This window comes from Modicisalibacter radicis, from assembly GCF_900961225.1.
Lineage (GTDB): Bacteria > Pseudomonadota > Gammaproteobacteria > Pseudomonadales > Halomonadaceae > Modicisalibacter.
Genome location: NZ_CAAHFN010000063.1, coordinates 1 through 46546, shown reverse-complemented (window position 1 = coordinate 46546; position 46546 = coordinate 1). Strand labels below are relative to the sequence as shown.

General features: G+C 59.1%; 41 protein-coding genes. 26 read left to right on the top strand and 15 right to left on the bottom strand.

Features of this window, described 5'->3' with window-relative positions:
* The first annotated feature begins 279 nt into the window (after positions 1-279).
* The 6 genes from HR9077_RS10395 to HR9077_RS10370 all read left to right on the top strand — a co-directional run bounded on the left by HR9077_RS10395 (position 280) and on the right by HR9077_RS10370 (position 7026).
* Positions 280-1170: a substrate-binding domain-containing protein gene (locus HR9077_RS10395; protein ID WP_136066931.1), complete on the top strand. Its 891-nt coding sequence runs from the start codon at positions 280-282 to the stop codon at positions 1168-1170.
* Positions 1171-1238: 68 nt separating this feature from the next.
* Positions 1239-2750, top strand: a complete 1512-nt coding sequence (locus HR9077_RS10390) for a sugar ABC transporter ATP-binding protein (RefSeq protein ID WP_136066930.1) — start codon at positions 1239-1241, stop codon at positions 2748-2750.
* Positions 2747-3718, top strand: coding sequence for an ABC transporter permease (locus HR9077_RS10385; RefSeq protein WP_168380928.1), 972 nt, complete (start codon positions 2747-2749; stop codon positions 3716-3718). The genes HR9077_RS10390 and HR9077_RS10385 overlap by 4 nt, the downstream gene beginning before the upstream one ends.
* Before the next feature lie 3 nt (positions 3719-3721).
* On the top strand, positions 3722-4672 hold the full coding sequence (locus tag HR9077_RS10380) for a tagatose kinase (protein ID WP_136066929.1): 951 nt from the start codon (positions 3722-3724) through the stop codon (positions 4670-4672).
* Positions 4669-5946, top strand: a complete 1278-nt coding sequence (locus HR9077_RS10375) for a D-tagatose-bisphosphate aldolase, class II, non-catalytic subunit (protein ID WP_136066928.1) — start codon at positions 4669-4671, stop codon at positions 5944-5946. The genes HR9077_RS10380 and HR9077_RS10375 overlap by 4 nt, the downstream gene beginning before the upstream one ends.
* 6 nt (positions 5947-5952) lie before the next feature.
* Entirely contained in the window at positions 5953-7026 is a 1074-nt protein-coding gene (locus tag HR9077_RS10370; protein WP_210725909.1) for a LacI family DNA-binding transcriptional regulator, read from the top strand.
* Positions 7027-7359: 333 nt separating this feature from the next.
* On the opposite strand, the gene HR9077_RS10365 is transcribed toward HR9077_RS10370, so the two are convergent.
* The 5 genes from HR9077_RS10365 to HR9077_RS10345 form a co-directional block, all read right to left on the bottom strand.
* Positions 7360-8136, bottom strand: coding sequence for a hypothetical protein (locus tag HR9077_RS10365; RefSeq protein ID WP_136066927.1), 777 nt, complete (start codon positions 8134-8136; stop codon positions 7360-7362).
* Positions 8137-8360: 224 nt separating this feature from the next.
* Positions 8361-9062 carry a DUF4145 domain-containing protein gene (locus tag HR9077_RS10360; protein ID WP_136066926.1) on the bottom strand — a complete coding sequence of 234 codons (702 nt, stop codon included), beginning with the start codon at positions 9060-9062 and terminating at the stop codon, positions 8361-8363.
* A 98-nt stretch (positions 9063-9160) separates the two neighbouring features.
* The gene (locus tag HR9077_RS10355; RefSeq protein WP_136066925.1) at positions 9161-9949 is read right to left on the bottom strand and encodes a hypothetical protein; all 789 of its coding nucleotides are present in this window, start codon (positions 9947-9949) and stop codon (positions 9161-9163) included.
* A 91-nt stretch (positions 9950-10040) separates the two neighbouring features.
* Positions 10041-10595 carry a hypothetical protein gene (locus HR9077_RS10350; RefSeq protein WP_136066924.1) on the bottom strand — a complete coding sequence of 185 codons (555 nt, stop codon included), beginning with the start codon at positions 10593-10595 and terminating at the stop codon, positions 10041-10043.
* 676 nt (positions 10596-11271) lie between these two features.
* The gene (locus HR9077_RS10345) at positions 11272-12186 is read right to left on the bottom strand and encodes a helix-turn-helix transcriptional regulator (protein WP_348532928.1); all 915 of its coding nucleotides are present in this window, start codon (positions 12184-12186) and stop codon (positions 11272-11274) included.
* 17 nt (positions 12187-12203) lie between these two features.
* On the opposite strand from HR9077_RS10345, the gene HR9077_RS10340 reads away from it, so the two are divergent.
* Entirely contained in the window at positions 12204-12662 is a 459-nt protein-coding gene (locus tag HR9077_RS10340; RefSeq protein WP_136066922.1) for a carboxymuconolactone decarboxylase family protein, read from the top strand.
* Positions 12663-12885: 223 nt separating this feature from the next.
* On the opposite strand, the gene HR9077_RS10330 is transcribed toward HR9077_RS10340, so the two are convergent.
* On the bottom strand, positions 12886-13374 hold the full coding sequence (locus HR9077_RS10330; RefSeq protein WP_136066920.1) for a MarR family winged helix-turn-helix transcriptional regulator: 489 nt from the start codon (positions 13372-13374) through the stop codon (positions 12886-12888).
* An 84-nt stretch (positions 13375-13458) separates the two neighbouring features.
* Between HR9077_RS10330 and HR9077_RS10325 the strand changes: the two genes are divergently transcribed.
* Positions 13459-14433, top strand: a complete 975-nt coding sequence (locus tag HR9077_RS10325) for a DMT family transporter (RefSeq protein ID WP_136066919.1) — start codon at positions 13459-13461, stop codon at positions 14431-14433.
* Positions 14430-15071, top strand: coding sequence for a nitroreductase family protein (locus tag HR9077_RS10320; protein WP_136066918.1), 642 nt, complete (start codon positions 14430-14432; stop codon positions 15069-15071). Before HR9077_RS10325 ends, HR9077_RS10320 begins: the two co-directional genes overlap by 4 nt.
* Positions 15072-15094: 23 nt before the next feature.
* On the opposite strand, the gene HR9077_RS10315 is transcribed toward HR9077_RS10320, so the two are convergent.
* On the bottom strand, positions 15095-15949 hold the full coding sequence (locus tag HR9077_RS10315; RefSeq protein WP_136066917.1) for a helix-turn-helix transcriptional regulator: 855 nt from the start codon (positions 15947-15949) through the stop codon (positions 15095-15097).
* A 110-nt stretch (positions 15950-16059) separates the two neighbouring features.
* Between HR9077_RS10315 and HR9077_RS10310 the strand changes: the two genes are divergently transcribed.
* The 5 genes from HR9077_RS10310 (at position 16060) to HR9077_RS10290 (ending at position 24624) form a co-directional block, all read left to right on the top strand.
* The gene (locus HR9077_RS10310; RefSeq protein WP_136066916.1) at positions 16060-17244 is read left to right on the top strand and encodes an MFS transporter; all 1185 of its coding nucleotides are present in this window, start codon (positions 16060-16062) and stop codon (positions 17242-17244) included.
* Positions 17245-17502: 258 nt separating this feature from the next.
* Positions 17503-18672 (top strand): MFS transporter, encoded by a 1170-nt coding sequence (locus HR9077_RS10305; RefSeq protein WP_210725908.1) that lies wholly within the window; start codon positions 17503-17505, stop codon positions 18670-18672.
* A 322-nt stretch (positions 18673-18994) separates the two neighbouring features.
* Complete coding sequence (locus HR9077_RS10300; RefSeq protein WP_136066915.1) at positions 18995-22594, top strand: ACP S-malonyltransferase; 3600 nt, start codon at positions 18995-18997, stop codon at positions 22592-22594.
* A 42-nt stretch (positions 22595-22636) separates the two neighbouring features.
* On the top strand, positions 22637-24115 hold the full coding sequence (locus HR9077_RS10295; protein ID WP_210725907.1) for a hypothetical protein: 1479 nt from the start codon (positions 22637-22639) through the stop codon (positions 24113-24115).
* Between the two features lie 155 nt (positions 24116-24270).
* Positions 24271-24624 (top strand): ArsR/SmtB family transcription factor, encoded by a 354-nt coding sequence (locus tag HR9077_RS10290; RefSeq protein WP_136066914.1) that lies wholly within the window; start codon positions 24271-24273, stop codon positions 24622-24624.
* 58 nt (positions 24625-24682) lie between these two features.
* Here the strand turns inward: HR9077_RS10290 and HR9077_RS10285 are convergent, their stop codons facing one another.
* Positions 24683-25648, bottom strand: coding sequence for an AraC family transcriptional regulator (locus HR9077_RS10285; RefSeq protein ID WP_136066913.1), 966 nt, complete (start codon positions 25646-25648; stop codon positions 24683-24685).
* A 168-nt stretch (positions 25649-25816) separates the two neighbouring features.
* Here HR9077_RS10285 and HR9077_RS10280 point away from each other — a divergent pair, with 168 nt between their 5' ends.
* Together HR9077_RS10280 and HR9077_RS10275 are read left to right on the top strand one after the other, a co-directional pair.
* Positions 25817-27232: a tetratricopeptide repeat protein gene (locus HR9077_RS10280; RefSeq protein ID WP_244613149.1), complete on the top strand. Its 1416-nt coding sequence runs from the start codon at positions 25817-25819 to the stop codon at positions 27230-27232.
* 293 nt (positions 27233-27525) lie between these two features.
* On the top strand, positions 27526-28626 hold the full coding sequence (locus HR9077_RS10275; protein WP_136066912.1) for a type I restriction endonuclease: 1101 nt from the start codon (positions 27526-27528) through the stop codon (positions 28624-28626).
* Between the two features lie 194 nt (positions 28627-28820).
* On the opposite strand, the gene rhuM is transcribed toward HR9077_RS10275, so the two are convergent.
* The 3 genes from rhuM to HR9077_RS10260 all read right to left on the bottom strand — a co-directional run bounded on the left by rhuM (position 28821) and on the right by HR9077_RS10260 (position 32269).
* Positions 28821-29825, bottom strand: coding sequence for a virulence protein RhuM/Fic/DOC family protein (gene rhuM, locus HR9077_RS10270; protein WP_136066911.1), 1005 nt, complete (start codon positions 29823-29825; stop codon positions 28821-28823).
* 112 nt (positions 29826-29937) lie between these two features.
* The gene (locus HR9077_RS10265; RefSeq protein ID WP_136066910.1) at positions 29938-31137 is read right to left on the bottom strand and encodes a Bcr/CflA family efflux MFS transporter; all 1200 of its coding nucleotides are present in this window, start codon (positions 31135-31137) and stop codon (positions 29938-29940) included.
* 322 nt (positions 31138-31459) lie between these two features.
* Positions 31460-32269 (bottom strand): sulfite exporter TauE/SafE family protein, encoded by an 810-nt coding sequence (locus tag HR9077_RS10260; RefSeq protein WP_136066932.1) that lies wholly within the window; start codon positions 32267-32269, stop codon positions 31460-31462.
* 155 nt (positions 32270-32424) lie between these two features.
* On the opposite strand from HR9077_RS10260, the gene HR9077_RS10255 reads away from it, so the two are divergent.
* Together HR9077_RS10255 and HR9077_RS10250 are read left to right on the top strand one after the other, a co-directional pair.
* Complete coding sequence (locus HR9077_RS10255; protein WP_244613147.1) at positions 32425-33198, top strand: AraC family transcriptional regulator; 774 nt, start codon at positions 32425-32427, stop codon at positions 33196-33198.
* 217 nt (positions 33199-33415) lie between these two features.
* Positions 33416-33952 carry a hypothetical protein gene (locus HR9077_RS10250; RefSeq protein ID WP_136066908.1) on the top strand — a complete coding sequence of 179 codons (537 nt, stop codon included), beginning with the start codon at positions 33416-33418 and terminating at the stop codon, positions 33950-33952.
* 134 nt (positions 33953-34086) lie between these two features.
* Here the strand turns inward: HR9077_RS10250 and HR9077_RS10245 are convergent, their stop codons facing one another.
* Positions 34087-35085 (bottom strand): LacI family DNA-binding transcriptional regulator, encoded by a 999-nt coding sequence (locus HR9077_RS10245; RefSeq protein ID WP_136066907.1) that lies wholly within the window; start codon positions 35083-35085, stop codon positions 34087-34089.
* 476 nt (positions 35086-35561) lie between these two features.
* Here HR9077_RS10245 and HR9077_RS10235 point away from each other — a divergent pair, with 476 nt between their 5' ends.
* A complete protein-coding gene (locus tag HR9077_RS10235; protein WP_136066906.1) occupies positions 35562-36641 on the top strand; it encodes a sugar phosphate isomerase/epimerase family protein in 1080 nt (359 codons plus the stop codon).
* Between the two features lie 29 nt (positions 36642-36670).
* Entirely contained in the window at positions 36671-37903 is a 1233-nt protein-coding gene (locus HR9077_RS10230; protein ID WP_136066905.1) for a nucleoside permease, read from the top strand.
* Positions 37904-38028: 125 nt separating this feature from the next.
* On the opposite strand, the gene HR9077_RS10225 is transcribed toward HR9077_RS10230, so the two are convergent.
* Together HR9077_RS10225 and HR9077_RS10220 are read right to left on the bottom strand one after the other, a co-directional pair.
* On the bottom strand, positions 38029-38721 hold the full coding sequence (locus tag HR9077_RS10225) for an NYN domain-containing protein (RefSeq protein ID WP_136066904.1): 693 nt from the start codon (positions 38719-38721) through the stop codon (positions 38029-38031).
* A 330-nt stretch (positions 38722-39051) separates the two neighbouring features.
* Positions 39052-39972 carry a LysR family transcriptional regulator gene (locus HR9077_RS10220; RefSeq protein WP_136066903.1) on the bottom strand — a complete coding sequence of 307 codons (921 nt, stop codon included), beginning with the start codon at positions 39970-39972 and terminating at the stop codon, positions 39052-39054.
* Between the two features lie 154 nt (positions 39973-40126).
* Here HR9077_RS10220 and HR9077_RS10215 point away from each other — a divergent pair, with 154 nt between their 5' ends.
* Entirely contained in the window at positions 40127-40531 is a 405-nt protein-coding gene (locus HR9077_RS10215) for a RidA family protein (protein WP_136066902.1), read from the top strand.
* Positions 40532-41051: 520 nt separating this feature from the next.
* Here the strand turns inward: HR9077_RS10215 and HR9077_RS10210 are convergent.
* A complete protein-coding gene (locus HR9077_RS10210) occupies positions 41052-41957 on the bottom strand; it encodes a LysR family transcriptional regulator (RefSeq protein WP_136066901.1) in 906 nt (301 codons plus the stop codon).
* A 118-nt stretch (positions 41958-42075) separates the two neighbouring features.
* On the opposite strand from HR9077_RS10210, the gene HR9077_RS10205 reads away from it, so the two are divergent.
* The 5 genes from HR9077_RS10205 (at position 42076) to HR9077_RS10185 (ending at position 46324) form a co-directional block, all read left to right on the top strand.
* Positions 42076-42666, top strand: a complete 591-nt coding sequence (locus tag HR9077_RS10205; RefSeq protein ID WP_136066900.1) for a flavodoxin family protein — start codon at positions 42076-42078, stop codon at positions 42664-42666.
* A gap of 72 nt (positions 42667-42738) precedes the next feature.
* Positions 42739-43794: an aldo/keto reductase gene (locus HR9077_RS10200; RefSeq protein ID WP_136066899.1), complete on the top strand. Its 1056-nt coding sequence runs from the start codon at positions 42739-42741 to the stop codon at positions 43792-43794.
* 95 nt (positions 43795-43889) lie between these two features.
* Complete coding sequence (locus tag HR9077_RS10195) at positions 43890-44180, top strand: DUF1330 domain-containing protein (protein WP_136066898.1); 291 nt, start codon at positions 43890-43892, stop codon at positions 44178-44180.
* Positions 44181-44482: 302 nt separating this feature from the next.
* Positions 44483-44887, top strand: coding sequence for a RidA family protein (locus tag HR9077_RS10190; protein WP_136066897.1), 405 nt, complete (start codon positions 44483-44485; stop codon positions 44885-44887).
* 303 nt (positions 44888-45190) lie between these two features.
* Positions 45191-46324, top strand: coding sequence for a lactonase family protein (locus HR9077_RS10185; RefSeq protein ID WP_136066896.1), 1134 nt, complete (start codon positions 45191-45193; stop codon positions 46322-46324).
* Positions 46325-46546: the final 222 nt, after the last annotated feature.

Sequence of the window (46546 nt, the reverse complement as noted above, 5' to 3'; positions counted from 1 at the left end):
GCCCTGCTCCCACCCACAAGAATCCTCAGCCTCCTGCTCCAATGGGCATCCAGGCCGGTTTTAGTGAGAGCGAATTATTCGCGATGGCGGTAGGCAGCGTTTCTTGCCGGAACCGGGCGCCTGGCGGCGCCACTCGGGAACAAGCTCCCTCCCACGCGACCAAAGTCGTGTAGCTAAACTTTACACGTGTATATAAATTTCTTTTCACGAGAGCATTCATGCCAACCCCGTTACACCCGGCCCCTGTCCGCATCGGCCAAGCTTCACAGGAGCAACTCCATGAGCATTCTTCGCAAAGCGATCTCTACCCTTGGTGCCGCCGCGCTGGCGCTGAGCGCCTCGACCAGCTGGGCTGAGGGCATCGGCGCCTCGTTGCTGACCCAGCAACATCCGTTCTATATCCAGCTTGCAGAAGCCATGCAGCAAGAAGCTGCCTCCAGTGACGTGTCCCTCGATGTTTCGGTCGCCAACCAGGATCTGAGCAAGCAGCTTGCCGACGTCGAAGACTTCATCGTCAGGGGCATCGATGTGCTGATCATTTCACCGGTGGACAGCCAAGGCGTGCTACCGGCGATCATGAAGGCCCAACAGGCGGGCATTAAGGTCATTACGGTGGACGTTCCTGCCAAGGGCGTGGAAGTCACATCCCATATCGGCACCGACAACTTCACCGGGGGGCAGCGAGCCGCCGAATTGATGGGTGAAGAGCTTGGCGGGAAAGGTCAGGTGGCGATCATTGACTACCCCACGGTGCAATCCGTCGTGTCTCGCATCGAGGGCTTCAAGGACGGCCTCGAGGCTTACCCCGACATCGAGATCGTTGCCCAGCAGACCGGCATTACCCGCGCGGAGGCCCTCGCCGTCTCCCAGAACATGCTCCAGGCCAACCCCGACATCGATGGCATCTTCGGCTTTGGTGACGATGCCGCGCTCGCGGCCAGCGTCGCCGTGCAGGCAGCCAACCTGCAGGACCAGGTCAAGGTGATCGGCTTCGATGGCATGCAGGAAGCGCGTGAAGCGGTGGACAGCAATCCGGTGATGGTCGGCGTGATCCAGCAGTATCCGGATGAGATCGGCCGCCTGGCGGTACAGACCGCCACCCAGATCATGAAAGGCGAGGCGGTGCCGGCTGAGCAGCCCATCGTGCCCGGCGTCTACACCGCCAAGTAATGTAGCTCCCGCATAGCGGTGGCTGTCTCGATGGCCACCGCTCGCCTCATTGATTGCAAGGGTGTGTCATGTCCAGTACCCAGCAACCCCCGGTCCTTTGTCTTCGCCAGGTCGCCAAGCACTTCGGCCCTGTGACCGCCCTGAAAAGCGTGGATTTGCAGGTCGAGCGCGGGCGGGTACATACGCTACTTGGAGAGAACGGGGCAGGAAAATCGACCCTGATGAAGATCCTCGCTGGCGTTCATTCGTCGAGCGCAGGCGAGATGTGGCTAAGGGGCGAACCCTATGCCCCCGCCACGCCACAGGAAGCCGCACGCAGCGGGCTGGCCATCGTCTTTCAGGAACTGAGCCTGTGCAACAACCTGAGCGTGGCCGAAAACATCCTGGCGACTCGGGAACCCTCGCGACTGGGCTGGATTTCCGATGCCAAGCTGGTTGCCACGGCCAAGGCCCTGGTGGATGACCTCGGCCTGCCCATTAACGTGCACGCAAAGGTCGGCGACCTGTCCATGGCCCAGCGCCAGCTGGTCGAGATCGCCAAGGGGCTGAGTCACGACGCGGATGTGGTGATCCTTGACGAGCCCACCTCATCGCTGAGCGACTCCGAGGCGGAGATTCTGTTTCGCATCATTGGCCGGCTTACCGAGCGCGGCAAGGCGGTGATCTATATCTCCCATCGCATGGAAGAAATCATGCGACTCTCCGACGACATCACCGTCGTCCGTGACGGCGAATACATCACAACGCTGAAGAAGGACGAGACCACGACCTCGGAACTGATCTCCTTGATGGTCGGCCGTCCCATGGAAAACATGTTTCCGCCCCGCCTGGCTGAGCCGGCAGAAAGCTCCGCGACGCCCTTGTTCTCGGTACAGGGGCTCACACGCCCCAGCGAGTTCAGCGATATCTCGTTCGACGTCGGTGCCGGCGAGATTCTCGGCTTTTTCGGACTGATCGGCTCCGGCCGCTCGGAAGTCATGAATGCGCTATTCGGCATGTGTCACGCGGAGGGGAAGATCCGCCTGGACGGCGAGACAGTGCAACTGGCCGATGCGTCCGACGCGATTAAAAAGGGCCTTGGTTTCGTCACCGAGAATCGCAAGGAGCAGGGGCTGGTGCTGAACCAGACCGTACGCGCCAACATCACCATGGCCTCGCTATCGCAGATATCCGCCGGTGGCATCCTGCAGAATGCCAGGGAGCGACGCCAGGCCAGCGAGGAAGTCAGTCGCCTGGGTGTGCGCACCCACTCCATCGAGACGGTGGTCGGCACGCTTTCCGGGGGCAACCAGCAGAAGGTGGTCCTGGCCAAATGGCTGGCCACCCGTCCGCGGGTCCTGATCCTCGACGAGCCGACCCGCGGCGTCGACGTCGGGGCCAAGTTCGAGATCTATCGGCTTATCCGCCAGCTCGCTGCCGAAGGCACGGCCATCATCATGGTGTCCTCGGAACTTCCCGAGATACTCGGCATGGCCGATCGCGTGGCGGTCATGGCCGAGGGCCGACTCGCCGCCATCCTGCCCGTTGCCGAATCCACCCCTGAACGAGTCATGGCCCACGCCACAGGACAGCACGCATGAATATGACCACGTTTTCCCCCGCCAATCACGAACGCCTGAAGTCAACGCTGCGACAGTACGGCGGCATCTTCCTGTCGCTGATCGCGCTGTGCGTCTTCTTCTCGCTGACCAATGAGCGTTTCTTGTCGCTCGCCAACTTCATGAACATCCTGCAGCAGGTCGCCGTCATCGCCGTGCTGGCCTTCGGCATGACCTGGGTGATCCTGCTGGGCGATATCGATCTGTCGGTCGGTTCCATGCTGGCGGTCGCCGGCATGGTCGGTGCCCAGATCATCGGGCTCGGCTGGGGGTTCGTTCCGGCAGTGGTCATCACCCTGCTCGCCGGCGCCTTGATGGGGCTGGTCAATGGTGTGCTGACCGCCAAGCTGATGCTGCCTGCCTTTATCGTGACGGTCGCCACCATGAGCATCTACCGCGGCATGGTCAGTCTCCCGACCAACGGCGCCCCGGCGATGTTGACCGACCCCACCTGGACAGCCATCGGCACCGGCAGCGTGGTAGGCGTGCCGATCATCATCTGGATCGTGGTGGGGTTGTTCGTTCTCAATCACCTGCTGCTGGCGCACACCACCTTCGGCCGGCGTACCTACCTCACCGGCGGCAACCGTGAAGCGGCCATCTATTCGGGCATCAAGGTCGACCGTCTGAAGATATCGATCTTCATGATCTCCGGCCTGATGGCGGCGGTGGCCGGCATCATGATGTCGTCGCGGCTGTATTCCGCGCAGACCAACGCGGGCATCAGCTATGAGCTGGATGCCATCGCCGCGGCCGTGCTGGGTGGCACCAGTCTCGCGGGCGGGGTCGGGACCATGGTCGGCACCCTGATCGGGGCCCTGATCATCGGCGCACTCAACAACGGCATGAACATGCTCTCGGTGCCCTATTTCTATCAGCTCATCGTCAAGGGGCTGGTGATTCTGGTGGCCGTATGGCTCGACGTCCGCGCCAAGCGTCAGAAGGGATAATCCATGACTAGGAAGATACTGACTATCGGCGAGATTCTGGTGGAGTTCGTGGCGACGACCCAGGGCGATGGATTTGGCGAGGCGCAGCCTCTGACGGGGCCCTACCCGTCTGGAGCGCCGGCCATCTTCATCGACCAGGTGGGCCGCATGGGCCAGGCCTGCGCCATTCTCGGTCGCGTCGGTGACGATGACTTCGGCCACCTGAATATTGACCGGCTACGCGATGACGGCGTCGACGTCAACGGCATCGAGATCGCGCCCGGCGAAGTCACCGGCTGCGCCTTCGTGCGCTACCGTCCCGATGGCAGCAGGCGCTTCGTCTTCACCCTGCCGCAAAGTGCAGCCGCCCGACTCCCCGCCACCACGGCCAGCGAAGCCCTGATCGAAAGCTGCGATCACCTGCATATCATGGGTACCGCCCTCACCATCCCCGACATGGCGGCGCTGGCCCGGTCGGCGGTGCAGCGCATCAAGGCGCGAGGGGGCAGCCTGAGCTTCGATCCCAACCTGAGGGCCGAGATGCTCGACACCCCCGGACTGCGGGAGGAGCTCTCCCACATGCTGACCCAGACCGATCTGTTTCTACCTTCCGGCGACGAAATCTTCCTGTTCTCCGAGGCCACAACGGAACAGGACGCCGTCGACGATCTGCTGGGCCGCGGCATCAGTGACATCGTCGTCAAGCGAGGCAACCAGGGCGCCAGCCACTACTGCCGCAAGGGGCGCACGGATGTGGCGCCGCTATCGGTGGAAGAACTCGATCCGACCGGCGCCGGCGACTGTTTCGGCGGGGCCTTCGTTGCCCTTTGGCTGGAGGGTGCCGCACCGGACATCGCCCTGCGCTACGCCAATGCCGCCGGGGCCCACTCGGTCACTCGCCTTGGCCCAATGGAAGGCGCTGCCACCCGACATCAGCTCGACAGATTACTCGCCTCACAGGAGACCCGCTCATGACCGCCCCTTCGATTCGAGACCTTGCCGCCTGGCGCAAGCAGGCGGGCCCCTCCGGCATTCCTTCCGTGTGTTCAGCCCACCCGCTGGTGCTTGAAGCGGCGATGCAGGCCACACTGCCGACAAGCCTGCCGCTGCTGATCGAGGCCACCTGCAACCAGGTGAACCAGGACGGGGGTTACACCGGCATGACGCCCAACGATTTTCGCGCCATGGTGGAAAGCATCGCCGAGCGGGCGAGCTTCCCCCGCGAACGAATCATTCTCGGCGGCGACCATCTCGGACCCAACCCCTGGAAGGCGCTCGATGCCGAGGCCGCCATGGACAAGGCCGAGACGATGATTCGCGCCTACGCCGCCGCGGGTTTCACCAAGCTGCACCTCGACTGCTCGATGGGCTGCGCCGGCGAGCCGATTGCCCTGGACGATGCCGACACCGCCGCACGCGCAGCGCGTCTGGCCAAGGCCGCCGAAGAGGCCAGCACCAGCCCCGGCCAGCCACCGGTCTATATCATCGGCACCGAGGTGCCCGTCCCGGGTGGCGCCCTGGAGGCCATCGAGGGTCTCGAGGTCACTAGCCCCGCCGCCGTACGTGAAACCGTCGACGTGCATCGCCGCGCTTTCCTCGAGACCGGCCTGGAAAACGCCTTCGAGCGTGTCATCGCTGCCGTGGTTCAGCCCGGCGTCGAATTCGGCAACCACAATGTGGTTGTCTACGATTCCAGCGAGGCCAGAGCACTGAGTCAGACCCTCGACGACCTTCCCGGGCTGGTCTTCGAAGCCCATTCCACCGACTACCAGCCGCCCTCGGCGCTCGGCGCGCTGGTCGAGGACGGCTTCGCCATCCTGAAGGTCGGGCCCGGGCTGACCTTTGCCCTGCGCGAGGCGCTGTACGGTCTCGACATGATCGCTACCGAACTCTATCCCGGTTCATCGCGTCAGAGCCTGCGTGACACCATGGAAGCGGTGATGCTGGCCTCGCCGGACAACTGGCAGAAGTACTATGAAGGCTCCGAGCACGAACAGGCGATATTGCGCCACTTTTCCTACAGCGACCGTATCCGCTACTACTGGCCGGCAGCGGATGCCAAGGCCGCCGTGGATGCCCTGTTACAGCAACTCGACGGCGTCGAGATCCCCGAGCCACTGATCGCCCAGTATCTCGGCGGGCTGCTCAAGCCAGTTCGCAACAAGACCGTGGCGCCTCGCGCCCGGGACTTGCTGTTTGCGGCCATCGGAGACGTCATGAAAGACTATATCGACGCCTGCAAGGGATGATGCAACTTGGATGACACGCAACAGGACAGTCAGGCAGAGATGAGCAACGGTGGCACGGGTGACATTCGTACCATGGAGGAGTTTTCGGCCTTCGTCGGGCTGTCACGCCCCACCGTTTCGAAATACTTCAATGCCCCGGAGAGTGTCCGTCCTTCCACGCGGCAACGGATAGAGACGGCGATCGAGGCGTCCGGCTTCACGCCGAACCTGTTCGCTACCAACCTCAAGCGTACTCGCACCCGGGTGCTGGGCATCATCGTGCCTACCGCCACCGACCCCTTCTACATGGAACTGGTACGCCAGGTGGAAGAGCTCGCCTCCCGCGCTGGGTACGTGTTGTTCATGCTCTCCTCGAACGGTCGAGCAGACCGCGAGGTCGACGCCATCGCGCGCCTGGAGTCGATGAATATCGCCGGGGCCATCGTCGTGCCCCTGGGCACCCAGGGCCCCAGTGCCAGGCTGGCCAGCCTGGAGCGCCGCAGCTCCATCGTTTATGTCGACAGCGCCCCCGATGCCAGTACTCCCTTTGTCGGCACCGACAATGCCCAAAGCATCGGCCTGATGGTCGAGTATTTATGTCGCTCGGGAGAGCCGCCTGGCTTTCTTCCGATGCCGCCCATCAATCGCAACGCCGAGGCTCGCCTCGCGGCCTATGAGGAGGCGATGGCGCAAGCCCACGAAAGCCCGCGAGTGCTCGCGGTACCCAAACGCCTTGACTGGGACTTTGAGCGCTACGGTCATGAACAGACACGCCATGCCCTGGAGGCCGGCCTACCCACGCGCACCATTCTATGTGCCAATGACCGGATCGCCCTCGGTGCACTGCTTGCAGCCTGGCAGGCAAACCTGCACGTCGGCCGCACAGCGCACTCCCAACTGCGAATCGCCGGTCACGACGATCACCCCTTCGCCCGCTACTCTGGCCCGCCCTTGACCACAGTGTCACAGGATATCCAGGGCATCGCGCAACGGACCATGGCCACGCTACTGGCTCGCATCGGCGAGACTGAGACCGATGGCGGATCCATGCATGAAACAGCCCTGTTTGCCGGCCAACTCGTCCTGCGCGACTCCGCCTGAGTTTCGAACTCCGCCCAATACGCTTCAAGCGTAACTCGCAATTAAAGTGTGTTGCGTGAGAGCCACTCCCTTATAGCTCATCAACGTCGACGGCTGGGGTACTCCACTTGCGGGGTGGGCTAAAGCCTCCTATCGGACAGGAGCGGACGTCCAGCCAGAGAGTAGATATAACGACTAGCATAACCCGCGCGCCTAAGGCGCGTCGGGTTCATGTACTTGTTGGACGGCAACCTTACAATGCCGAGCTCAAGCCACAATGAGCATCTTTAATTGACGAACTGAGCTCTGCGAGGCGTATGTCAACTGATTGATCGACACTGGCAGTAGAGAGCTTTAGAAGGCAATGCTCCACTGACCATCCCTGTCCTTCAAGATCTCTCTAGATTGAAGTGCTCGCAGAACGGGCTCCACATCGAGCGAACGAACGGTAGCATTCCGGCCTCCCCAAGGAGGATATATCTCTCTAACCTTCCGATACCTTGGTATAAACGAAACGATTTCGTCCACATCAACCGCATAGAGACCGCGAAGATCGTCAAAGTCCAGCATAGATTCGATGGGCAAATTATCTCGGGTCAATAGGGCTTGAAGTGCTGCAACAACCTCAAAAACTACGAGTTCTTTAGGGTCTTCAATTTTCTCGACAGCTTGATAGAGACTTAACACGACCTCGTACATAGGCTTTAACACCAAAGCGCCAGTACCAATCATCGCAAGTTTGTCTTCTTGACTCACCGTGAGTATCGCGCCAATCGTTGCTAAAACGTTCCACTTTATGTTCTTGAACGTTGGCCCAAGCTTGATGACTGTTCCGAAGCCAACCTTTAGTTCCAGTTGAGGATCTGGAAGGCCTACTTCTCCCAATTTGGGTTGCGGACTACCTTGAATATGATGGTGGAGTTTCTGCGTCGATTCATCCTTGACGGCATCACTGATTGCATTTGCGATCCTGCCGTGATGGTCGAAAGGAAGATCTTCACCAAACATTCTCGCGATCTCTTCTCGGATTGCTTTGTCCATGCGATAACGAGCTTCACTCTCTCGGACCCACTCGCCCGATTGCAGAAGCTTATCTGCTTCAAGCTCAGAATGAATTTCAATATCCGTCATTGTTTTTTTCGCTTTGTTCGCCAGTATTTGCAGCTGCCTCGGGGAGTATGGTGGCAGACCGAGGCTGAGTCATTAAACGACCGCCGCTCAGAACACGAAAAGCCAACCGTGACCTCACCGTTATTATAAGTCGAATCACGAGTGTAGTTTGCGGTGCCGCCCAACGCCCAAGCTGTGCGGCGCAAACGAAGCGCAGCGTAGTTTGCGTCCGAACGAGCGCATTGTTATGCATTTTCATCTCGCCTTTGCTTTCTACGCTCTGCTGCAAGCCGGATTCTCTCAGGCTCTGTATAGATTCGTTCCAGCAAGATACGTGTGAAATCTAATAAATCCTCTGCATCTGCTTTACGAAGAGTTCCAGCATGCGCGCCATCGTTACCATCCTCTCGGACGCATGTCGAAAGTTCCCTCAGACTTTCTGGTAATAACTGATTATCGAAAAGCCATGGTAACCGGAGACCGAGGTTTCTACGTGTTCGCTGATTTAGCCCCTCTACATCCTGCTCCGGCAATAATCCCTTCGTTACAAGATCAATACATAAACGGAACATGGTTCCAGCAGCGTTCCAACAATCAACCTTCAAGCATGTTGTGCCTTCCATGAACACATTGTTAATGGCATCTGGAACATACTCAGGCGCTTCCACTTCCGCTCGATCCTTTAACGTTATGATTCCTTCGATCTGCACGTATCGATTGACTGCATGATCAATGTTTATAAGCCCAGTTTTATGGACTGCTTGATAATCTGCATTAACGTCATCAGCAAGAACAAAGACCGTTGAACGATGACACTGACGGCAAATAGCAAAAGTCTCATACCAATACTGCCAACTATACTCGGTTCTCGTATGAATGGCGCTCAATAGATCGAATGAAATACGACTTGATCCGCAACGCGGACAATCTGCAACTAGTTCAGCCATGACTCGCCTCGCATCTCTTTTAATGCATAACGCCAGCGTAACGGGCCGGTTTGGAGCTCCAGCGGAAAACCGGTCCCGTTGACGCACTCGTTATACCTCTACTTTGCACCCTCACCCGAAAACCAAGCAGATAAACGCCTGAACTCTCTATGTTTTATGTAATGGCTCAGGTCGCGAATCTCTTCATCAAGCTCGTTGGTCAAAGCTCTTTTTTCTTCTTCATTGAGGGCCTGTGAGCTGGAAATAGCTTCGGTTATTTGCTCAGCAAGATAATCTTGGTTTGTGATCTGCTGCAAATCGCGAAGATCGCTAATTTCCCTGGCAACTTCATCACGAAGTGCAATTAGCCTGTTATATTCGTCAACTCTTTCTGGAGCTATCGGCTTATTAAATTCGCCAAGTTCTTTTTCTCGCTCTTTCTTTACCTCACTCAGCTTATCTACGAGTTTTTGAAAGATTGGAGAAGCTAAATCGAAAACATTGTAGTAGTGCCAATCTTTTTTTGCTTGCTCTACCTGAGAGTCATCCAAGCCGCAATTTTTAAGCTCACGTTCAATCTTCTGCATAAGCTCATATTTTTGGCTTCTGGGAATACCAGAACCCCAGCGCCCCGCTCTTGCGGTCGAAGCAATCAACAATTCTGCCATTGGAGCGGTTATATCTCTAAGTTTCTTCAGCAGTTTGTCAGTCTCTTCAATCTTTTTATCAAGTAGCTCGGCTTCAATACCTAATCCCTTAAATTTTTTAAACTCAGGGAGAAAGGCGAAAATCAAACTCAAAACGGCAGCAGTGTATGTTGCTGTGGCCGCGCCGACCTTATCCAAAAAGCCAAGCGCCACGCCCGATGAAAAAAGAAGAATTGCCACAATAAAAATAGCGACTTGCAAATCTCACTCTCCTGTACGGGTATAACGCAAAGCGCAACGGCGCGAGCTTGCGAGCGTCCGGCACACGAAGTGTGCGAATTGGCGCGTATTGTTATGCATATACAATACTCTCTAAAGGCCGCTTGAATTCAGGGAAGCAGTTCATAATGAATTCCTCGAGCGAGACAGCCGTGTAAATTATATAGTCAGCAATGTCTAAGACTTGCCCAGGAGTAAGAGGCTCCTCGTCGTGCCTAAACCCCTTGCTTAGTTTGGCGCTGAGCTTTCTTCTGCGAATTTCTTTCTTGGCGTGGTCATGTACCCATGCAGAGTGAAGTAGGCGATTTCTAAATCCTTCCGACTTTGCGCACATGGCTAATAAATCTCGGAAATCAGACGGGCTATAAGCATAGCCACCAAACTCTAACTTCTTTTTCATTAGCGAAGAAAAGACGTTGAGCTTTGATTTGAATGACATCTCACTTGTAACCGCCAAACCCTCCTCGATCTCAGTTCCAAGCAAGCAGATAACTGCCGAGGAAAGCTCATCTTCTAAAACGGAGAAGTTTATGGCGAGACTTCCAATCGCGGAGTTCAATTCTGACGGTTCCGTAGCCTCACTGAAAGAAAAGCCAGAGTACCTAAATTCTTTGATGAAGTGATTCATAACTAAACCTTACGCATAACAGGTATTAGACAGCGCGCTCGTTTATTGACTTGAACGCGCACGCGCGTTCAATAATGTTATTATGTCATGGTGACAGGCCATTAACCTATTGAAATTGCTAGCTATTAAGTATACCTCGGCAACATAACACCAATAACCGTGCCTGCTGCATAACACCCTTGAAAGCGCATGCGACCTTCCTCGGACCATCCGCTCTGGGTCGAAAGCGGGCTTTCACCTTACCCACCCAGCTTCAAATACCATTGATTACTAATCACCTGGCATGCACGCAGGCCTCATGGTCACCCAACGCCACAGCTCCCGGGGCACCTGCTGCTATTACACGCCCAAACACACTACCGTCCGGGGATGACATCCTTTCCCTGCGACTCGCTACGCGTTGTTCTCTTTGTACTTCCTATCGGCCGCTAGCCCAGAGGCTTAACCCTACTTAGCCTCGCTCGGTAACGTTTTGCAATGAGACTTACCGGCAAGTTTGGGGAAGCCGGCAACTCTGGGCGACGCTCATCAGTCCGCTCGGTCGCTCATCCCCAGCCGCACTTCAACGCAAAGCGCTGGTTCCGTGATCAGCGCAAGGCACACGATGCCCAACCGCACCTCGCCTGCCCCAGCCCGGCGATAGCCGATGGCCGAAACGACGGCTGTAATGCCCGGCCTACGGCTGCACTCCATGACCGTACCGCCGTTGCACGTGCTCCCGGTATCCCCCCGGCGTCATACCGGTCACCGCCTTGAAGTCGTGAATGAAGTGGGCCTGGTCGTAGTAGCCGGCAGCATGGGCAGTGTCGGTCAAGGCGACGCCCCTCCCGCCCTGCTTGATCAACTCGCGGCTGCGAGCGATGCGCAGCAGCCGCGCGTAGCGTTTGGGTGTGAGCCCCACGTGGCGCTGGAACAGTCGCTCCAACCGGCGCTGGCCAACCGGTAGCTCGTCGACCAATGTCGCGATGCTGGCCGCACCCTCGCCCTGGCGGGCGCGTTGACGAAGCCACGCCAGCGAGGCCGGCACTACCGCGGGCATCGCCTCGGCATGACGCAACCGTTCCAGAAGGAAACTCTCCAGCATCGCAATGCGGCTGGTCAGGTCGGGTGTTTGCCACAGCCTTTCGTGCAACGCCTCGAGCGTCAGGTGACGCAGGTCATCGCTCGGTATCGGCGTGGCTCCGGCCAGCTCGTTCAGCGGCTTCCCGACGATCAGCGCTCCGCTTCCCGGCCTGAAGCGCACGCCGAGCAGGTCGAGATCCCGGCCCACCCGTAACCGAACCGAACGTAGCTTGGGGCCATCGACCCAGGCGGCCCTCGCCGCGACGCCATCGTCACGACTCACGGGGCCGCCGAAGTTGAACAGCAGCCCCATGCCGCCATCGGGGTGCAGCAGCTCAGACACATTCGCTCCCGATGCATCCGCATCGATTCTGCGGGCATACCAGAAGCACTGCACATGGGCGCGCAGCGCCGGGCTCGGGGCGAACTGCAACAGCCGCAGACCGGTGGGCAGCGCGGTCAGGGATGCCGGTCGAAAATCTACAATGCCGCGCCTCGCGCCCGGGCTAGGTTGGGGTTCGTCATTCACCGTCAGGAGATCCTCCCATGCGCATGAACTACTACTCCGCCAGTCCTGCCGGGCTCGAGGCCGTGCTCAAACTCCAGCGCCACGTCTCGCGCACCGGGGAAGAAGGCGAACTGGGCGAAGGCCTGCTGGCGCTGGTGTATACCCGCGTCTCGCAGATCAACGGCTGTGCCTACTGCATCGACATGCATACCAAGGAGGCGCGCAAGGCCGGCGAAACCGAACAGCGACTGTACGCCCTGAACGCCTGGCGAGAAACGCCATTCTATACCCCCCGTGAGCGTGCCGCCCTGGCCTGGGCCGAGGCCACCACCCTGATTTCCGGAAACGGCATCGACGATGCCCTGTACGAAGCGACCCGCGAGCACTTCTCCGAGCGGGGGCTTGCCGACCTGACCCTGGCGGTCTGCACCATCAACGTCTGGAACCGCCTGTCGATCGGTTTCGCCGCCGATGCCGGGAGCTATCGGCCCGAATGATTCGGGTCCAGGGGACACCGCCTGGCCAGGCGCCTTTCGTTCGATGAGGGCTTGCAGCAGCAGGCCCTCATCGCTCGGCGTCTCGCGTGGGGTCAACTGCGGCTCCCGGGTATCCAGCAGAGCCAGGGGCACCGCCACCGAAGCCGACATCGACGAGCCAAGGGCGACCCTCGACCACGACCCGCAGCGCCATGTACACGCGCGAGCCTGCGCCGTGGTCGAGCTAGGTTCCTTCCAGCCCATCCAGCAGTTTGCCGAGCAGTTGGTTCAGTGTCTCCTGCTCCTTGCGGGTCAGTGGCTCGAGCAGGCGCGCTTCGTTCTCCACATGCAGGGGAATCAACCGGTCGATCAGCTCGCGCCCCAGTTCGGTGAGCGATACCAGCGTGCCGCGGCGGTCATCGGGATTGGGGGAGCGCCGAATCAGCTCGGCCCGTTCCAGGCGATCCAGCCGATTGGTCATTCCCCCCGAGGAGAGCATCAGCGCCTCGAACAGTTGGGTCGGCGTCAACGCGCAGGGCGCGCCGGCACGGCGCAGCGTGGCCAGCACGTCGAACTCCCCAGCCTGCAAACCATGCTGCTTGAAGAAGGCATCCAGCCGACTCTTGGTGACCAGTTGACTCGTCTTCAGATACCCGACCACTTCCATGGGCAGCAGGTCGAGGTCGGGCAACTCGCGCCGCCATTGGCCAACCGCCAGCTTCACTCGGTTCATTGCCATCTTTCCTTGCCAGGTTTTTATCTTGACACTAAGATACTCGACACATTGATACTTCCCATCGAGTTACGAGGCTGAATGATGTCTAACGCCACACAGACGCGCAAGCGGCCGGAACGAGCCGGACTCCATGCCCTGGGATGCCTGCTGCTGGTCGGCACCTTCCTGGCGCTGTCACTGGTAGTGGCCAAACTGGCCGATGGCGTAGGGGCACCGCGGCTGACCTTTCTGACGACGGCCATGGCCGGTGCCGGCCTCGTGCTACTGGGCATCGCCGTGGCCCGTCATCGACCGCTGACATTCGATCGCCGCACGCTGAAATACGCCATCGTGGCCGGAGCCCTGTTCGCCCTGCCCAATGCCATGGCCTTCCTCGCGGTACGCCATGTCGGGGCGGGATTCATCTCGCTGAGCTTCGCGTTTCCGGTCCTGCTCACCTGGGCGCTGGCCGTCCTGCTGGGACTGGAACGCCTGAGGCCATCGCGCCTGCTCGGCGTGCTGCTGGGGCTCTCTGGAGGCTTGGTGCTAGCCACCGCCAAGGCCGGCGGCATCGACGGTTCGCCAGGCTGGGCCATCCTGGTGCTGGCCATGCCGCTGGTGCTCGCGTTCGGCAACATCTACCGCACGCTGCGCTGGCCCGAGGGCAGCTCGCCGGTCTTCCTGGCAGCCCTGATGATGTTCGGCGGCTCCGTGACGCTGCTGCCCTTCGCGCTGTCGCTCGAACCCGGCCAGTTCCCGGCACTGCTCACCACCGGTGCCGTCGTGCGGCTGCTGCTGGTGGAAGTCGCCGTGTTCGCAGTGCTCTACCTCTTCTTCTTCGTGCTGCAGCGACTCGCCGGTCCCGTTTACCTGAGTCAGATCGGTTCGGTGGCCGCCGTGGTCGGCACCCTGATCGCGGTCTTCGCCCTCGGCGAGGCGCCGCCGCCCAACCTGGGCCCGGCCGCACTGCTGGTAGCCGGCGGCACGCTGCTGTTCCAACGCGGCACCCGCGCAGCATCCCCGGCGAGCGGTACCAAGACCGCCACACTGCCCCCTTCCCCCAAGGAGTCGTCATGACACTCATCGAAGCTCTCAACTGGCGCTATGCCACCAAACGCATGACCGGAGACAAGGTTCCCCCGGTTCAGGTAGAACGGATCCTGGAGGCAATCCGCCTGGCACCCTCCTCCTACGGTCTTCAACCCTATTCCGTGCTGGTGATCGAGGATGCGGCACTGCGCGAACGTATCGGCCCGGTTGCCTTCGGCCAGCCGCAGATCGTCCAGTCGTCGCACCTGCTGGTCTTCGCCGCCTGGAATCCCGTCGAGGCTCGTCACGTCGACGAGCTGACCCGATTGATGGCCGAAACGCGAGGGCTCGAGCCGTCGGAACTGGACGCCTACGGCGACACCATCAAGGGCACTCTCGATGGTTTCGCCACGCCCCATGAACGCTTCCAGTGGGCGGCCCGGCAGGCCTATCTGGCGCTGGGCACGGCACTGGCCGCGGCGGCCATGGAACGCGTGGATGCTTCGCCGATGGAGGGCTTCGACCCGGCGGAGCTTGATCGCCTGCTCGACCTCCAGTCGCAGGGCCTGCGCAGCGTCGCACTTCTCGCCCTGGGCTACCGCGACACTGGGGCCGACCGGCATGCGGGACTCGCCAAGATTCGCTGGCCCTGGGAGCGGCTGTTCATCCCGTTGCCCGAAGCCTGAGCGCCTGCCGAAGCGTCCCAGCTTCAGGAGCCGCCTGCGATTGATCTCATCCAGCGGGCGAAGGCGTCGGCCTGGGGGTCCGTCTCCTGCACGGCGTAGACCACCAGGCACAGATGCCGGCCTTCGTCGACGATCAGGCTGGTGTGCTCGAAGCCGACCTCGCCCAGCCCATCGAGATCGAGCGCGCGCACGCCATGGCAGGGGGCATCCACCTCGTGGCGACGCCACCACTGGCAAAATTCGGGGGAGTGAGCTGAAAGCTCCTTCACCAGGTTGCCGATGGCGGGGTCGTCGTCCGCCCGCGCGTAATCGCGCCGAAAGCTGGAGAGAATGCGTGGCGCCTGGGTCGGCCAGTCGGCGATCACCCGACGCAGCTCGGGGTCGGTGAACAGCATCCACAGCAGATTGCGATACTCGGCCGGCTGCCGGTCGAAGCCGAACACCCGCGCCGCCGCGTCGTTCCACGCCAGCACGTCCCAGCGCAGGTTCAGCACATAGCTGGGGCGTGTCGTCAGGTCGTCCATCAGGCGCTTCACCAGAGGCGGCACCTGGCACCAGGTCTTGCCCGGCTCGACCGGCGGGCGCTGGTGAGTCAGCAGGAACAGATGGCGCCGTTCCGCCGCGTCCAGTTGCAGCGCCCGCGCCAGGTTGTCGAGAAAGGCCGACGAGACGCCGATCTCGCGCCCCTGCTCCAGCCAGGTGTACCAGGTCACCCCCACACCCGCGAGGGTCGCGACTTCCTCGCGCCGCAGCCCCGGCGTGCGCCGCCGCGTGCCCGCCGGCAGCCCCACCGACTCGGGCGAGATCCGCTCGCGGCGAGTACGTAGAAATTCGGCGAGTTCATACCGTGTGCGTACAAGCGTGCGTTCCGGAGCCATGCTGTTGCCTCGAGTAATAGCATAAACGCTTAAATTGTAACCCTCTAAATCCCGCCACACACTCCGCGTGCTTCCCCACAACGCCATTCGATGCATCGAGGAGAGTACAGATGGCACGCGGCTCACAGAGCACGACCTACCTGGTGGCCATCGGCGCCTTCGCGCTGGGCATGGCCTCTTACGTTACCGCCGGGCTGATCCCGCTGATCCAGGCCGAATTCGCGGTCTCCATTTCCGTGGCGGCCCAGCTGGTCACCGCCTTCACGCTCGCCTACGGGCTGGGTTCGCCGTTGTGTGTCGCCCTGCTGCCCGCGCATCGCCAGCGCGGCGGGCTGTTTGTGATGCTGGGGCTGTTCGTCATCGCCAACGCCGCCAGCGCGCTGACGACCAGCGTCGCCGCCCTGATGGCCTGGCGCGTGCTGGCCGGCATGGCGGCGGGCACCTATCTCGCCATCGGCATCGCGGCGGCCGTCGGCGTGGCACCGGCGAGTGCGCGCGGCAAGACGATCTCGATCATCATGGGCGGCATGGCGAGCGGCACCGTGCTCGGCGTGCCGCTCGGTCTGCTGCTGGCAGAGCGCTGGGGCTGGCAGGCCGCCCTGTGGCTGATCGCGCTGATCGGGCTGGTGGCGCTGATCGGCCTGATCGTCCGCCTGCCTCCCATGCCCGCCGCCCAGGTGGTGCCGATGCGCCGCAAGCTCTCCATCCTGGTCGACCGCCGGGTCCTCGGGCTGCTCGGCATCTCCCTGCTGGCCGCCATCGCCAGCCTGGGCATGTACACCTTCATCGCACCGCTGGTCGGCGCACACGGCGAACGCCCGGTGACGCTCTATCTGTGGGTATGGGGCGTGGGTGGCGTGCTCGGCAGCTTCTTGATCGGCGCCCTGGTGGACCGCTTCCCCGGGCCGAAACTCACCTTCGCCATCATGCTGCTGCTGGGTATCGCGCTGATCACCCTGCCGCTGCTGCTGAGCGCCGGCCCCTGGCTGGCACTGATCCCGATCGCGCTCTGGGGCGCCGTGGGCTGGGCGCTGCAGGTGCCCCAGAACAACGAGCTGATGAAAGCCCGAGAAGCCCAGGGCGACGGCAACCTCGCGGTGGCATTGAACGAATCCGCGCTCTATCTCGGCAGCGCCCTGGGCGCCTCGCTCGGCGGCCTGGCCCTGGCACTGCGGATGCCTGTCGACGCGCTCTCCATCACCGCCGGGCTCGTGGCGCTATTAGGCATGGGCTTGCAGGCATGGCTGCTGAAGACACAGGCCCGTGCGCGCGCTGTGGCCTGCCCCGATTCGTGAACTCGCCACACCCCCGGCGCTGAACGCCGCCGACCGGGCGGCGTTCAGCGCAGCCAATGGCGTTCGAAGAAGTCGCTCGGGTGGGCATGATGCGTGTTCTCAGGCGCCAGCTGCCGAGAAGATGGCCCCACTATCCCGATGCCGGGTTCGGCAGCATCTTGGCATGAAGAATAGAAATTCATTTGACAAAACAGCAAACATATCTAAATACTTCGATATGTAGTTTTGAAGGCATCGATGGAATGGAAGGAGAATCCGATGACCCAGCAGATGAAGGCTATGCCAAAGGGCCTGATCGCTTTGGCTTTGGGAGGGTTCGGGATCGGGCTCACGGAGTTCGGGATAGTCGGTCTGCTACCCGAGATCACAGCGGACTTCTCCGTCAGCGAGAGCGTCGCAGGGTATCTCGTTTCAGGCTATGCGCTGAGCGTAGCCGCAGGTGCTATTGGCCTTACGGCAGCGGTCTCCCGTGTGGAACGTAAACGAGTCCTTCTCGGGCTCGTAGTTCTCTTCATTGTGGGGAATCTCATCTCTGCGATGGCACCGACTTATGCGGTCATGCTGACAGGCCGGATCGTTGCCGCCCTATGCCACGGCGCCTTCTTCGGTGTGGGAGCCGTCGTGGCAGCAAACATGGTGACTGAGAATAGAAAGGCGGGAGCAATTTCGCTCATGTTCGCAGGCCTCACGGTCGCCAATGTTGTAGGTATCCCTTTCGGCACCTTCATCGGCCAGCAACTCGGTTGGCGCGCCACTTTCTGGGTTATCACCGCCATCGGTGTGATTACCTTCTTTGGTATTCAGCTCTTGGTACAGAGATCGCCAGCACCGGAAGCAGGTAGCCTCCGTTCTGAAATCGGTGTGTTACGCCGTCCACAGGTGCTCCTCTCTGCAATGGTTAGCATTTTAACATTTGGGGGACTTGTTGGGGCCTATACCTATATTGCATTTACTCTTACTGAAGTCAGCGGTTTTGAAGCAACGGCGGTTCCAGGGCTCCTGTTGTTGTTCGGCGTCGGGACATTTATCGGCAATCTCCTTGGCGGACGCCTTGCAGACCGGGCTTTGGATCGCTCCCTCCAGATGATTCTAGTTGTACTCATAGCTGTGCTGAGTGGCTTCGCGCTCTTGGTCACAAACACTATGGCCACTCTCGTAGCGATGTTCCTTTTAGGGGCTGTAGGCTTCGCTACGGCGCCCGGTCTGCAACTACGGATCATGCATTTCGCAGGCGACGCTCCGACGGTCGCATCCGGAGCGAACATAGCCGCGCTCAACATCGGCAATGCATTCGGTACATGGCTCGGCGGCCTCGCGATCGCGGCCGGCCTAGGGTTCGCATCCCCCCTGTGGGTTGGGGCGGGGCTAGCAACAGCTGCGCTGCTAGTCCTCATGCCGTCGAGCGCGGCCAGCCGCCGAGTAGCATAGTTAACTGCATTATAAGCAACATAGATCAAGACAATCCTACCAATATTATATATAGCACTACCGAACTGACAGCAATTTTTCATGAACAAGCTAAAAAAGGAACCATAGAGCCGCTTTTAATTTTATAAAATAAAGCGGCTGGCGCCGGGAGGGTATTCAGTTGAACAGCAGGACAGCATTTATCAACGAATCTTTCAGTTTCAACCGGACATCAAATTCATCAGAGTTACTCGAAGGCTGGCCAGCCGTATCAGAAGATTATTTCAGGGTGGTCGCATTCTTCCCTGGCTTGGGGAGTAGATCCGCGTACCGAAATATAGGTATGGAATCGATCAGGTCGGCGGAACCCTCAGTTTCTAAGCTATATCATGAAGCAGCAAAAATTCTAGAAATTCCGGGCGGCCCAGCCGGGTTAGCGTTAACCGAACCTAACATGCCCAAGGATCCAGTGGAACGGCAAGGTTTTATTGGGGTATCTTTTTTAATCCAAAACCTTGCTATTTTTAGCAATCTACGTGAACGTGCCATCAAACAAGATAATCTCCAATTTGCAGCCTTCACAGGTGAAAGTTTTGGTATGGTCGCCTCTTCTGTGGCTGCTGGTTCGCTCTCTTTAGAAAACGGGCTGATTTTAGCGAGAGTTTTTACCCCTCTTTTATTGGCCATCTCGAACCAACGAGCGCAAAGCACGTTCGACAAACATATCGAACCTTTCATTCCTCAATACCCTGCTGGCTCGGGACCAATACTAGAGCCTGCACATGTAATTTCATTAAGGGCATTTCCTGATGACCTTTCCAACATCACGAGGTATTTAAGGAAATATTGTCAGGACACTGTAGAGATCCATAAGCATTATTCAAAAAATCAGATTAATATCTATGTACAAGCCACATACATGCCTGAATTTGTTCGCATCTTGCGTGACTACCCCCATGTTAAGGCAGAAGAACTGAAGAAGCCTACAAAATTTATGGCTCATTCACGGCGAATGATAGGTGCGCGCATAGCACTAGATAGATTCATAGACGCTCAGAGAATTACCTTTCATGACCCACACATACCTCTTATCTCCAACAATGGTAAAGGCCTGCTTACAAAAGGCGATCAAGTTCGCCATGCAATTCTTTCTATGACCAACGAAGTCATGAACTCTCAGCGAACAGCTGAGATTGTTGATGAAATTAATCCTGACCTCGTTGCGGAAATAGGACACGGCGGGAAATCTATAAAGCTGCTTAGGGACAATGCCGTTCGCACTGGGGCGACTATAGTCGCAAATAGTGATGACGCTAGCACCCTATTGTATATAGCCAGTCTGGGCCAGAAAATAAAGTCAACCATACGGGAAACAGCAAGCAGAGAAGACGGTAGACTCCTAGCTAATGACTTCACGCTTCTTCGCGATTCAATTAATTTTTCTGTAAAAGAGCCAGTGGTTGATGACTATTTGAAAAGAGTTGCTTATTCGCTGGCTTTCGATGCAACAAGCAAACAAAAATTCGAAACTACCAGCGCAGCGCTTCGAAACTTTCGAAAAACATTGCAATATACGCTAGCTCATCGCAGGCACATCCAGCCAGGGGAACTTGTGCTCAATGCGCGATTGAGAAAGCGTATCTTGGGCGAGCCGAAATCGGTTGGCCAAGCATTCATAGAGCTGAGAACGATTTCCAAAAAAGGAAAAATACAATATCGAGAGGCCATACCAGATAAAGACACTGAGGCGCTAGTTATTCATTTCGAACGCAGCCACCGCTCATACATCAATAAAAAAACTGAAACTTTCAATAATTTTTTAGATGAAGAGCCGATTGCACAACGCATCCAAGATACCATTGTAGAACAAACCAGACTCGTAGATAATCATCTTTATAGGGACCGAGGCCTAGAAAAAACCAAAGCTCGTCTAGATGCAATTGACCTTCTTGTCCAACAATTGACAATGCTAGAGCTGCTCAAGCTTCACCGCCCAGAATTATTTAAGCAGAGCCACGTGTTTTTCGAAGGCAGTGACGCATTCGGCTGGTTGCTCGCACTAGTCTCTGGAGAAGCTGTTGGCCCAGGCCATGTAGTCGAAATAGCAGCTCAAATAGCTACAGGTCGCGCCTCACCCACCCGAATGGAAATGCTCATTGCAGACTTATGTACTCGTATTCGAGACGCTACTTACCCCCTTCTTTCTACCCAAGGGAGCCCACTGATCTCCCGACGAGACATTGAGTCGGAGACAAAAACTCTTTTTAGTCAGCCAAGCGCATGGGTTGGACCCAGGCTGATACGGATTAACGCCTCATGTACAATTGTAGCACTCGGTGATTACCGTCTAATCAAAAACTTGGACACCTCGCCACATTACAATAATATTCTATGCATTCGTTCGCCAGAAGAACTATTACGAAAAGGCCTCAACCCGGGCCTGGATGAAGCCGAGTCAAGAGCACTTCTGGCGATGTCATGGGAAAGGAATGCAATCACAACATATGCTCAGAAACGTAATTTTTTACACAGTACGATAAGTTCATACCTCCATCCCGACGACACCTTGGTAGGTTTCGGTGAGGGCGGAAGCGAATCATTGACGATTTTCTTTCGCCGAGAAGGCGATTCAAAATTACTCGTCCGAAAAGTACTTAGTGAGGCATTAACTACAGCCAAGTGGAATCCACAAGGAAAGGGGCCAATGCTACCGCCTTTTATCAAAGCGAAAAAGCAAGCCGAATATCTAGCCGCTCTGCCCGAAAACCTGCGCAACCACTTCCCTCATGTTAACAAAATCACTGAAAGATGCATCCCTTTACCCGGCAAAAAAAACAGCCATGGTTGGCAAGAGTTGATTTACGAGATGACTTTTATTCCAGGGATTGAGGTTGGGAAGTACATACATGACCATGTCCCGCCAGTTGAAATAATTGCGCGGCTATACGAGCAGGTAATAACTTTTATCCATCATAAAGTTCATACTCAACGCAGGTCACCCGCACCAGGAAACACCCTAGAGGAACAATACTTTAGGAAAATTGAAAATCGGTTAGATTTGTGCAGGCAAATAGCGCCACGGACATTCGACAAGAACCTTATCGACTCGGATGAAATAATTATTAATAGACATCGCTATAGAAATCATAAAAACTTGCTTAAAAAATTTCGATCCGATCTATGCCACACCGAGATACTCGAGCCCAAAATTCATTCTTTAGTAATTGGAGACACTAACACTGAAAACATAAAAATAGGCAATCTTGCTCCCTTGCTTACCGCCCAGCGCTTGATTGAATCTGGGGAAAACCGTGAAAAAATTGAGCAAGCTCTCGCTTCAATCACATCAGAAACACTTGCTTTAGGATTTCTAGACCCACGTGCAATTGGATACCATAGCGCTGGTGCCAACACAAGAGATGACCCGATGTATGACAATAAACCATGGCACAATTCAATTGGTCACTACGATGAGATTCATAACAACTTATTTGTTTTGGATTTATCGTCTGAAATCGACGGCACACAAGATATCTCCATCAAATTCCACGCTGGAAATCCGTACCAGCGAGCATATAAAGTGCGCGATATCACCGAACACGGGGGAGCCATATCGCCTGAGAATCCGATCGGCCTTGAGGATTATTTTGCGAATGTAATGAGTGAAGTCTACCAACTTGGAGACCCTGCTTCGGAGCACCATAGAGACGATCCACAATGGATCACCCGCTTTGTATTCACAATGGGGACGCATTTCACGGCTATGCCGCCATTCCATTTCCAATCTGAAGTCGAAGGCACCGTCATTGATACACCTGAGGTGCAACGGAGACCAGTGGCAATATACTGCGAAGGGATAAAATGGTTGAACTGGGCCTTGGAAATGCTAGAAGGAAAACGTTCCGATTTTCTCGGGATAGAGGTCCCTGCTCGGGATAGATAAAATTAGCTTAAGCTAGAAAATGTTTTATAGGAGAACAGAAAAATGATTGCAGGTTTAAACCCACCAATTGATGGTCTGGAAGACTTTTCCATGGAGTCTAGGGCTATTGCTACACCATGGAGTAGGATCGTGCGCGGTCTCGGGCTCGGTCAGTACCCCATCGGCTATGATCAGCATGCCGAAAAGTGCATCCGCCATTCTATCGACCAACTCTGTTTCCGAGTAGATAATGTAGATTCATACTCGAGATTCGCTTCCGCAATTATAGATTTAATACTTCAAAAAACCAACCCCGCCTTAAACTTAAGCACCAATAAAACGGACTCCCTTGTGTCTACCGTAGTAGGTGAAATACATAATATTAGCAACCCTTATTTTCGGGTAACAGCCGGCTGCATTCTACTGACTTCGATCGCGAAGCTTAACATCAGCAGAGCTTATGTTTCTGGCTCATCACTGGATCTTCCAGCAGAGATACTGACTTCTATGGATGAGATAAAGCCTGACCGAATTCAAGACGAAAACCAAGGGCGACATGGAGATTACGAACGCATTTCTGCTTGGGCAACAGTTTTTTTTGCTTTCGGGCTGCTGGGCCTCAATGAGCGACTTGTAACGACAGAGCGGGATTACATCGCTGAAGCACTCAGCTCACTGGAGAGGGTGCCATCACCTTTCTTCCGCGGTCGAGGCGGATCTATGCTGATCTCTTCAATTGTGTTGCTGGGCCACAAAAACCGACTTCTTGACCACGGCCATGATCATATTGGCTCTATTCTATCTTATCTAGATAGAGCTCCTGAATTAAACAGCAAACCGTCTTTTCCGAGTCATATGTCAGATCACTTTATAAAAGCATATCCTTTATTAACCATGCTTAACGCTATTGGCATCGCTGAACTTCCGATGTATCTGACATTGGGAAGAGATCGACTGCGAGAAGCTAATGACTTGATAGTTGCTATAAAACCAGTCGAGCGAACTCATATGGGCTTATATTATATTATTGCTCTCTATAACTTAGGATGTATCGATACGGCACTGCCCGATAAAAACTATTTTATTGAGAGGCTCGTGAACGAATGGAAGAACATCGACCCAGGACGCGACTATTTCTTGTATGGTATCTCGTACTCGTACTTGTTACAACTTGCCTATTCTACAGGCCGTTGCGATCTCATTACTGATGCAATGATCGACCGCATGGTAACTGCTTTCGCTTCGCTAGAACGTACGGATATGAGCCGTGCAAACCGTCCTTACCCATTCAGCTACGTTCTCAACGTTCTTGCCGATCTAGGCGTCGCAGATCGTTTGTACCGCCCGCACCCCTTTTACTGTGGGCGATCACCTTTCTCCTGGGTCATGGAACATATGTCGCCTAAGGGAGAAGCCGAGCGCCCTCGACTATACATGATCAACCATGCGCTCATTAACTGGGCACTGCGGATGCGGTCACCAAGAGTGAAGAGTGCTAGAAAATCTACTTACTGCATAGATACAAAGTGCACTCAAGCATAGAACACCATATTTACCTACTTTAAAAACACATCATATAACCCTCTCATTCGAGGCTCGCGTGAGCAAGCGCGAATTAAAGTGGCTAAAGGGGAGCGCTAGTGTAGAATCGACATGTTACGATGGATCGTTCTATGTCGGAGAGGCTTAAACACGCAATGACCAAAAACACCCAGGGAGGCGGGACCTCGCTCGCGGAAACTGCCGACGATGCATTGGACGTATTCAAGGCACTGTCGAACCCGGTTCGCCTCCAGATCCTGCAGTGGCTTCGTGAGCCACGGAAGAATTTCCCCGTCGAGCGTGGCATTGCTGATCCCGACGAGGTCGGCGTATGCGTCAGCCATATCACTGAGAAGACCGAGCTTGCACAGTCAACTGTTTCCTCGTTCATGAGCGTGCTGGAGCGAGCGGACTTGGTCATCGCTACCCGGGTAGGCAAGTGGACCCACTACCGACGCAACGAAGAGCGAATCCGGCAGCTCGTTGATATGCTGGGGCGTACGCTTTAAGCGATTTAATACTGCTGTACCCAGGTTTATCTGGCAGTCCCGACTTGTAATTCGTCCCTCAGCCCTCCAACGCACGCTGCTCCCGCCGCCAGGCCGCCGGCGGCGCCCCGAAGGCGCGCTTGAACGCCTTGCCGAAGGCGGCTTCCGAGTCGTACCCCGCTTCCAGGGCGATGCGCGAGATGGGCATCAATGATTCGCGCAGCCGGCGGGCGGCGCCCTGCATGCGCAGCTGGGCCAGGTAGCGCATCGGCGGCACCCCCACCAGTTCGGTGAAGCGTTCGGCGAAGGCGGAGCGGGAAAGCCCGACCTGGCGCGCCAGCGCCTGCGTCGTCCAGTGTCGCTCGGGGGATTCATGCAGCTGGGTCAGCGCCCGGCTGACGTAGGGGTCCTGCAGCCCGCCGACCCAGGCGCGCTGCTCGGGCGGCAGGCGGGCGAGGTAGCGTTGCGCGGCCTCGATGAACAGCAGCTCGGCGAGCCTGGCCAGCAGCGCCGGCGAGCGCACCGCCCCGGCGGCCAGTTCGCCGGCGGCAAGGCGGAACGAACTCTCGATCCACGCCCCGGCCGCGCCCTCCGCCACGTCCAGCGTCATCACCCGGGGCAGCATGCCGACCAGGGCGTTGCAGGGCATCTCGCTATGCAGGAATCCGCACAGCAGGCGGGTGATCTCGCCACCGCCGCCGTAGACGATTCGCGCCGGCCCGCTCGCGGTCATCGGCTGCAGCAGATGGTCGACGCTGACCGGCGGGCCGTTCAGCTCACTACCGAGCAGATGCGGGTCGTTGCGCGGCAGCAGCACGATGTGCCCCGCCGGCACCGCCACCGGCCTGCCCGGCGCCACCTGCAGCAGCAGCCTTCCCGCGCTGACATAGTGGTAGGCCAAAATGCCCTGGGGCACCGGCGTGAACGGCCGGCAATCCTCCGGGGTGACCTGCGCCATCACGCACCAGGGCGCGGAGAACTCCGCATCGAGAAAGATGCCGCCGGTAAAGCGGATCGTGCGCAGCACGTCGAGCGCCGCATCCATGGGTCGCAGCCTCTATCGCGGCGGATCGGACAACAACGCCGGCGCCTCGGCCATTAGGGTTCCCCGTACCACAGAGTAGTCTAGCAGCACGGCGAGCGGCCCGGCCGCCGCCGGGTGGCCGACACGCCGTCGCCGCCAACAATCACAACGAGAACCGGAGCCCCCGCCATGCTGACCGACCGCCAAGGCAACGCCCTGCCCGGCGCCACCGCCGATACCCTGGCCCTGTACAACCAGGCCATCGACGCCTTCAACATCTACCGGGGGGACCCCGTCACCCCGCTGGACCAGGCGGTCGAGGCCGCCCCCGCCTTCACCATGGCGCGCATCGCCAGAACCTATCTGTTTGCCCTGGCCACCGAGCCCGCCGCCGCCCTGGCCGCCAGGGCCGATCTGGCGGCCGCCAAGGGCTCGCGCCTGGATGACCGCGAAGCCTCACACGTCGCCGCCCTCGCCCTGGTGCTGGCCGGCGAGTGGAGCGCCGCCGGGCTCGCGCTGGATCGTCACAACCTGCGCTACCCCCACGATCTGCTGGCCCTGCAGGCCGGCCACCTGATCGACTTCTACCGCGCCAACGCCCGCAACCTGCGCGACCGCCTGGCCCGCGTGTTGCCCCGCTGGTCGCCCGACATGCCGGGCCATTCGATCGCACTGGGCCTGTACGCCTTCGGGCTCGAGGAGACCGGCGACTACGCCCGCGCCGAGGAGACCGGCCGCCAGGCGCTGGACCGGCAACCACTCGACTGCTGGGCGCATCACGCCGTGGCCCACGTCATGGAGATGCAGGGCCGGGCCCAGGACGGCATCGACTGGATGACCGTGCGCGAGCCCTTCTGGTCCGGCGACGACAACCTGTTCAAGGGGCACAACTGGTGGCACCTCGCGCTCTGCCACCTCGACCTCGGCCAGACCGGGGAGGCGCTGGCCCTCTACGACGGCCCGATCCGCCAGGCGCAAAGCGCCGTGGTTCTGGACATGATCGACGCCTCGGCGCTGCTGTGGCGGCTGGCCCTCACCGGCCAGGACGTCGGCGAGCGCTGGCAGGAACTGGCGGCGGCCTGGGATCAACACGCCGACGGCAGGCTCTACCCCTTCAACGACTGGCACGCGGTCATGGCCTACCTGGGCGCCGGACGCGACGACCGGGTGGAAGCACTGCTGACCGCCCTGCGCGAAGCCAGCGATAATTCCGAAACGGCGGCCTGGGCCCGGGGCATCGGCCTGCCGCTGGTGGAGGGCTTCATCGCCTTCTGGCGCGGCGACCACGCCACCGCCGCCGAGCGCCTGCATCCGGTACGCTTCATCGCCAACGCCTTCGGCGGCAGCCACGCCCAGCGCGACATCATCGACTGGACGCTGACCGAGGCCGCCCTGCGCGGCGGCAACCGCGACCTGGCCGAGGGCCTGGCCAACGAACGCCTGGCGCTCAAGCCGCACAGCCCCATCAACCAGGGCTTCCTGCGACGGGCCACTGCGCCGGCCGTTGCCGAGAGCCAGATTGACTGTCGCGGTGTACAACGGGTGGAACCTCGCTCTCTGCCACCGCGGCCCCGGTCATACGCGAGAAGTGTCGGCCCCTTATAACGGCCAATCCGCCGGGAGCGCAGCGCCGTGGTGCTGGACATGATCGACGCCTCGGCGCTGCTGTGGTGGCTGACGGGACTTTCTGCGCCGGGCCACTGCCCCGGCGCAGGCGGAATTAAAGATTGCAGAGCTTCGAAGACGGACACTCCCCCCTATCGGTCGGGAGTGTTCTGCGTTCGTAAACTACTCGAACCGTTTGAGGGTTCCGCTAAAGTAGCTTTGCCCTCGCCTTTACTCCAGACTAGCCTGTTAAAGAACGTAACAATGCTAACAATTTGTACGAGGGGGGAGACATGGAACTAGGTGACAAGCTCAGCAGCATTGCACAACGCGGACGCGATCAGCTGGATCATATCAAGAACGAGGAGGCTACGAAGACAGCGCTCGTCATGCCGTTACTAGCCGCACTCGGCTACGATCCATTCGATCCACGTGAGGTAGTCCCTGAATTTACTGCGGATGTTGGAACGAAGAAGGGTGAAAAAGTCGACTACGCGATTCGGAAGGACGAGGAACTATCGATACTGATCGAGTGCAAGCCTCTAGGAACCGACCTCGCCAACACTCAGTATTCCCAATTATTCCGCTATTTTGGCTGCACCGAAGCCAAGTTCGCCATTCTCACCAATGGATTGAAGTATCGCTTCTATTCCGATCTAGATGCACAAAATAAACTAGACTCTCGCCCGTTCTTCATTTTCGACCTTGAGGATTTTAATGATAGCGATGTGGAAGAGCTCCGTAAGTTCACAAAGCCAAACTTTGATGTAGAAGCAATTCTTAGCACAGCGAATCGACTCAAATATACAAACCTCGCCAAGCGGGCAATTGAAGAAACGATCAAAGAAACGCCCGAGGAGTTTGTCAAGTATATTGTTTCTCAATTCTACGAGGGGCGGCAGACTAGGCAAGTGATCGACGAATTCACGCCGATCGTCAAGGAGGCAGGCAACCTGTATATCAAGGAGCAGGTAGCCCAGCGCCTTAAAGGTGCTTTGGCTCGTAATTACGTGGATGACACCGCTCCTCAGCCCGACCCTGTCCAGGCTCAGATAGAGCCCGAGCAGGATGATATCGTGACCACTCAGGAAGAGATCGATGCATATAATATCGTTCGATCGATTCTGGCAGAGGTAGTCGATGTCTCTCGTATTGCCATGCGTGATGCAAAGTCATATTGCGCCATCCTACTCGATGACAATAACCGCAAGCCGATCTGCCGACTGCATTTCAACACAAAGAGTGTCAAGCGTGTCGGATTCTTCAAGGATAAACAGCAAGAACTCGTAGACATTGAATCGGTAAGCGATCTTTTTAAGCATCGACCGACGCTAGTAGAAACTATTCAGGAGTATTTAGGGCAAAGCATTGAGGAAGTTTCTGCTGCCAAGTAATCAAAAATAGAGCTAGCCCCGACTGTGGCCGAGGCTAGCCATTTCCCGCTCCCCCTGAGCCCCAATCCAGCACACCGAGGCCACACCCCTTCAACGACTGGCACGCGGTGATGGCCTACCTGGGCGCCGGCCCGCCCGGGACCATAGGCTGCAGCCGATGGTCGATGCTCACCGGAGGGCCACTAACCAATCATTCAAACGGACGCTGCGTCATCAGCGAGCATATTCATGATCAGCCGGATCATCGTCTCCTTGTTGGCGGGATCGGACTCCGCCACCAGCAGCGTCAGCGCCGCCAAACCGACATCGTTGATCACGGGCTCCCCTGCCAATGACAGCAGGCGCCCATTACGGTGCAGGAAGTCGACGAACAGAAAGGCCGCACTGCGCTTGTTGCCGTCGGCGAACGGATGATTCTTGATCACGAAATAGAGCAGATGCGCGGCTTTCGACTCGATACTCGGATAGGCCGGCTCGCCGAACACGGACTGATCGAGATTGCCAAGCAGCGAGGCCAACCCATCGCTACGGTCTCGCGCAAACAGCGGCGTTGCTTCGCCCCGCGCCATCAGTTCCGCTTTCAGCGCGTCCAGCGCCGCTCTCGCCGTTTCCAACGAAGGAAGCTGACCGCCCGCCTGCACGTCAGGATCGCTCAACAGTCCTTCGTCATAGCGCTGCAACAGCAGAAACGTCTGCGCATAACGCGCGACGATATCCACCAGCCCGCGACCGCCCGGCAGATCCAGCGCCGGGCTGTGTGCCGCCTTGCGCACCAGTGCCATAGCGGCCTCAAGCTCCCGCGCGTTGGCTTCGAAGCGCTGCTGGTGCAGCGTCCAGCCCTGAGTCAGATGATCCCGGAGAACGCGAGTTGCCCATTGGCGAAACCGGACCGCACGCCGGGAGTTGACGCGGTAACCGACGGAGATGATGGCATCGAGGTTGTAATGCAGCCTCGCACGCTTGACCTTTCTGCCCCCTTCAATCTGAACTTGTAAGAATTCCTTACAAGTTCCCTCTTCCACCAACTCTTCCTCTGCGTAGATATTTTTCAAGTGGATCGTGATGTTCTGCGGCTTGACGTCGAACACCTCGGCCATCTGCCGTTGCGTCAGCCATACGGTCTCGCGACCCTCGTCCAGACGCACGTCTACCGCCTTGTCAGCATCCTCGTAGATCAGGATTTGTGACTGTTCGCTCATGTCGGTCTCGTCCAGGCGCGTTTCCCATCGGCTGACCATAGCACGGACGCTTGAGCGATTCGTGTCGCGTGGCGTGCACGCCCACCATCATAGCGAGGGGACACGGCCTGACTCAGTGCGCCTCGACAGCGGCACGCCCTTTGATGATTGAGCGGGCCAGCATCAGATACCCCATCGAACCACAGGCGGCCATGGCCAGGATGATAGCTTCAAGCGTATGCGGCAGCAGGGCGGATAATGCACTCAGAAGCCCGGCGATACCGAACTGGGCTGCGCCCAGAAGCGCTGCAGCCGTCCCACCGCTGGTGGGAAAGAACTCCAAAAAGCAGGCCTGAATATTCGGCGAGATCGCCCCCACCGCGCCGATGGTCAGCATCATGGCAGGCAGGAAGGCGTACAGCGGCCACTCCATGAAGGCAGCCATCACCAGCAACAGCATTCCGGCCGCCTGACAGCCCGTCGCCAACTGAAGGATACGAAGCGACGGCACCCTGGAAAGCAGCATTCGATTGAGAATATTGAAGATAAGCATCGCTACGATGTTCGCCGCAAACAGCATCGAAAAGCTCGAGGGCGACTGGCCGAAGTGCCCCTGATAAATCAGTGAGGCGTAGGTAATGAACATCATCAGGGTGGAAAAAGAGGCGGCCTGCCAGACGATGAACGGCAGGGCAGGCTTTGTCGACAGCACCAGTTTGTAACGCGCCAGCAGGCTCATCTGGGGGCTTTTCGCTCGCGATACCTTGCCCTTGCCGGTAAAGAGTACCCGCACCAGCAAGGGCACCAACAGCAGCGCGTATGCCGCCAGGGCGAAGAAGATATAGTGCCAGGAGCCAAACGACAGAATCGCGCTGCCTACGCTCGGGGCAATGCCCGGCGCCAGCACCATGATAAAGCCCATCATCGAGAACAGTTTCGCGGCGTCGCGGCCCGCCACCCGGTCGCGCACTAACGCCGGTACCGATACCAGGGTCAAACCGGCACCAAGGGCCTGAATGGCCCGCCCGCCAAGCAGGGTATTCAGGGAACCCGCCATGCCGATGACTATGCTCGAGAGCGCAAAAATCACCAGCCCACCCATCAGAACCCGCTGCCGTCCGAAGCGATCCGAAAGCGCACCACCGATTAACTGCCCCAGCGCCATGGCAAATACATACACCGAGACACTTAACGATACCGCCTGCTGAGAAATCCCCAGCGATTCGCCGATGACCGGAAAGGCCGGCAGATACGTATCCATGGAAAACGGACCTAGCATCATGGTCAACGCCAGGCTCAGCACCACAATGAAGGGCGTTTTAGATTGGGTCATAGAAGCTCTCGGTAAAAGGGCGTAATGATAGACGACATCAGCTTTATGATACCGACTGATGTTATCAAGGCAATCGAACAGAAAATGAGGGATACGCTATATAAACAATGCAGAGGAGCAGGCCGATACCTTTGCAAACATGCTCAAACAGCACGGCGCTACCACCTGTATGGCTGCGACCACTACCCACCTGGGCACGCTCCGGAATAGAGCGCGGCTGCCCCGCACAGCTTGCGACAGCACAAGCGCGAGTCGCTTCCGTGGCCTTATCCAAAGAGACGCCACACATCTCCAAGACATGCATCTCCCAAGCAAGCAACACTTAATGAACAAAAATCATCACCGCCAGCACCACCGTCAGCAGTAACAGGTACACCCCGGCATGAATGCGGTCGGGAATGCGCCCGATCCATCGCGACGCCAGGCGGATACCGAGCCAAGAGCCGGCCGCCAGCGCCAGCAAGGCGCGCAGGTCCACATACCCCGCATACCAGGTGCCCAGGGCGGTATCGCTGGCCGACAGCAACACGTAAGTCGCGGTGCCGCTCACCGCCATCGGCAACGACAACGGATTGGCCATCGCCGTGGCCGCCGTCATGCTGGCGCCTCTGCGGCGCATCAGCGGCACGGTCATCACGCTGCCGCCAACACCCAGCAAGGCGGCGACTGTGCCGATGAAGGTGCCTGTCATCGCTGTCACCAGGCGGCCCATGGGCCGTACATCGCCACCCGCCTGGTGCAGGAAGCCGGGCCTCAGGATGGCATCCGCAATGGTGAGCGCCAGATAGCCGATGAACGCCCAGCGCACCCAGTCTCCACTCAACGACATTGCCGCTGTCGCCCCGAGCACGGCACCGATGGCGATATAGCCGACCAGCGGACGCACCAGATGCCATTGCACGGTCCGCCGCCGGTGGTGACGCCAGGTCGACAGGGACGCCGCAAAGATCATCAGCGCGGTCGAGGTGGCCACCGCGATATGCATGGCCGCCAGACCCGCCGCGCTATTCGGCCCATGGACGGCAATCAGCAGGGTATATATCAAGGGAACGACGACGAAACCGCCACCGAAGCCGAACAACACGGTGGTGACCCCGGCCAACCCGCCGCAGAGAAGCAATACGCCATACACCGGAACGCTCCTGGTGAACTCACCCCTGGTGGAACTCAACGACAGGAACGATATTCCGACAGGGGCTGGCCGATGTTCGCCGGTTGGCCAATAATCGTCGTGTTTCGGCCAGGTTGACGACAATGCGCAATATCCCGCTGGCGGAGGTGGATCCTGTGGCCCGACCCGTCGTGGCTATCGGCACCGACTACAGCCCCGGCACCCTGCTCGACTTTCACAGCCATCGCCGTGCCCAGTTCCTCTACGGCATGACGGGCCTGATGGAGGTCGACACCGATGACGGCACCTGGATGGTGCCGCCCTACAGCGGCGTCTGGCTGCCGGAGGGCAAGCGCCACCGGGTGCGCATGAATGGCGTCAGTACCCGCAGCCTGTATATCGAGCCTCTCGCGGCTCCACGCCCCTCCCGCAACTGCGAGGTGCTGGTCGTGACGCCGCTCCTGCATCACCTATTGCTGGCCTCCGCCAACATGCCCGCGCTCTATGACGAGAGCGGCCGCGATGGTGCCCTCGCCCAGCTCCTGCTGTACGAGCTGCAACGGGCGCCGGCGCTGCCGCTGTTTGCCCCGCTGCCCCGGGATCCCCGACTGGCCAGCCTGTGCAGGGATTTTCTCGGCCGGCCGCATATCCGTAGCCTGCCCGAGGACTGGGCACGGCAGCTGCATCGCAGCCAGCGCACCTTCAATCGCCTGTTCCGTCAGCAGACCGGCCTGTCGTTCGCGGTATGGCGCCAGCAGGCCTGCCTGATGGCCGCCCTCCCCAAGCTGCTGTCAGGTAGCTCCGTTACCCAAACCGCGCTGGAACTCGGCTACGACAGCCCGGGCGCCTTCTCCAGCATGTTTCGCAAGGTGCTCGGTCAATCCCCCACCGCCTTCGTCCGCGCGGCTACTCGCCAGGAGGAGAACGACCCGCCCGCTTCACCACCCTAGCCGCGAAGAACCAAAATTATTATTTGCAAAATAGTGATGCCTTCTACACTGGATAGTGACCGTAAGGTTCTCTGGCATAAGTCGAAAACAGGAATCGATAGCAAAAAACGGTAGCCGTTGTCGGCATCACGGTGCGGACGACAAGGAGTTTGAAGTCTTAATCTCATCAGACGACAACAGACTTCTTTAAATGCTGATGTTAGCAAGGAGTATCATTATGAATGTTTTTGTAAACTCTTCTCTCCCCGTGCTGGTTGGGGCTTCTCTTCTGTTTGCCTCCGCTGCCATGGCCCAAGAAGTAGGCCCGCAGACGGGTGACAGGGAATTCTCCCTCTCCGGTACTGGTAGCAGCAGCAAGGACTTCGACAACGGCAGCTTCGGTGTTTCCGGCGACTACGGCTGGTACCTGTCGGATCACACGCTGGTGGGTATTCGTCAGAGCGTCAATTTTGCTGACGTGGAAGGCGATGACAACGTCTGGAATGGCAGCACTCGCGGCTTTGCCGATTACCACTTCGGCCGAGGCGCGGCCCGGCCTTTCGTGGGTGCCTCACTCGGTGGCATTTATGGTGACGCCGTGAAGGACACCGGCATCGCCGGCCTGGAAACTGGCCTCAAGTACTATATGCTGCCCACCACCTTCATCCAGGCAAGAGCCGAGTACCAGTTCTTGTTCGATAGCAGCAACAGTGCCGAAGACAACTACGACGACGGCGCCTGGGCCTATACCTTCGGCATGGGTATCAACTTCTGAGGATCAGCACTGATCCCATGTTTGTAAAGTGATCCACTTGGAGCGGACACCCCAGACGCCAGGGGTGTTCGTGGCCGATTCGTGACCGAGAAGACGCGCCATCGGTTTCCGATGCACGTCTCGTGCCTCCGGCATCAAGCAGCCGGCCCCGTGCTCTCTCGTACCACCAGTTCGAAGGGCATGATGCGATGCTTGTCCGCTGCGTCATCCCGCTCATCGATGATGTCGAGCAACAGGGCCACGGCCTCGCGGCCGAAATCCTCGGCGGGCTGGGCGATGGTCGTCAGGGGAGGATCGCAGAAGGAGGCAAAGGCGATATCGTCGAACCCCGCCACCGAGATGTCCTCGGGTATCCGCAGCCCCGCTTCCTTGATGCGCCGCATGGCCCCCATGGCCATTTCATCATTCTCGCAGAAGATCGCCGTCGGCCGGTCCGCTCGCGCCAGCAGGTCACCGGCTGCCCGATACCCCGAGGGCGGCGTGAAGTCACCGGGGCACCATAGGCTTTCATCCGGCGTCAGGCCGGCGACGGCCAGGGCATCCTGAAAGCCGAGCAGACGATCCCGGGTCAAGGGGCTGTTGCGTGGCCCCTTGATCATGCCGATGCGGCGGTGCCCCAGTGCCAGCAGGTGCTCGGTCACCACCCGGGCGGCGGCCCGGTTGTCGAGCCTGACGGTGGGGCACGGCGCCTCGTCGAGCACTTCGCAGGCGTTGACCATCGGCGGCCGCGCCTTGCCGTCCGAGGCCGTGAAGGGATCATAGGCACGCAACTGGATGAGGCCGTCGGCCTGGCGAGTCGACACCATGCCAGCGTAGGCCCGTTCGGTGCGTTCGTCGCCCAGGGTGTTGCACAGCAGTATGCCGTATTCCCGCCGCTGCGCCGCCGCCTGGAGGCCGCCGATCACCCGGGCATAGAAGGTGTTGGCGATGGTCGGCACCAGTACCACCAGGTTACGGGTCCGTTGCGACCGGAACTGCACCGCCGTGAGGTTCGGCCGATAACCGGCCTGCTCGACGGCGGCAAGCACCCTGTCGCGCGTTCCCGGCGACACGATGTCGGGCGTTTTCAAGGTGCGCGACACCGTCGCCACCGACACACCGGCCAGCTCGGCCACCTTGCGAATATTGGTCATGCCTGGCTGTGAACCTCCTCGATCTCATCAGGCGACTCGGCGTCGCCACGCGCCAGTCTACTGCATCATTGCACCTGGCTCACCGATGCACCCGCTCCCGCCCCCGCGACCTAGGTCTCATTGAACCCATGCGCTTCACGGGCTAGCTTTCAGCAAAATGTAACCGGTTACACTCATACATCAGACCGGTAGAGACAGTCCAGCCGAACCCTGTGGCTAGCGCCGGAGGCCCTGCAACGCCTGCGCCTGCCCGGTGGCCATCCCGAAGGTTATCTGGAGGCCCTGGCCAACCTCTATCGCGACTTCGCCGACGCCGTCCGGCGTGGCGAGCGCGGCACCGCCGCGGGCGTCCCCGGCATGGACGAGGGCCTGCGGGGCATGGCCTTCATCGAGGCCCGGCTGGAAAGCCAGGCCGGCACCGCCAAGTGGACATCCCTCGCTGACACTTCCCAGCGGCATGACGCGGAGGCAACGACATGACAGGCACTCACGACAGCGGCATCAAGGGGCCGGGGCTCTTTCTCGCCCAGTTTCTCGATGACCACCCGCCTTTCGACGATCTCGACACCATCACCCGCTGGGCCGCCTCGCTCGGCTATCGTGGCGTCCAGATGCCGACGGTCGATCCACGCCTGATCGACCTCGAACTCGCCGCCGACAGCCAGGATTACTGTGACGAGCTGACCGGACGCTGCGCCGAGGCCGGCGTAGCGATCAGCGAGCTTTCCACCCACCTGCAAGGCCAGCTGGTGGCGGTGCACCCCGCCTTCGATGAACTCTTCGACGGCTTCGCCCCCGCGCACCTGCATGGGCGGCCCGACGCACGCCGGCACTGGGCCGAGGCGCAACTCAAGCTCGCCGCCCGCGCCAGCCGGCGCCTGGGGCTGACAGCACACGGCACCTTCTCCGGCGCCCTGCTGTGGCCCTACGTCTACCCCTGGCCGCAGCGGCCGTCGGGGCTGATCGAGGAGGGTTTCGCCGAACTGGCCCGTCGCTGGCGGCCGATCCTGGATATCTTCGACGAACAGGGCGTCGACCTGTGCTTCGAGATTCACCCGGGGGAAGACCTGCACGACGGCGCCACCTTCGAACGCTTTCTCGACGCCGTGGACGGCCACCCCCGGGCGAAGATCCTCTTCGACCCCAGCCACATGGTGCTGCAGCAGCTCGACTACCTGGGCTTCATCGATCGCTACCACGAGCGCATCGGCATGTTCCACGTCAAGGACGCGGAGTTCACGCCCAGCGCCCGCAGCGGGGTCTACGGCGGCTATCAGGGTTGGGTCGACCGCCCCGGCCGCTTCCGCTCGCTGGGCGATGGCCAGGTCGACTTCAAGGGCATCTTCTCGCGGCTCACCCAGTACGGCTACGACGGCTGGGCGGTACTCGAGTGGGAATGCTGCCTCAAGGACGCCGCCCAGGGCGCCGCCGAGGGCGCGCCCTTCATCGACCGACACCTGATCCAGCGGGCCGACAAGGCCTTCGACGACTTCGCCGATACCGGCTCGGACCCGGGGCGCAACCGGCGCCTGCTGGGGCTCGACGAGACGCACTGACACCCGACACACAATAACGAGGGTTCGCCATGCTACGCACACGGCTCGGCATCATGATGTTTCTGCAGTTCTTCATCTGGGGTGGCTGGTTCGTCACCCTGGGCACCTTTCTTTCCCGGAACCTCGAAGCCAGCGGAGGCCAGATCGGCATGGCCTTCTCGACCCAGTCGTGGGGCGCGATCATCGCGCCCTTCATCATCGGCCTGATCGCCGACCGCTACTTCAACGCCGAGCGCATCCTCGCCGTGCTGCACCTGGCCGGGGCCGCGCTGATGTTCGGCCTGTACCGCGCCCAGGACTTCGCCACCTTCTACCCGCTGGTGCTGGTCTACATGATCCTCTACATGCCCACCCTGGCGCTGGTGAACTCGGTCTCCTTTCGCCAGATGCGCGACCCCGCGCAGGAATTCGCCAGGATTCGGGTCTGGGGCACCATCGGCTGGATTCTCGCCGGGCTGGCGATCAGCTACCTGTTCTCCTGGGACAGCGCCGACGCCATCGCCGGCGGCGCCCTGCGCAACACCTTCCTGATGTGTGCCATCGCCTCGCTGGCACTGGGCCTCTACTGCTTCAGCCTGCCTGCCACCCCGCCCAAGTCGGACACCCGCAAGAGCGGGCTGAAGGAGATCCTCGGGCTCGATGCCCTGAAACTGCTCAATGACCGCAACTACGCGATCTTCTTTGTCGCCTCGGTGCTGATCTGCATTCCGCTGGCCTTCTACTACCAGAACGCCAACCCCTTCCTGGCGGAGATCGGCGTGGCCAACCCCACCGGCAAGATGACCCTGGGGCAGGTCTCGGAAATCCTGTTCATGCTTTTGCTGCCGGTGTTCATCCACCGCTTCGGCATCAAGATCACGCTGATCGTCGGCATGCTGGCCTGGGCCGTGCGCTACGCCCTCTTCGCCTTCGGCGATGCCGGTGAAGGCGTCTACCTGCTGCTGATCGGTATCGCCCTGCATGGTGTGTGCTACGACTTCTTCTTCGTCTCGGGGCAGATCTACACCGATGCACGCGCCGGCGAACGCTTCCAGAGCGCCGCCCAGGGCATGATCACGCTGGCCACCTACGGGGTCGGCATGTTGATCGGCTTCTGGGTCGCCGGCCTGGTCACCGACCACTACGCCACCGCCGACGGCCACGACTGGCAGGGCATCTGGCTGTTCCCCGCGTGCTTCGCCCTCGCCGTCCTGCTGCTCTTCCTGGTGGCCTTCAAGGACAAGCATGGCGCCAGGCAAGCGCCCGAGGCGAAACGTACCTGAGAGAACCTCGACCGATTCGCCGGCGTCATGCCGGCGGACACGGCCGGGACTTCACGTCGATTAGCACTCCAAAATGTTTACAGACTATGCTTACCCCGCTTCATAAGAAGGCATTCAGTCAGAAGCTACCAGTAATCAGGTTTATCAGCCGGCTTCTTTCGTGTATGAACACGATTAGAGAGTTGGTGGGTCTCAAGCTCTTCGTTTGAGATATAGCGGCGCATCCAGTGGGCTTGCTTCTTCAACGAACCTGGGGGCGTACGCTCAATCCCCTTTCGGTGGGGGAGAATGATGCCGACTCGTAGATGTGGGAAGTCGGCTCGGATCGCCTCTAAAGCAGGAGTCATATCCGTATCTCCTGACACCAGTACGACCTGCTGGATTCGATCTTCTGGTGAGCTTCCCCAGAACTGCTTGGCTGCAAGCCGGTACATCGCAATGCCTATCCGTACGTCGGTTTCCTTCTCCTCGAGGTTCCAAATGTCGACTTGATCTTGCCTCGAGGCCGGTACATCCCTGGAGACAAAGCGTGGGGCCTTCCGGTGATCTAGGCGATGGCGGCCCCAGTGCACTATGACGCCGCGAGCCTTGAGAGCCCGAACATAAGTATCTTGGGCCTGTTTGGATTGCTGACCGCGGGAGGCCAGTACTGGCTGAACGGGGGATGTGAAGTAATGGATCTCGTCAGTTTGGCTGCGAGGGTCGTTCTCGTGGGCAATAGCTTCGAGCAAGGACGAAAGATCAAGCCACTTGTACGGCGTGCCTGCCAGTAGCCCATAGAACATGTTGTAGCCGTCGACAAAGAAGGCTGTCTTCACGAGTGAGATCCTCAGACACGAAGAAACCGGCACGGGGGCCGGTTTCTTCGCCCTGACTGCCAGCGAACTTAATCACTGCGTGCAGGGCTGAGTCGTTTCAGGAGTTTCGCCCATTTTCGAGCAATGTGCAACATTTTCATCTGATCCGATGCCAAGGCATGCAGTAACCACCGATAGGAACGTGCCACGCCACAAGCGCTCATGGCGGCGTTACCCCCGTTAGACTGCTGTCTAAGCCCCTGCATTGACTTCGGTACGAGCGACCATAGCACGCCCTCTCCGACGAATCCGGCAGGCTCGACTTCGACACCGAACCGGCAGCCGGGCCCGTCACGAGAGAGGTGGATGGATGACGGGTGCATGCCGCGCCATGAGCTCGGCGATCCAGTCGATGAATACGCGCAGCTTCGCGCTGACATGCCGATTCGGCGGAAACGCCAAGTACAGCGGCATCGGGTCGAGCCGCCAATCCTCGAAAAGGGCCACCAGCTCCCCCGAGGCGAGATGGTCCCTGGCCATGTAGTCCGGCAGCCACAGGACGCCCAGGCCGGCCAGGCCCGCCGCGAGATAGCTGTTGCCATCGTCCGTCGACAGGACGTAGCGGCCCTGCACCTTGATGCTCTCCTGATCGCGATGCATGGCGAAGGGCTTGCCGAGACGGGACCCCAGGAAGCCCACGACGCGGTGATGGGTATTTTCCAGCTCGCCAGGATGCGCGGGCGAACCGGCGCGTTCCAGGTAGCTGGGCGCTGCATAGACCCCCAGCCGCAGGTCGCCGATGCGCCGCGCCATCAGCGATTGATCGGTCAGCTCGCCACCGCGCACCACGCAATCCACCTTCTCGTCGATGATGTCCACCATGCGATCGCTGACGCCCATGTCCAACTGGATTTCCGGGTAGCGGGCATGGAAGGCAGGTAGCGCCGGTACAAGAATCATGCGGGCCAGCGGGCTGGGAACGTCCACCCGCAACCGCCCCCTGGGTACGCTCGAGCCGACGGACAGGCTGGTCTCGGCATCGTCCAGGTCAGCCAGCAAGCCTAGCACCCGCTCATAGTAGGCGGCGCCGTCGGCGGTCACGTTGACCTTGCGCGTGGTGCGGTTCAGCAGGCGAACGCGCAAGCGTGCCTCCAGCTGCTGCACGAGCTGCGTGACGCTGGTCTTGCTCATGTGAAGGGTGTCGGCGGCCTTGGTGAAGCTGCCGGTTTCCACCACCCGCGCAAACGCCCGCATTGCATCGAAACGGTCCATGGCTTCCCTAAATAGTTACCCAGGGCTCTTCGTGATTGTTCGTGATCTGCAAACAGTGATGGCCAGGCTTGCTCGTTTATCCGCGCCCCCGCCGCTCCTAAATTAGCACCATCGTTGACACGGGTCGCTTCTGCCCGCTGATGGAGACAAGACCATGACCAAGCGTGACGTCGTTTTCCCGGCCGGGCGCCAGGCGCTCTACGAGCGGAACCGCTATTCACCGGCGATTCGCTCCAATGGGTTCCTGTTCGTCTCGGGCCAGGTGGGTAGCCGGGAAGACGGCTCCCCCGAGCCGGACCTGGAGGAACAAGTCCGGCTCGCCTTCGACAATCTGATGGCGATCCTGAAAGCAGCCGGATGCACCTTCGACGACGTGGTCGATGTCACCGTGTTCATGGTCGATCCCCAATCGACATTCGAGACGGCCTGGAGCGTAGTATCCGAATTTTGGGGGAACGCGCCGCACCCGACGCTGACCGCCGTCGGCGTCACCTGGCTCTATGGCTTCGATTTTGAAATCAAGGTGATAGCGAAGCTGCCGGAATCAGCGGCTGGCTGATAGAAACACCGTTGGGCCCAGCCGGATAGTGCGGTTTGGCTGGCCTTCTACGCGGTCGTGAATTAGCTGGGCGCCGGGCGTGGCGGCAATCGCGACCTGGCCGAAGGCCTGGCCAACGGAGGCCTGGCGTTCAAGCTGCACAGCCCCAGCACCCGAGTTTCCTGAGGAATGGCCGTTACTCCGACCAAAGGTAAATTAAACACCACCTAAGTGTTGGTAGCAGATGCTCCCCGCAGCGCAGGTCTGGAAACAACCCTTGGCCCGAAAGTCTCCGATGACCCGATTCGAGTTCCGTCGCTCGATGCGTGCCAAGATCGATCATGGTCATTTGCCGACTGATCTGCAATGGCTGGTTCAATGATGCGCTTGCCTCGGTACGCGCACCCGTACCTTGGCCGGGTTTATGAAACCGGAAAATCACTCACCATGAGTGAGCATTTTTCGGTTTACGGGCGATGAAATCCAGCGAGATACCTGAACAGTTGTCTGTTGCCCCTTTGAACCACTATATACCTAGCGGTTAATCAAAATAGGGCTCCAATACCCTCTCGATCCAATTCATGAAGGCCCGGACGCGTTGCGACAGGTTACGCCGATGGGCCACGACAAGCGACGCGGCGAGAGGTTCAGGACGTAGGTCGGGCAGAATCTCCACTAGCGCGCCACTTTCGATGTGATGTGCGAGCGCCGAATATCCCGCCTGAATCAATCCAATGCCCGCAAGTCCGGCTGCATGATAGGTCTGCACACTGTTGACTTGCATCACGCCTGGCAGCGGAAGCGACGCATAGCCGTCGCCGTCTGGATATTCCCATCCGGCAAGCTTGGCGCCGAGTGTTTGCGTGTAGTGAACCATCTGGTGCCCTTGGCTGTGCAGGTCATCGAGCGTGTGCGGTATGCCGTACCGTGCCAGATAGCTCGGGCTCGCAGCATTTATCATGCGCAGCTTGCCAAGCGGTCGGGCAATCAGCGTCTCGTCGACGATCGGACCCAGACGGATCACGCAATCGAACCCTTCTTGGACGAGATCGACATGCCGATCGGTGCTGGACAGTTCCAGTTCCAACTCTGGATGCGCCGTCATCAGTTGTGGTAGTGCGGGAACCACGACGCTTTGTGCCAACTCGGTCGGCATGCCGACGCGCAATCTCCCCTGTAGTGGTGCGCCGTTATCCACGAACATTGATTGCAATTCTTGTACTTCGGCCAGCAGGTCGCGTGCGCGTGAATAAAAGGCACGTCCATCTTCCGTAAGCTGCACACTCCGCGTGGTCCGATGCAGGAGGGTGGCACCCACATCTCGCTCAAGTCCACGGATCACCGTAGAGACACGTCCCTTCTGGATACCCAGGCTTTCGGCCGCACGCGTGAAGCTCGTCATTTCAGCGACACGAGCAAAAATCAAAAGTGCGTCAAGGTTTTTCATTGTTCACCTTAAGAGTAACAGAGCGTTCTATTTTCCGTCATTTATAACTCGTTTATGACTCAATAGACTAGCTTTCCATGTCGTCCACAGCGGACAATTTGAACGCAAGGGAGCAACCATGACTCAACACACCACACCGGTTAGAACGGTCGTCGTCTACCACTCTGGCTATGGGCATACCGAGCGTATGGCAACAGCCATCGCCGAAGGCGCCGGCGCCGTACTCGTCGCAATCGACACCGAGGGAAACCTTGCCGAGGATGCATGGAAAACGCTTTCCGGCGCGGATGCGATCCTGTTCGGCTCGCCGACCTACATGGGCGGCCCTAGCTGGCAGTTCAAGAAGTTCGCGGACGCATCCTCGAAGATCTGGTTCGAAGGTGGATGGCAAAACAAGCTCTTTGGCGGCTTTACCAATAGCGCGAGTCTCAACGGCGACAAGCTCAATACGCTCGAATACTTCTTCCTGTTGGCTGGGCAGCACGGCGGCATCTGGGTCAGCATGGATATCAAGCCTGCGAACGTGAAAGCCTCAAGGCGTGACGACCTGAATCGCATGGGCTCCTATATCGCGCCGATGGCGCAGACACCTGCCGATGCGTCGCCTGAAGAGATGTCGCCAGGGGACCTCGAGACGGCACGCCGCTATGGCGCACGCGTCGCAATGATCGCCGGACAGTTTCGGTCCGGAAAATCTCAAAGCAGCTGAAGTCCTCGCGCGCGAGGCACGACAGACTGGACGCCGCCGCATTTTATCCAGCCAATCTCGAAGGGAGTTGCCATGAAATACAAGCAACTTGGCCGCACCGGCCTGTATGTCTCCGAGCTGTGCCTCGGCACGATGACGCTGGGCGGCAATGCTGACGCCGGCATGTGGACGGCGATCGGCGCACTCGGTCAGGACGAGGCGAACCAACTGATCGCCCGCGCGCTTGCTGACGGAATCAATTTCATCGACACCGCCGATATTTATTCCTTTGGCCAGTCTGAACGCGTCGTCGGACAGGCGCTGAGAGACCTCGGAGTACCACGCAGCGAGATAGTGCTGGCTACAAAGACAGCCGGCGTGATGGGCCCGAAACCCAACGATCAGGGGGCGTCGCGCGGTCATATCATGGATTCTGTGCAGAGAAGCCTGGAACGGCTACAAGTCGATCATATTGACCTTTATCAGATACACTCCAGCGATCCTGTCACGCCGATCGAAGAAACGCTGCGTGCCCTCGACGATCTCACGCGGCAAGGTCTAGTCCGTTATGTCGGCGTCTCGAATTGGCGCGCAGGCAAGATCGGCAAAGCGCTCGGGCTGAGTTCAGCGCTTCACGCCACGCGCTTCGAGACGCTACAGGCCTACTATTCGATCGCCGGACGTGACGTAGAGCGCGAACTGGTACCACTCGTTACCGAGGAGCGGATGGGCTTGCTCGTCTGGTCGCCCCTCGCCGGCGGATTGCTCTCCGGGAAGTTTGGTCCCGGGGCGCTAACCGCAGAAGATTCGCGGCGCCGCCATTTCGACTTTCCGCCGGTCGATCTTGATCGAGCCTGGCCATGCGTTGCAGAGATGCGCGCCATAGCCGACGCACGCGGTGTCTCGGTCGCCCGGATCGCGCTCGCCTGGTTACTTGCCAAGCCGCATGTAACGAGCGTAATTATCGGCGCTAAACGGGTCGAACAGCTCGAAGATAATCTCGGCGCGGTAGATGTCTTTCTTACCGAGGAGGAGCTTACGCGTCTTGAAGCCGTGAGTGCTCTGCCTCCCTGCTATCCCGGCTGGATGATCGATCATCAGGACGCGAGCAGGTTCCCCCTACCTTTCAGGCCCGTCGCATCGAATTAGAACCGGCTACTACATACCAATACTTTCGGCGTGGGCGGTTGTAAGCACCCGCCCCGAGTTGAATTGAATGCGCCCACTACAAGAGAGAGATAGATATGCCAAAAGGTTATCTGATCGCACACGTCAGTATCTCGGATGCAACTGCTTACGCCGCCTATGCAAAAGCTGCAGGCGACGCAATGAAAAATTTTAGCCCGAAGTTGATTGCATCGTCGGGACGGTATGAAAACCTTGAAGGCGAATCCCACGGACGGCATGTCGTCTTTGAGTTTGATTCGTTCGCCGAGGCCAAGCGTTTCTATGAGAGCCCCGAATACCAGACGGCCAAAGCGCTCCGCGCTGGGGCAGCGACTGGCACCTATGTCATTCTCGAAGGGACCTCATAACGCTGACCGCGAAGCGCTCGAACACGACGCTTTGTCTGAAAAATACCTGAGCTCACCCATACGGCGTTAAAAATCGACTCGGGCGCGAGTCCGATCACAATGCTCATTTACCCCGCGTAAACGCCTGCATTGCATCGAAACGGTCCATGGCTTCCCTAAATAGTTACCCAGGGTTCTTCGTGATTGTTCGTGATCTGCAAACAGTGATGGCCAGGCTTGCTCGTTTATCCGCGCCCCCGCCGCTCTTAAATTATCACCATCGTTGACACGGGTCGCTTCGGCCCGCTGATGGAGACAAGACCATGACCAAGCGTGACGTCGTTTTCCCGGCCGGGCGCCAGGCGCTCTACGAGCGGAACCGCTATTCACCGGCGATTCGCTCCAATGGGTTCCTGTTCGTCTCGGGCCAGGTGGGTAGTCGGGAAGACGGCTCCCCCGAGCCGGACCTGGAGGCGCAGGTCAGACTTGCCTTCAACAATCTGATGGCGATCCTGAAAGCAGCCGGATGCACCTTCGACGACGTGGTCGATGTCACCGTGTTCATGGTCGATCCCCAATCGACATTCGAGACGGCCTGGAAGGTGGTGCCGGAGTTCTGGGGGAACGCGCCGCACCCGACGCTGACCGCCTTGGGAGTCACCTGGCTCTATGGCTTCGATTTTGAAATCAAGGTGATAGCGAAGCTGCCGGAATCAGCGGCTGGTTGATAGAAACACCGCTGGGCCAGCCGGGTATTGCGGGCCGGCAGGCCTTCTATGCGGTCGTGAATTGACTGGCCGCCGGGCGTGGCGGCAAAGGAGGAATGGGCAAGGCGTCTGGCGTAGCTCGCAGAGGGCATGCACGACCAGACGGTCATGAGCATTGGTTCATAGACAGATAGTCGCATTGAGGAAACTGTCAGGACACTCTATTTTTATTTGTATGATGTATTACTTTCATGAAAAAACAACGAAAACGAACATCGTTTGCCAACTTCCGCCGCCGACAACGACAATACACAAGGAATACCAATGAAACGAACAACCACGCTGGCAGCCAGCCTGCTCATGGGGACGGCTATCTTGAGTGCATGCCTGACGGCCCAGGCCGCGACCTACGTTTATGTCTCCAACGCCGATGACGGCGTCATTTCGAGTTACACCCTCGACCGCGACGCCGGCACGCTGACGCCACTGGCGACCACCCAGGCCGGCGATTCGGTGATGCCAATGGCGGTGAGCCCGGACCGGCAACACCTGTATGCCTCGATCCGCAGCGAACCCTACCGGGTTGTGACGTACCGCATCGATGCGCAAAGCGGCAAGCTGACCCGGCAAGGCAGCGGTTCATTGCCCGCCAGCATGGCCAATATCGACACCGACCAGAGCGGCGCTTACCTGTTCGGGGCGGCCTACGTGGGCGATGTGGTCAGCGTCAGCCCCATCGACGCCGATGGTGTCGTTCAGGATTCCCGGCAGGTCGTCGAGACGGGCCAGCATGCGCACGCCATGCATGCCTCGCCGGACAACCGTTACGCGTTCGCCTCCAACCTCGGCGATGACCAGATCGCTCAGTTCCGTTTCGACCCCGAAACGGGGCAGTTAACCCCCAACGATCCCGACGCTGCCAGTACACCCGACCAGACCGGCCCCCGCCATTTCCTCTTCACGCCCAATGGCCAGCATGTCTACGCCCTGGGCGAGTTCACGGGCGCCGTCACGATCTATGCCTACGATTCCGATACCGGCACACTGACGCGTCAGTCGACCGTACAGGGCGTAGCGGATTCGCTAAACCTGGCCCAGGGCATGAAACGCGACATGATCCAGGAAGGCGATGACACGCCACGCATATGGGCCGCCGACATCCAGATCACCCCGGACGGCCGCCATCTCTACACCTCCGAGCGCACCAGCAGCACCATCAGTGCCTTCGAGGCCGACCCAGAGACCGGAAAGCTCACTTACCTGCGCAGCACCGAGGTGGAAACCCAGCCACGTGGCTTCCAGATCGATGACACGGGAAAGTACATGGTCGTGACCGGGCAACTCGACGATGAAATCGGCCTTTATCGCATCAATCCCGAGGACGGCATGCTCGAGCTGGCCGACACCGCCCCGACGGGCAAGAACGCCAATTGGGTCGAGATCGTTTCGTACGACTGACCAAGGAGAAAGTTCCGACTGATCTTACCCAGATTGGTGGACACTGGTCTCAATTCTGAAACGCTTGCAACGTCGATCGATACGAAGTCCGTTCACGCTCGGCGTAGAGTTCGAGCTCATCATGGACCTTGCCTTGCAAGGCCGCCTCCAGGGCGCCGCGGTTCGCGTTGCCCGCGTAGGCGTCGTTGCCGCCACCGCCGAGGTTCGACTGGAAGATGCCCG

Coding starts and splice junctions, on each gene's coding strand:
- HR9077_RS10395 (WP_136066931.1), top strand. CDS start 280: ATGAGCATTCTTCGCAAAGCGATCTCTACCCTTGGTGCCGCCGCGCTG.
- HR9077_RS10390 (WP_136066930.1), top strand. CDS start 1,239: ATGTCCAGTACCCAGCAACCCCCGGTCCTTTGTCTTCGCCAGGTCGCC.
- HR9077_RS10385 (WP_168380928.1), top strand. CDS start 2,747: ATGAATATGACCACGTTTTCCCCCGCCAATCACGAACGCCTGAAGTCA.
- HR9077_RS10380 (WP_136066929.1), top strand. CDS start 3,722: ATGACTAGGAAGATACTGACTATCGGCGAGATTCTGGTGGAGTTCGTG.
- HR9077_RS10375 (WP_136066928.1), top strand. CDS start 4,669: ATGACCGCCCCTTCGATTCGAGACCTTGCCGCCTGGCGCAAGCAGGCG.
- HR9077_RS10365 (WP_136066927.1), bottom strand. CDS start 8,136: ATGACGGATATTGAAATTCATTCTGAGCTTGAAGCAGATAAGCTTCTG.
- HR9077_RS10360 (WP_136066926.1), bottom strand. CDS start 9,062: ATGGCTGAACTAGTTGCAGATTGTCCGCGTTGCGGATCAAGTCGTATT.
- HR9077_RS10350 (WP_136066924.1), bottom strand. CDS start 10,595: ATGAATCACTTCATCAAAGAATTTAGGTACTCTGGCTTTTCTTTCAGT.
- HR9077_RS10340 (WP_136066922.1), top strand. CDS start 12,204: ATGCGCATGAACTACTACTCCGCCAGTCCTGCCGGGCTCGAGGCCGTG.
- HR9077_RS10330 (WP_136066920.1), bottom strand. CDS start 13,374: ATGAACCGAGTGAAGCTGGCGGTTGGCCAATGGCGGCGCGAGTTGCCC.
- HR9077_RS10325 (WP_136066919.1), top strand. CDS start 13,459: ATGTCTAACGCCACACAGACGCGCAAGCGGCCGGAACGAGCCGGACTC.
- HR9077_RS10320 (WP_136066918.1), top strand. CDS start 14,430: ATGACACTCATCGAAGCTCTCAACTGGCGCTATGCCACCAAACGCATG.
- HR9077_RS10315 (WP_136066917.1), bottom strand. CDS start 15,949: ATGGCTCCGGAACGCACGCTTGTACGCACACGGTATGAACTCGCCGAA.
- HR9077_RS10310 (WP_136066916.1), top strand. CDS start 16,060: ATGGCACGCGGCTCACAGAGCACGACCTACCTGGTGGCCATCGGCGCC.
- HR9077_RS10305 (WP_210725908.1), top strand. CDS start 17,503: ATGACCCAGCAGATGAAGGCTATGCCAAAGGGCCTGATCGCTTTGGCT.
- HR9077_RS10300 (WP_136066915.1), top strand. CDS start 18,995: ATGGAATCGATCAGGTCGGCGGAACCCTCAGTTTCTAAGCTATATCAT.
- HR9077_RS10295 (WP_210725907.1), top strand. CDS start 22,637: ATGATTGCAGGTTTAAACCCACCAATTGATGGTCTGGAAGACTTTTCC.
- HR9077_RS10290 (WP_136066914.1), top strand. CDS start 24,271: ATGACCAAAAACACCCAGGGAGGCGGGACCTCGCTCGCGGAAACTGCC.
- HR9077_RS10285 (WP_136066913.1), bottom strand. CDS start 25,648: ATGGATGCGGCGCTCGACGTGCTGCGCACGATCCGCTTTACCGGCGGC.
- HR9077_RS10280 (WP_244613149.1), top strand. CDS start 25,817: ATGCTGACCGACCGCCAAGGCAACGCCCTGCCCGGCGCCACCGCCGAT.
- HR9077_RS10275 (WP_136066912.1), top strand. CDS start 27,526: ATGGAACTAGGTGACAAGCTCAGCAGCATTGCACAACGCGGACGCGAT.
- rhuM (WP_136066911.1), bottom strand. CDS start 29,825: ATGAGCGAACAGTCACAAATCCTGATCTACGAGGATGCTGACAAGGCG.
- HR9077_RS10265 (WP_136066910.1), bottom strand. CDS start 31,137: ATGACCCAATCTAAAACGCCCTTCATTGTGGTGCTGAGCCTGGCGTTG.
- HR9077_RS10250 (WP_136066908.1), top strand. CDS start 33,416: ATGAATGTTTTTGTAAACTCTTCTCTCCCCGTGCTGGTTGGGGCTTCT.
- HR9077_RS10245 (WP_136066907.1), bottom strand. CDS start 35,085: ATGACCAATATTCGCAAGGTGGCCGAGCTGGCCGGTGTGTCGGTGGCG.
- HR9077_RS10235 (WP_136066906.1), top strand. CDS start 35,562: ATGACAGGCACTCACGACAGCGGCATCAAGGGGCCGGGGCTCTTTCTC.
- HR9077_RS10230 (WP_136066905.1), top strand. CDS start 36,671: ATGCTACGCACACGGCTCGGCATCATGATGTTTCTGCAGTTCTTCATC.
- HR9077_RS10220 (WP_136066903.1), bottom strand. CDS start 39,972: ATGGACCGTTTCGATGCAATGCGGGCGTTTGCGCGGGTGGTGGAAACC.
- HR9077_RS10215 (WP_136066902.1), top strand. CDS start 40,127: ATGACCAAGCGTGACGTCGTTTTCCCGGCCGGGCGCCAGGCGCTCTAC.
- HR9077_RS10210 (WP_136066901.1), bottom strand. CDS start 41,957: ATGAAAAACCTTGACGCACTTTTGATTTTTGCTCGTGTCGCTGAAATG.
- HR9077_RS10205 (WP_136066900.1), top strand. CDS start 42,076: ATGACTCAACACACCACACCGGTTAGAACGGTCGTCGTCTACCACTCT.
- HR9077_RS10200 (WP_136066899.1), top strand. CDS start 42,739: ATGAAATACAAGCAACTTGGCCGCACCGGCCTGTATGTCTCCGAGCTG.
- HR9077_RS10195 (WP_136066898.1), top strand. CDS start 43,890: ATGCCAAAAGGTTATCTGATCGCACACGTCAGTATCTCGGATGCAACT.
- HR9077_RS10190 (WP_136066897.1), top strand. CDS start 44,483: ATGACCAAGCGTGACGTCGTTTTCCCGGCCGGGCGCCAGGCGCTCTAC.
- HR9077_RS10185 (WP_136066896.1), top strand. CDS start 45,191: ATGAAACGAACAACCACGCTGGCAGCCAGCCTGCTCATGGGGACGGCT.